A 56,561-nucleotide genomic window follows, 5' to 3' on the forward strand; every position below is an offset into this window, starting at 1 on the left:
GACTATCAAGCACACTGTTGAGTTCTCAAGGAACAGACGCGCATCCCCACCCGCCCTTCCAGGCCAGCTCGGAGGCAACCGTTCAAACTTACCCGATCCATCCCGCCGTGTCCAATCCGCGTTCCGGATGAACCGGAGACTCGGATGTGATCGGCCGGAGGGCCGGACAGATACTGTACCTCATTCCCGTGCGGCGCACGAGAGCCTGGTTCAGGATCTTGGAGTCACCCTCGGGGACCGGCCGGCCGCTCCTTCACACGTGAGTGCGAGGCCTGCGGCTGTCCGTTCCTCCCCTGTCGGGGCGACTCGCAGAACACTACGGGGCCACGGCGATCACGGTCAAGTCGCGTAGCGGTGACCACCGTCACCGCCCGACCGCGCGGGTCTACGCCGCTCCCTGACCCGGCGCTTCGCCCAGCAAAGCGACCGTCACAGTGCGCTTGCCGCGGCGTACCAGCACGTACCGTCCGGCGAGCACGTCACCTTCCGAGAGCACCGCGTCCTCACCGGTGACCTTCACGTTGTTGACGTAGACGCCACCCTCGGCGATCGCGCGACGTGCCGCAGCCTTGCCCTTGACCACTCCGGTCGCTGCGAGCACGTCGGCGACCGGGTCGCCGATCGCGAAGCCCGTGCGCGGCAGGCCTTCCGTGGCCGCAGCCAGAGTGTCGGGATCAAGGTCGGCGAGCTCGCCGCGACCGAACAGCGCCTGGCTCGCCGCGATCGCCTGCTGCGTCGCCCGCTCGCCGTGCACCATCGTCGTGACATCGGCCGCGAGCGCCTTCTGCGCCTCGCGCGCCGCGGGGCGCTCGGCCACAGCAGCCTCGAGCTCCGCGATCTCCTCGCGCGTCCGGAACGTGAACGTGCGCAGCCATCCCACGACGTCGGCGTCGTCCGCGTTGACCCAGAACTGGTAGAAGGCGTACGGCGACATCATGTCCGGCGCCAACCACACCGCGCCGCCCTCGGACTTGCCGAACTTCGTGCCGTCAGCCTTCGTGATGAGCGGCGTCGTCAGCGCGTGGACAGCCTTCTGGTCCGACTTGCGCACCAGCTCGACACCCGAGAGCAGGTTGCCCCACTGGTCGTTGCCGCCCGTCTGCAGGGTGCAGCCGTAGCGACGGTTGAGCTCGAGGAAGTCCATGCCCTGGAGGATCTGGTAGCTGAACTCCGTGAACGAGATGCCCTCGTCCGAGGCGAGCCGGCGCGCGACCGTCTCCTTCGCGAGCATCGTGCCCAGGCGGTAGTGCTTGCCCACGTCGCGCAGGAAGTCCAGCGCCGACAAGCCCGCGTGCCAGTCCAGGTTGTTGACCATGCGAGCGGGGTTGTCACCCTCGAACGACAGGAACCGCGAGATCTGGTTCTGCAGGCGCTCCACCCAGCCCGCGACCGTCTCACGATCGTTCAGGACACGCTCCCCCGACATGCGCGGGTCGCCGATGAGCCCGGTCGCCCCGCCGACGAGCGCGATCGGGTGGTGCCCCGCGAGCTGGAGGTGACGCAGCAGGACGAGCTGGACCAGGTGCCCGTGGTGCAGGCTCGGCGCAGTCGGGTCGAAGCCGCAGTAGTACGTGATCGGACCGTCCTCGAGAGCTCTGCGCAGGGCCTCGACATCAGTCGTCTGGCTGACCAGCCCGCGCCACTGGAGTTCATCAAGAACGTTGCTCACCGCTGCTCCTTCGTGGATCCCGACCTCGGACGAGGCCAACAGCACTAGTCTGCCCTGTCCGCCGACGCGGCTGCGACGGACCTCGGAACGCCGAGACGGTCGGCTCCCCCGCGAGCCACAGACGCCACGGAAACCGGTTCGGGTCCGCACCCGCGGCCCCCACACCGACGCGCGGCCCCGTCATCACCACGCCTGGCGCGACCGGACGTGCAAGGACGCGAAGCTCCAGGCTGTCGCCAGCCACGAGGCTCGCTCCGTCGTCGGCCAGCGTCAGACCCAGCGCGTCCGCGAGGCGCGCCGGACCCCGCGCGACGTCGACGGAGGTGCGCACGACGCCGCGGGCCGTCCGTCGCGCCGTCGCCAGGCCCACGCCCTCGACGACCTCGCCAGCCCGCAGCAGCACGGCACGCGCACTCCCCGGCTCGCCGCACACGACGTTCACGCAGTGGTGCAGACCCATGTGCCGGTAGACGTAGAGACGACCTGGCGGTCCGAACATCGTCGCATTGCGCCGGTTCGGGCCCTTGAAGGCGTGCGACGCAGGATCCGTCTCCCCCGCATACGCCTCGACCTCCGTCACACGCAACGCGACCCTGCCCTCCGGCGTCGTACGCACCAGGTGCGCGTCGAGCAGCCCGCGCGCGACCTCGAGCACCGGGCGGAGGAACCACGCAGCGGCCGGCGCACGGCGCTCCACCGCAGGTTCGTTCGACCACGGGTCCGCTTCAGCACCAAGCACCCCGCCATCGTCCCCCGGCACCCCGTCCACCGCCGCCCGACGGCGGCCTGGTCACGACCAGGGAGTGACCAGGTTGCCGACGCCGTCGAGCCGGACATGGGCACGCTCGCGCGTACGGTGCTCCGCGTAGTGCTCGCGCTCCGTCTGCATGAACTCGCGCCAGGCGGGCTCGAGCGCTGCGCCGTCACGCTCGAGCCCCCGCTCGAGCCGCACGTCGTCCGGCGCCTCGACCCACACCACCAGAGGCGAGTACGGCTCCGTGCTGAGGCTCGCTGAGCCGCAGCCCTCGACCACGAGGAAGTCGGCCAACGGCACCGTGTGCCTCTCCGCGTACTTGCCGAGGCCCCAGTCGTAGCGCTGATAGCGGCCCGGACGCCCCTCCGCGAGCGGCTCGAGCACCCACTCGGCAAGCCTGGCGATGCCCGCCCGCATCCCGGTCCAGCCCTCGTACAGGTCGTCCATGTGCACGACCTGCGCCGGGAGCAGCGCACCGAGCTGAGCGGCGAGCGTCGTCTTCCCGGAACCTGCGGGACCGTCCACGCACACGAGGCGCGTCGCCCCCAGGCCCGCCGGTCGGTCCGCCGCCATCCCCGCGACCAGCGCCACCACGTGGTCGGGGGCGGTCACGACGTCACCTCCGTCGTCATGACCGCCCCCGTCGTCGTGCCGCTGGTCGTCAGCGCCTCACGCACCGACCTGGCCCCGGGCGAACGCCCGCAGCTGTGCCGCGCGCTCGCGCGCGGCGTCGAGCTGCTCGGCCACCCGCACAGGCGCAGTCCCCCCGACCGCGTCGCGCGAGGCCAGCGAACCCTCGACGGTCAGGACGCTACGCACGGCCGGCGTCAGGTGCACCGAGACCTCCGCGAGGTCTTGATCTGTGAGATCCCACAGCTCGATCCCGCGCTGCTCGCACACCTGGACGCACGCCCCCGCGACCTCGTGAGCCACACGGAACGGCACGCCCTCCCGCACCAGCCACTCGGCGATGTCCGTCGCGAGCGAGAAGCCCTGCGGCGCGAGCGACGCCATCCGCTCCGTGTCGAAGGTCATCGTGGCGACCATCCCCGAGAACGCCGGCAGGAGCACCTCGAGCGTGTCGACCTGGTCGAACACCGGCTCCTTGTCCTCCTGCAGGTCGCGGTTGTACGCGAGCGGCAGGCCCTTGAGCGTCGTCAGCAGCCCGGTCAGGTCCCCGATCAGCCGACCCGCCTTCCCGCGCGCCAGCTCGGCGACGTCCGGGTTCTTCTTCTGCGGCATGATGCTCGACCCCGTCGAGAACGCGTCGTCGAGCCGGACGAAACCGAACTCCTTCGTGTTCCACAGGATCACCTCCTCCGCGATGCGGGAGAGGTCGACGCCCAGCATCGCCGAGACGAACGCGAACTCCGCCATGACGTCGCGCGACGCCGTCCCGTCGATCGAGTTCTCGACAGGACCGTCGAAACCCAGGTCCGCCGCGACCGCAGCCGGGTCGAGCCCGAGCGAGGAGCCAGCGAGGGCTCCCGAGCCGTACGGCGACCGGGCCGCACGCGCGTCCCAGTCGACGAACCGCTCGACGTCGCGCATGAGCGGCCACGCGTGCGCCAGCAGGTGGTGCGCGAGCAGCACCGGCTGCGCGTGCTGCAGGTGCGTGCGCCCCGGCATCGCCGCGCCCGGGTGGGCGGCAGCCTGCTCGACGAGCGCATCGACGACGTCGAGCACGAGACCAGCGATCACACGCGCCTCGTCACGCAGGTACATCCGCGTCAGCGTGGCGATCTGGTCGTTGCGCGAACGGCCCGCCCGCAGCTTGCCGCCGAGCTCGGCACCCGCGCGCTCGATGAGCCCGCGCTCGAGCGCCGTGTGCACGTCCTCGTCGTCGTCGCCCGCGACGAACGCCCCGGACGCGACGTCCAGACGCAGCCGCTCGAGCGCGTCGAGCATGCCCGCGAGCTCAGCTCCAGTCAGCAGCCCGGCGGCGTGCAGCACGCGCGCGTGCGCCTTCGAACCAGCGATGTCCTGGCCCGCGAGCCGCCAGTCGAAGTGCGTCGACTTGCTCAGTGCCGCGAGCGCGTCGCTCGGCCCGCCCGCGAAGCGGCCGCCCCACAGGCTCACGCGCTGCGTGCCCTCCTCGTGCCCGTCCGCAGTCATCGTCAGAGCTTCCCGGACCCGAGGTCGACGCCGTTGCCGAACTTGACGTCGCGCGCGGCGGCAAGCTTGGCGGTGAGGCCGTAGATCTCGATGAAGCCCTTCGCCTGCGACTGGTCGAACGAGTCACCCTCGTCGTACGTCGCGAGGTTGAAGTCGTACAGGCTCGCCTCCGAGCGGCGGCCCGTGACCGTCGCGCGGCCGCCGTGCAGCGTCATGCGGATCTCACCCGAGACGTAGCGCTGCGTGTCGTCGATGAACGTGTCGAGCGACCGCTTGAGCGGGCTGAACCACATGCCGTCGTAGACGAGCTCGGTCCAGCGCTGCTCGACGCCACGCTTGAAGCGGGCCTGCTCGCGCTCGAGCGTGACGTTCTCGAGCTCCTGGTGCGCGGCGATGAGCGCCATCGCTCCCGGCGCCTCGTAGATCTCACGCGACTTGATGCCGACGAGACGGTCCTCGACGATGTCGATCCGGCCGACGCCCTGGGCGCCCGCACGGCGGTTCATCTCCTGGATCGCCTGGAGCGGCGTCACCGCGACGCCGTCGAGCGCGACCGGGACGCCCTGCTCGAACGTGATGACGACCTCGTCCGCGACAGGCGGGAACGTCGGGTCGTCCGTGTAGCTGTAGACGTCCTTCGTCGGGCCGTTCCAGATGTCCTCGAGGAAGCCCGTCTCGACGGCGCGGCCCCACACGTTCTGGTCGATCGAGAACGGGTTGTGCTTTGTCGTCGCGATCGGCAGGTCGTTCGCCTCTGCGTACGCGATCGCCTTCTCACGGGTCAGCGCGAGGTCGCGCACGGGCGCGATCGTCTTGAGGTCGGGCGCGAGCGACGTCGTAGCGACCTCGAAACGGACCTGGTCGTTGCCCTTGCCGGTGCACCCGTGCGCGACGGTCGTCGCACCGAACTGGCGGGCGGCGCGCACGAGGTGCTTGACGATCGTCGGGCGCGACAGCGCCGAGACGAGCGGGTAGCGGTCGAGGTACAGCGCGTTCGCCCGCAGGGCAGGCATGCAGTACTCGGCTGCGAACTCGTCGCGGGCGTCGGCCACGTAGGCCTCGACGGCACCGCAGTCGAGCGCACGCTGGCGGATGACCTCGAGGTCCTCACCGCCCTGCCCCAGGTCGACGGCGACAGCGACGACCTCGGAGCCGGTCGCCTCCGCGATCCAGCCGATGGCCACAGAGGTGTCCAGGCCGCCCGAGTAGGCAAGCACGACGCGATCAGTCATGACGTTTCTCTCTCTCACACAGTTGGGTTGTTCGTAGTCTTTCAGGGCCGCGCGGTCGCGGTCACGTGCGGTCGTGCGTCAGTCACCCTCGGCGAGGCGCAGCAGCCGTGCGGCGACGGCGGCGCCGCCCTCGTCACCGTCCCGTGCGATGACGAGGACCGTGTCGTCCCCCGCGATCGTGCCGATCACGTCGGGCAGGACCGAGTGGTCGAGCGCCGAGGCGAGGTAGTGCGCCGCACCTGGCGGGGTGCGCAGCACGACGAGGTTGCCCGACGCCTCGGCGGAGACGAGCAGCTCCTCGCACAGGCGCGCGAGGCGCGCCGCGAGAGACTCGGTGTCCGACGTCGTCTGCAGGCTCCGGTCCCCGCCCTCGCCCGGGACCGCGTACACCGACACCCCGCGCGACGTGCGGACCTTCTGCGCACGCAGCTCGATCAGGTCGCGGGACAGCGTCGCCTGGGTGACCTGCACGCCGTCGTCCGCGAGCGCAGACGCGAGCTCCGTCTGCGAGTGGATCTCGTGGGACGTGAGGATGGCCCGGATCCGCGCGTGGCGCGCAGCCTTCGTCGACGGCGTCCCGGTCGGAGCACTCACGCCTGCTCCAGGAGCCACGTGAGGAGCGCCTTCTGCGCGTGCAGCCGGTTCTCGGCCTCGTCGAACACGACCGACTGCGGGCCGTCGAGCACCTCGGCGGAGATCTCCTTGCCGCGGTAGGCAGGAAGGCAGTGCAGGACGATCGCGTCAGGCTTCGCGTGCGCCAGGAGCGCCGCGTCGACCGCGAACGGCAGGAACGGCAGCTCCCGAGCGCTGCTCTCTCCCTCCTGGCCCATCGAGACCCAGGTGTCGGTCGCGACGACGTCGGCCCCCGCCACAGCAGCGACCGGGTCCGACGTGACCGTCACCGAGCCGCCCGTCCGCGCGGCCACCGCCTGCGCGTCAGCGACGATCGCCGGGGCCGGCAGGTAGCCCTCCGGCGTGCCGACGCGCACATGCATGCCCGCGACAGCACCACCGAGCAGGTACGAGTGCGCCATGTTGTTCGCACCGTCACCGACATACGCGAGGACCTGCCCGGCGAGGGCGTCGACGCCGCCCCGGTGCTGGGCGACCGTCGCGAGGTCCGCGAGGATCTGGCACGGGTGGAACTCGTCCGTCAACGCGTTGACGACCGGCACCGACGAGCTCGCCGCCATCTCCTCGACGCGCTCCTGTCCGAACGTGCGCCACACGATCGCCGAGACCTGACGGTCCAGGACGCGCGCGGTGTCCGAGATCGGCTCGCCGCGACCGAGCTGCGAGCCCGCCGCGTCGATGACCAGCGGATAGCCGCCGAGCTCGGCGACACCCACCGAGAACGACACGCGGGTGCGGGTCGACGGCTTGTCGAACATGACCGCGACCGCCTTCGGACCCTTGAGCGGGGTCCGCAGGAACCGGTCGGCATGAAACTCGAGCGCCAGCTCGAGGACCTCGCGCTGCTCGGCAGGGCTGAGGTCGTCGTCTCGCAGGAAGTGGCGGGGCATGTCAGCTCTTCTCGGTCGTCGGGAAGGGGAGCGCGGCGAGGAACGCGACGAAGTCACGAGCCTGGTCCACGGTGAGGATCAGCGGCGGAGCGAGCCGGAGCGCGTCCGGCGCGACAGGGTTGACGATGAAGCCCGCCTCGAGCGCGGCCGCGGCGACCTGCGCGGCGACCGGCTCGGCCAGCTGGACGGCGAGCAGGAGGCCCGCCCCGCGGACGGACACGACGAGCGGGTTCCCGCACGCCACGGTCTCGTCGCGCAGGAAGGTCCCCACCGCGCGTACGTGCTCGAGCAGGTCGTCTCGCTCGATGACACCGATCGTCGCGAGCGCCGCCGCGGCGGCGACCGGGTTCCCGCCGAACGTCGTGCCGTGCTGCCCACGACCGACGAGGGTCGCCGCCCGGTCGCCGAAGGCGATGATCGCGCCGACCGGGAAGCCTCCCCCGAGGCCCTTCGCGAGCGTCACGATGTCCGGCACGACCCCGTCACCGATCGTCGGGTCCTGGAACGCGAACCAGCTGCCGGTGCGGCCCATGCCGGTCTGCACCTCGTCGAGCACCAGGAGCGCGCCGTGGGCCGCCGTGAGCTCGCGAGCGCGAGCGAGGTACCCCACCGGGTGCGACCTGACGCCCGCCTCGCCCTGCAGAGGCTCGACGACGAGCGCCGCGACGTCGTCTCCGTCCGTCGCGAACGCGGCCTCGAGCGCGGCGAGGTCGCCGAACGGGAGGAACTCGACGCCGCCCGGGAGCGGCTCGAACGGCTCGCGGTACTGCGCCTTCGACGTGAGCGACAACGCCCCCATGGTCCGACCGTGGAACGCGCCCTCGAGCGCGAGCACGCGACGGCGCGGCGAGCCGTCCGCACGCAGGTTGCGGCGCGTCATCTTGAGCGCGCCCTCGTTCGCCTCAGCACCCGAGTTCGAGAAGAACACGCGCGAGCCCTCGGGCGCGCCCGCGAGCTCGAGCAGGCGCTCCGCGAGCGCGATCTGCGTCGGGGTTCCGAAGAAGTTCGAGACGTGCCCGAGGGTGCCGAGCTGCGCGCTGATCGCGGCCGTGAGCGTCGGGTGCGCGTGGCCGAGCGCGTTGACCGCGATCCCGGCGAGCAGGTCGAGGTACCGCTTGCCGTCGGCGTCCCACACATACGCACCCTCGCCGCGCACGAGCACGCGCTGCGGCGGGCCGAACGTGTCCATGACGGCGCCGCGGTAGCGCTCGGTCCACGCCGCCGAGCTGTTCGGGGCGAGCGTCGCGTCGCCCGTGGGCTGGAGGCCGGTCACCGTGCCACCTCCTCGTCGCGCGGACCGCCCGGGTGGACGAGCGTGCCGTTGCCCTGGTTCGTGAACACCTCGAGCAGCACCGAGTGCGCGACCCGGCCGTCGATCACCGTCGCGCGCGAGACGCCGCCGCGCACCGCGCGCAGGCAGGCCTCCATCTTGGGGACCATCCCCGACTCGAGCGACGGCAGGAGCGCCTCGAGCTCGGACTCCGAGATGGTCGACACGAGCGAGGACCGGTCCGGCCACGACGTGTACAGCCCCTCGACGTCCGTGAGCACGATGAGCTTGCGCGCGCCGAGCGCGATCGCGAGCGCCGCCGCCGCCGTGTCGGCGTTGACGTTGAGGACCTGCGTCGCGTCGTCGAGGTCCGGCGCGACGGTCGACACGACCGGGATCCTCCCCGCGTCGAGGAGGTCCTGGACGGCGGACGGGTCCACCGAGACGACGTCGCCGACCATCCCGACGTCGACAGGCTCGCCGTCGACCGTCGCCGTCCGGCGACGTGCCTGGAAGAGGCCGCCGTCCTCGCCCGAGAGACCGACCGCGACCGGGCCGTGCGCGTTGATGAGGCCTACGAGCTCCCTCGAGACCTGGCCGGTGAGCACCATCCGCACGACGTCCATCGCCTCGGGCGTCGTCACGCGCAGCCCACCGCGGAACTCCGACTCGATGCCGAGACGCTCGAGCATCGAGGAGATCTGCGGACCGCCGCCGTGCACGACCACGGGACGCAGCCCGACCTGCCGCAGGAAGACCATGTCCTGGGCGAAGGCCGCCTTGAGCTCGTCGTCGACCATGGCGTTGCCGCCGTACTTGACGACGACGAGCGCGCCCTCGAGGTCGCGCAGCCACGGGAGCGCCTCGACGAGCACCTCAGCGCGCTGGTGCGGCGTGAGGTCGATCGGTGCGGTGGTCATGTCTTCCGTCTCTCGTGTCGTGTCCGGGCCGGCTCCTCAGGAGGAGTAGGCGCTGTTCTCGTGGACGTAGTCGTGCGTGAGGTCGTTCGTCCAGACCGTCGCCTCGGCGTCGCCCGCGTGGAGGTCGATCTCGACGTGCACCTCGCGCTGCGACGCGAGGTCGACGAGCTCGCGCCCCTCCCCCACGCCGCCGGCACGGCAGACCTGGACGCCGTTGATGCTCACGTCGAGGGCGAGCGCGTCGAACGGAGCGACCTCGGGCGGGACGGTGCCGACCGCCGACAGGACCCGGCCCCAGTTGGGGTCGTTGCCGAAGACCGCGGCCTTGAAGAGGTTGGAGCGCGTGACGGCGCGGGCGACCGCGACCGCGGCCGTCTCGTCGGAGGCGCCGACGACGTGCACCGCGATGTCGTGGCTCGCGCCCTCGGCGTCCGCGACGAGCTGCCGAGCGAGCGACGCGCACACCTCGGTGAGGACTGCGGCGAGCGCGTCCTTGTCCACGCGCACGCCCGAGGCGCCCGAGGAGAGCAGCACGACCGAGTCGTTGGTCGACATGCAGCCGTCCGAGTCCACGCGGTCGAACGTGCGGCCGGTCGCGGCACGCAGCGCCGCGTCGGCGTCCTCGGCGGTCACGACCGCGTCGGTCGTCAGGACGCACAGCATCGTCGCGAGGCCGGGAGCGAGCATGCCCGCGCCCTTCGCCATGCCGCCGACCACCCAGCCCTCGCCCTCCGCGACGGCGGTCTTCGGCACGGTGTCGGTCGTCATGATCGCGGTCGCTGCGGACTCGCCGCCTGCCGCGTCGAGCGCGGCCACGGCCGACTCGACGCCCGGCAGCAGCTTGTCCATCGGCAGGCGCACGCCGATGAGCCCGGTCGAGCACACGACGACGTCGCCCGCCGAGACGCCGAGGGCGTCGCCTGTGCGCTCGGCGGTGACGTGCGTGTCGAGGAAGCCCTCGGGCCCCGTGCACGCGTTGGCGCCGCCCGAGTTGAGGACGACGGCGTGCGCGACGCCGTCGGCCAGGGCTTGGCGCGACCAGACGACGGGAGCCGCGACGACACGGTTCGACGTGAAGACGCCGGCGGCGACGTGCTCGGGTCCGTCGTTGACGACGAGAGCGACGTCAGGCTTGCCGGTGGACTTCAGCCCCGCGGCGACGCCTGCTGCCCGGAACCCCTGTGCTGCGGTGACGCTCACGGCGCAACCCCTTCGACGGTCAGGCCCGTGGTCTCGGGGAGGCCGAGGGCGATGTTCATGGACTGCACGGCGGCACCCGCCGTGCCCTTGACGAGGTTGTCGATCGCGGTGACGGTGACGACGCGACCGGCACGGCGGTCGACCGCGACCTGGACGAGGGCGGTGTTGGCTCCGAGCGTCATCGCGGTCGTCGGCCAGACGCCCTCGGGGAGCAGGTGGACGAACGGCTCGTCCGCGTACGCGTCGTGCCACGCGGCGCGGATCGCGGCGTCCGACGTCGACGGGTCGACGAGACGTGCTGTCGCGGTCGCGAGGATGCCGCGGGACATCGGCACGAGCGTGGGCGTGAAGGAGAGGGTGACGTCCGGCGCGCCGGCCGCGCGCAGGTTCTGCGCGATCTCGGGGATGTGGCGGTGCGTCCCTCCGACGGCGTACGGCTGGGCGGAGCCGAGCGCCTCGGACGCGAGCAGGTGGCTCTTGAGGCTCTTGCCCGCGCCGGAGTAGCCGTTCGCGAGGACGGCGACGATGTCGGTCGGCGAGACGAGCCCTGCGGCGACGCCGGGCTGGAGACCGAGGGTCACCGCGGTGACGTTGCAGCCGGGGACGGCGACGCGGCGCGCGCCGGCAAGGTTGTCGCGCTGCCGGGCGCCGGGGCCGGTGATGAGCTCAGGCATGCCGTACGGCCACGTGCCTGCGTGCGCGGAGCCGTAGTACGCCTCCCAGTCCGTGCCGCTCGCGAGCCGGTGGTCAGCGCCGAGGTCGAGGACGAGGACGTCGTCGGGGAGCTGTGCGGCGATCTCACCGGAGGCGCCGTGCGGCAGGGCGAGGACGACCACGTCGTGCCCGGCGAGCGTCGCGGGCGTCGTGGGCTCGAGCACGCGGGCGGCGAGGGAGCGGAGGTGCGGCTGGTGCTGGCCGAGCGTCTGACCTGCGTTGGAGTGCGCGGTCACCGCTCCGATCTCGACGTCCGGGTGCGCGGCGAGGAGCCTGAGGATCTCGCCGCCGGCGTACCCGCTGGCTCCGGCGACCGCTGCTGAGAAGGTCATGCGCATAAACATACACCGTATTGCATAACTCTCCACTCCCCTCGCGGAGCGTGTCCCACCATCCTGCCCCAGCCCGCACCCTCACCCGAGCGACGCGAGCACGACGCGCCGAGCCGCATCACGACCGAGCGCCCCGACCTCCACACGGGCGACGACCCGGCCCGGCCGCGACGACAGCACCACCACGTGGTCCGCGAGCGCGACCGCCTCGTCGACGTCGTGCGTCACGAGCACGACCGCCGCACCGTCGCCCAGCACACCCTGTGCCCGGTGCGCCGCGAGCCACCCGTTCATGTCGCGCCGGGTCAACGGGTCGAGCGCCCCGAACGGCTCGTCCAGGAGCAGCACACGACGGCCGGCGAGCACCGTGCGCGCCAGCGCCGCACGCTGGCGCATCCCGCCCGACAGCTCGTGCGGCCACGACCGCTCGAACCCCGCGAGGCCGAAGCGGCCGAGAAGACCCCGCGCCGCCGCGGCCGCGTCCCGGCGGGACGCCCCACCGACCTGAGCGCCGAGCGCGACGTTCCCGAGGGTGCGCCGCCACGGGAGCAACGAGTCCCCCTGCGGCATCCATGCGACGTCGGGCCGCCCATCCTGCGCCAGCGGCACCTCGACCTCGCCGCCCACCACCTCCGTCCCCGCGACCGGCAGACCTCCCAGCACGCGCAGCAGGGTCGACTTGCCGCACCCGGACGGGCCCACGACCGCCGTGAGCCCGCCCGGCGCGACGCGGAGCGACACGTCGTCGAGGACCGTCCGGCCGCCGAGCGACACCGTCAGCCCCGCGACCACGACGCCGCTCCCCCGCGCGCCCGGCGGAGCCACGGCCTCGACGTCCGACCGGACGTCAGCCGACGAGGTCATCGGTCCACAGCTCCTCCGCCTTCAGCCCCGGCTCGACGAGCCCCTCCTCCTCGAGGAACGCCAAGAACCCTCGCCACACCTCCGGGTCCTGCCAGCCCCACGGCTTCCCCGGCGCCGCGATCTCCCCCGCCAGGTAGGCGGCGCTGCGGGACACGAGCTCGCGGTCGAGCTCCGGCACGGCCTCCAGGAGCGTGTCAGCGGCCGCCTGAGGGTCGGCGACCGCGTCGTCGTACCCCCGCCCGATCGCTGCGACGAGCCGGTCGACGACTCCCGGCCGCTCGGCCAGCACCTTCTCGGACGTCGCGAGCAACGGCGTGTACCAGTCCGGGATGCAGTCCGTGTGCTCGGCGAACGGGATCGTCGTGACGTCGAGCCCGTCGACGTCGCGCAGCCGGATCGTGTCCCAGCCCTCGAACACCCACGCGGCGTCGAACTGCTCCTGCGTCAGCCCGACGCGGAAGTCGTCGCTCACGAGCGGGGCCATCTCGACCGCGTCCGGGTCGCCGCCGTCGCACGCGACGAGCCGGCGCACGAGCGCCTCCTCGAGCGCGCTCCCGTAGCTGCCGTACGTCCGCCCCGCCAGGTCACGGGGACGCTCGATCCCCGCGCTCGGCAAGGAGATGAGGCTCGAGGTGTTGCGGCGCAGCACCGCGGCGACCGAGACGACGTCAGCCCCCTTAGCCCGCGCCGGGACGAGCGACTCGGCGACCGAGTACGCGACGTCGGCCTTCCCGGCCGCGACCAGGCTCAACCCCGACGCCTCCCCCGGCTCGACGATCGTCACGTCAAGGCCCGCCTGCGTGAAGTAGCCGCGCTCCTGCGCGACGTACAGGCCGAGGTGGTTCGTGTTGGGCGTCCAGTCGAGGACGACGGTCACGGGCGTCAGGTCAGCGTCGGCGGCACCGCTCTCGGGCGTCGTCGTGCAGCCTGCGGACAGGATCATCAGTGCCGCAGCGATCGCTGCGGTGGTACGAGCTCTCATGCTGGTCTCCTCAGGAGCAGGTGGTTTCCGGACTCGCGCCGCTGCCATGGCAGCGCGGCGCGCGACGCCACGTCGACGATCACGAACAGCAGCGCGGTGAGCAGCGCCACGAGGGCGACGGCCACGAAGATGCGATCGACGTCGTAGCCCTTGCGTGCCCGCTGGATGAGCACGCCGAGACCGCTCGTCCCCGCGAGGTACTCGGAGACGACGGCAGCGCCGACCGCATACGTGGCCGCGAGGCGCAGCCCCGAGAGCGCGCCAGGAAGAGCGGCGGGCGCGCGGACGTGGAGCAGCACCTGGCGGCGCGTCCCACCGAGGCCGCGCAGGACGTCACCGAGCTCCCCTTCGGCGTCGCGCATCGCCCCCGCCGCGGCCACGAGCACCGGGAAGAACACGGTGAGCGCGACGAGCACGACCTTGGGCGCGAGCCCCACGCCGCCCCACAGCACCATGAGCGGCGCGAGGACGACCGTCGGGACGGTCTGCGTGAGCGTCAGCAGCGGCACGAGCGCACGGTCCAGCCATGGCGACGCGGCCGTCGCGAGCGCGAGCGTCCCGCCCGCGAGCACCCCGAGCACGAGCCCGAGGATCGCCTCCGTCATCGTCGTCGCGACGTGCGCGCCGAGCACCGGCGCGAGCTCTGCCCCGGCCGTGACGACCTGGCTCGGGGCGGGCAGGACGAAAGCGGGGACGTTCGCGACGCGGACCGCCAGCTCCCACACGACGACGAGCCCGACCGCGAGCACCGCGGGCGGCCAGACGCGCGACACGACGTCCGCGCCCGCCGGACGGGCTGCGATGCTCACGCCCGGAACTTTGCGACGAGGTCCTCGATCGTCGGGCCTGCGTCGTCCGCGCCTTGCCCGACCTTGATGTGGCTCGTCACGCCGCGAGCGCCGGCCGCGAGCGTCGCCTCGTGGACGCGGCGCAAGAGCGCCCAGACGTCGTCCGGACTCCCCTGGACGGTCGTACCCATCGCACCGACCTCGTGGACGAGACCGGACTGCTGGATGACTGCGATGGCAGGGTCGATGTGGGCGTAGGGCTGGTCGGCCGTCCCGGCGGGACGCGGCGAGACCTGGATGTGTGCGAGCACTTCTTCGCTCCTCGAGCTCGAGGGTGCCGCCACGGCGGGCGCGCACGGCACGACCGCCGCGCGCCGACAGAGCGCGCCGCTGCGCACGTCGATCGTGACGCGCGCAGCGGGACGGTTCGAGCAATGAGGGTGCCGACGGCACCGACGCTTCCCTCCGCTGGCATTACCCAGTTCAGGTTCGCGGGTCGGCGGCTCGGTGGTTTCCCATCCGCCCTCTCAGCTTGGTGCACCAAGCTCCCCGGCGTTTCCCGGCCAACGTATCGGCCGTGCCCGCGCGCTGCACGCGTCGTCTCGCGATCCGGGACCGTCGCGTCGACCCGAGCGGCCGACGGGTGGTTGGCTGGGGTGATGAGAGCGATCGAAGCCGTGCACGCAGGTGGTCCCGAGGTCCTCACGCTCGTCGACCGCCCCGCCCCGACCGCAGGTCGTGGCCAGGTCGTCGTCGATGTCGCCTTCGCGGGCGTGAACTTCATCGACACGTACCGCCGCTCGGGCGTCTACCCCGTCCCGTTCCCGCACGTCCCGGGGAGCGAGGGTGCGGGCGTCGTCAGCGCCGTCGGGCCCGACGTCACGGACGTCGCGCCAGGCGACCGCGTCGCCTGGGTCGACGGGCCCGGCTCGTACGCGGAACAGGTCGTCGTCGCGGCGGACCGCACGGTCCCCGTGCCCGACGGCGTCGACCTCGCGACCGCGGCAGCGCTCATGCTGCAAGGGCTCACCGCGCACTACCTCGCCGACTCGAGCCACCCCGTCGGGCCGGGCGAGGACGTGCTCGTGCACGCGGGCGCAGGTGGCGTCGGCCTCCTCCTGACGCAGCTCGCGGTCGCGCGTGGCGCCCGCGTCGTCACGACCGTGTCGACGGAGCTGAAGGCCCAGCTCTCGCGCGAGGCAGGGGCGACCGCGGTCGTGCGCTACGACCAGCTCGACGACCTCACGACACAGCTCCCGGCCGCCGTCCGCGCCGTCGCACCGGACGGCGTGCACGCCGTCTACGACGGCGTGGGACGCACGACGTTCGACGCCTCGCTCGCTTCCCTGCGCCCTCGCGGCATCCTCGTGCTGTTCGGTGGCGCCTCCGGCCAGGTACCCCCGTTCGACCTGCAGCGGCTCAACTCCGGAGGCTCGCTCTTCGTGACGCGCCCGACGCTCGGTGACCACGTGGCGACCCGCCCGGAGCTGCTGCGACGCGCGGGCGAGCTGTTCCACGCGGTGAGCCTCGGCGCGCTCAGGGTACGTATCGGCGCGACGTACGACCTCGCGGACGCCGGCGAGGCGCACCGTGCGCTCGAGGCGCGCGAGACGACCGGCAAGGTGATCCTCGAGGTAGCGGGCGAGCACACCGGGGAGACGCTGTGACAGACCGGTCTGACGGGTTCGCCGAGCTTGTCACCGCCGTCCGCACGTTCTCCGAGGAGCGCGGCTGGACACCCGTGCAGACACCGAAGAACCTCGCGATGGCACTCACCGGCGAGGCGGGCGAGCTCGCAGCCGAGTTGCAGTGGCTCGGGTCCGACGAGAGCCTCGACGCCGTGCGGACGGACCCGGAGCTGCGCGAACGTCTCGCGATGGAGATGGCCGACGTGACGATCTACCTCGCGCGCCTCGCCGACGTCACCGGCATCGACGTGCTCGACGCCGCCCGACGCAAGCTCGCCGTCAACCACGGCCGGTTCCCCGTCGGCTCACCTCCGTCGCGCACGCACCGCGGGTAGGCCTGGGCGCGGCCCTCGCCGCGCCTGGGCGCTCTCACCGTGGGCAGCGGGCGACGAGGTGCGCATGCTCGAGGCATGACCACGATCACCCCGAACATCTGGTACGCCGGCGACGCCGACGAGGCGGCCGCCGCCTACACCGCGTCCTTCCCCGACAGCCACGTCGTGGCGACCACCCGGTACCCCACCACCGGGCTCCCCGACTTCCAGGCGGACATGGCTGGCAAGGTCCTCACGATCGACGTCGTCGTCGGTGGCCTCCCGCTGACCCTCGTCAACGCCGACGCGTCCTTCCGGCCGAACCCGTCGATCTCGTTCATGGTCAACCACGACCCCTCCCGCGACCCGGACGCGCGCGACCACCTCGACGCGCTCTGGGACCGGCTCGCCGACGGAGGTCGTGTCCTGATGGAGCTCGGCGAGTACTCGCACAGCGCCCGGTACGGCTGGGTCGAGGACCGGTTCGGCGTGTCGTGGCAGCTCATCCTCACGAACCCCGAGGGCGAGCCACGCCCGTTCATCCTCCCGTCGCTCCTGTTCGGCGGCGCCGCCCAGAACCGCGCCGCCGAGGCGAACGCCTACTACCAGGACGTCCTGCCTGGCTCGCGTCCGGGGACGACCGTGACGTACCGCGAGCCGCACGGCCCCGCCGTGGCGGGCTCCGTCATGTTCAGCGACCTCGTGCTGGCAGGGACGTGGGTCGTCATGATGGACGCCGCCGCGACACAGGACCACACGTTCAGCGAGGGCGTCTCGCTCGCGGTCACCGCTGCCGACCAGGACGAGATCGACCGGCTCTGGGCGGCCCTGTCGAGCGACCCCGCAGCCGAGCAGTGCGGATGGTGCAAGGACCGGTTCGGCGTCTCGTGGCAGGTCGTCCCCGAGAACATGGGAGAGCTCATGTCCCACCCGGGCGCGTACGAGCGGCTCATGGCGATGGGGAAGATCGTCGTCGCCGAGCTGTGAGGATCAGTTGCGGACCTCGAGCCCGCCCATGATCGCGATGACGTTCACGACGAGCCGTGGCGCGTCCGGTGCGACCGGGCGGACCGTCTTGTCCTCCCAGCCGCCGAGGAGAGGCAGGCCGCGCACGGTGACGCTCCACGTCGGCGGGACCTTGATCTCGACCCCGCCCCAGAGGGTGAACACGGAGACCTCGGCAGGCTCGACGACGCCCGCGCCGCGCAGGTCGACCTCGATCCCGCCCATGACGGCGGTGAACACGCCGGAGCGGAACGCGGGCGAGGCGGTACGCGGGTTCGAGGCACCCATGATGACCAGGGACGACAGCACGTCCGGGTCGCCCTGGGGCCCACGCACCCCGCGCGTGATGAGGGCCAGACCAGCGACCAGCAGGATCAGCGGGACGACGAGCTCCCACAACGACATGCGCGGGTAGCCGAGCCGGTTGGACTGCAGGATCACCCCGACGAGGACGAGCACCGCGGGTCCGTGCCACGCACGCGGCGCCGTCACGAGCCCGAAGACGCCGACCAGGACGATCACCGTCGGCCACCACGTCCGCACGAGGTGGCCGAGGCTCACGTCCACGACGCCGGCGCGCGCGAGCAGAGCGAAAGCGGCAGCCGCGACGAGCAGGACACCGAGGGCACGTTGAGCAGAAGGTCTCACGGCTCGACCCTACCGAAGCAGGGCCGAGCCGTGGTGGACGTCGCGGCTCAGCGGAGCTGGGCGCCCAGACGCTTGCCCGCGAGCTTGACGACCCGGCCGCGAACCTCAGCGGTCTGCTCCGCCGTCAGCGTGCGGTCCGCGCCACGCAGGCGCACGGCGACGGCGACGGACTTCTTGCCCTCGCCCACCTGCGGGCCCGTGAACACGTCGAACACCCGCACCTCCTCGGCAAGCTCACCAGCGGCCTGCGCGACGACGGCACGCACGGCACCGGCGGTCACGTCCTGGTCGACGACGAACGCGAAGTCCTCCTTCGCGAGCGGGAACGTCGAGACCGGCACAGCCTGGACCGGCTCGCTCGAGGCCGCCGCCACGATCGCGTCGAGGTCGACCTCGAACGCGGCAGAGCGACGCGGCAGGTCGAGCCGCTCGAGGACCTGCGGGTGCAGCTCACCAGCCCAGCCGACGACCTCGCCCGACGCCAGCTCGAACCGCGCGCAGCGGCCCGGGTGCCACGGCATGCGCGACGTGTCGTTCGTCGTCGTGAGCTCGACACCGACCGTCCGCGCGACGAGACGGACCGCCTCGACGGCGTCCTCCCAGCCTGCGGCGCGTCCAGGGCCCCACCAGCCCGCACGCTCGCGCGCTCCGGCGAGGACGCCCGCCGCGTGGCGCGGCTGGTCCGGGACGGCAGCGCCGAGCGCCTCGAGCTCCTCGTCCGACGGGCGGCGAGCGCCAGGCAGCTGGGGCGCGACCGGCGCGCCCGGACGGGGCTGCGTGACGAGACCGATCTCGTAGACCGCCAGGTCGGTCATGCCGCGCCCGACGTTGCGGCGCGCAGTACCGAGCAACGTCGTCAGGAGGTTCGTGCGCAGCTCAGGAGCCTCGTCCGAGAGCGGGTTCGCGAGCCGGACGGCGCGGCGGCGCGCGTCGTCTGCGGCGAGCCCGAGCTCGTCGTGCTGGACCGAGCCGACGAACGGGTAGGACAACGTCTCCACGAAGCCCGCCTCCGCGAGCGCACGGGCGACCGAGCGGCGCGAGCGCTGCGCGGCCGTGAGCCCGGTGCCGGCGGGAGCCGCAGGGACGACCGACGGGATCTTGTCGTACCCGTCGATGCGCGCGACCTCCTCGACGAGGTGCTCAGGCGCCTCGATGTCAGGTCGCCACGTCGGCGGCGTCACCGCAACGGTGTCCCCGTCGCCGTCAGCGAGCTCGCAGCCGATCATCGTGAGGATCTCGGCGATGCGCTCGCGACCGTGGTCGACCCCGGTCAGGCGCAACGGCTCGGACCACGGGAACGTGATCGCCGGCGTCGTCGGGACCGCGTCGAGGTCGGAGACGGCTGGGTCGGCCGTGCCGCCGCCGTGCTCGACCAGCAGGTCGACGACGCGCTGCGCTGCCACCCCGGGCAGTCGCGGGTCGACGCCGCGCTCGAACCTCTTCGCAGCCTCCGACGGGATCTTGTGGCGTCGTGACGACCGCGCGATCGTCACGGCGTCGAAGTGCGCAGCCTCGACCAGGACGTCCGTCGTCGACTCCGACACCTCGGACACCTGACCGCCCATGACGCCTGCGAGCCCCTGGATCCGGGAGCCACGCACGCCGTCGGGCGAGTCGGTGATGAGCAGGTCGCCCGGGTCGAGCGTCCGCTCGACGTCGTCGAGCGTCGTGAAGCGCTCCCCCGCGGCAGCACGGCGGACCACGATCGGGGCGGCTACCTTCGCGAGGTCGTACGCGTGCAGCGGCTGGCCGAGGTCGAGCATGACGTAGTTCGTGACGTCGACCGCAAGCGAGATCGGCCGCATGCCCGCCTGCGTGAGGCGCTTCTTCATCCACTCGGGCGTCGGGGCGGCCGGGTCGATCCCCCGGACGATGCGCGTCACGAAGCGGTCGCACCCGACGACTCCGTGGACGGGCGCGACGTCGTCGACCTCGACGGCGAACCCGTCAGCCGTCGCGGCGGGCGTCTCACGCACGCCAGGGTCGATGAACGTCGCGCCGGTCGAGTGCGAGTACTCGCGCGCGACGCCGCGCATCGAGAAGCAGTAGCCGCGATCGGGCGTCACGTTGATCTCGAGCACGGACTCGCCGAGCCCGAGGAGCTGGACCGCGTCCGTGCCGTTCGGCTGGCCAGTGAACCCGAGCCGGTCGAGCACGATGATGCCGTCGTGATCGTCCCCGAGGCCGAGCTCGCGCTGCGAGCAGATCATGCCGTCGGACACGTGGCCGTACGTCTTGCGCGAGGCGATCGGGAACGGGCCGGGCAGGACGGCGCCCGGGAGGGCGGCGACGATGCGGTCGCCCGCCTCGAAGTTGTGCGCGCCGCAGATGATCCCGCGCGGGACCGTCGGCTGGCCGTCGTCGTCGAGCACGTTGTGCTCGCCCACGTCGACCTGGCACCAGTTGATCGTCTTGCCGTTCTTCTGCTCCTCCTTGACGAGGGAGACGACCGTGCCGACGACGAGCGGGCCGGTGACGGCAGGACCGTGCACCGCCTCCTCCTCGAGCCCGACCCGGACGAGGTCGGCGGCGAGCTGCTCCGCGGTCAGGCCGGCCGGGACCTCGACGTGCTCCGCGAGCCAGTCCAGTGCGATGTTCGGCATCAGAACCCCATTCCGAACTGCGTCGAGAAGCGGACGTCGCCCTCGATGATGTCGTGCATGTCAGTGATCCCGTGGCGGAGCATCAGGGTGCGCTCGAGGCCCATGCCGAACGCGAAGCCCGTGTACTCGTCCGGGTCAATCCCTGCGGCGCGCAGGACGTTGGGGTTGACCATGCCGCAGCCACCCCACTCGATCCAGCCCGCGCCGCCCTTCTTCTGCGGGAACCACAGGTCCATCTCCGCGGACGGCTCGGTGAACGGGAAGAAGCTCGGGCGCAGGCGCGTGCGCGCCTCGGGACCGAACATCGCGCGGGCAAACTGGTCGAGCGTGCCCTTGAGGTGCGCCATCGTCAGGCCCTTGTCGACGGCGAGGCCCTCGACCTGGTGGAAGACGGGAGTGTGCGTCGCGTCGAGCTCGTCCGTGCGGAACACCTTGCCGGGGCACGCGATGTAGATCGGGACGTCACGCGAGAGCATCGTGCGCGACTGCACGGGCGACGTGTGCGTGCGCATGACGAGGCCCGAGCCCGCGCCGTCGGCCTCAGGTCCCTCGACGAAGAACGTGTCCTGCATCTGGCGCGCCGGGTGGTCAGGGCCGAAGTTGAGCGCGTCGAAGTTGAACCACTCCGCCTCGACCTCAGGTCCCTCGGCGATCTCCCAGCCCATGGCCACGAAGAAGTCCGCGACCTGCTCCGAGATCAGCTCGAGCGGGTGACGGGCACCGGCTGCGATGCGGTCCGTCGGGAGCGTCACGTCGACAGCCTCGGTGACGAGGACCTGCGCGGCGCGCTCGGCCTCGAGCTCCTCCTGGCGCGTGGCGAGCGCCTTGGCGAGGCGGCCACGCGCCGGGCCGAGGAGCTTGCCGGCGGTCGCCTTCTCGGCGGGCTCGAGCTGGCCGATCTCACGGTTGGCGAGCGCGAGGGGGCTGCGGTCCCCGGCGTGGGCGATCCGCACCTCCTTGAGCGCCTCGAGGTCAGCAGCCGACGCGACGGCGGCGAGAGCCTCCGTCAGCGCCGCGTCGATGCCAGCGGCGTCGAGCGGGGACAGGGGCGTTTCTGGCGTGGACATCCGTGCCTTCCGGAACCGGAGCGAGTGGGATCGTCGATCATTCTACGAGGCCCGGAACCCGGATCCGCGCCCCGTCCGCACCCGCGCGCGGCCCGGCGTCGTGCGACAGGCCGCGCGGGGCGTGCGTCAGAGCGCGACGATGCGCCAGCCGACCTCGTGGCTCTCGCCCGGCTCGAGCAGCACCAGGTCCGTACGCGAGTTGAAGGCGTCGGGCGGGCACGTCATGGGCTCGACGGCGAGGCCGCTGCGGAACGCGTCGCCAGGACCCTCGGGCGTGTGCACCTGGAGCCACGGGCTGCCCGCGTCCCACTCCATCGCGACACCCGTGCCCAACGGCGAACGCACCTCGACACGACCCGTACCGCCCTCGAGGACGAGGCCCGTGTACGCGTGGTCGATGAACGTGCTGCCGACGACGCGAGGCGTACGGAAGTCGAGCGTGCCGCCGTCGTACGTCGCGACGTCCGCGAGGCCGGTCGGGACGAGACGGTCAGGTGTGACCGTGAGGACCTGCTCGGCGGGGATGAGCGCCTCCCACTCGTCCACAGGCTCGGGACCAGCGACGAGGTACGGGTGCGGGCCCGTGCCGTACGGGGCGCGGCCCGTCCCGACGTTCGTCGCGCGGACGCTCCAGCTCAGGCCGTCGCCGGACAGCGCGTAGGTCACCTCGCACCGCACCCGGAAGGGGTAGCCGGCCTGCGGGGCGATCGTGTGGCCGAGCGTCACGGACGCCTCGTCGCTCGAGACGACGATCCACTCGGCCCACGCACCGAGGCCGTGCAGCGCGTGGCCGCGCTCGGGCTCCGTCAAGGAGAGCACGTAGGTGCGTCCGTCGACGTAGTAGTGCCCGTCGACGACGCGGTTGGGCCACGGTACGAGCACCGCGCCGCGGTAGCCGGGCCGGACGTCCTCCTCGCCGAACGGCGTCACGAGGGGACGGCCGTCGTGCTCGAGGACTCGCAGGCTCGCGCCCACCGAGGCGATCACCGCACGGTAGGGGCCACTGGTCAGGATGTGTTGCGTGCCCGAGACGGGCACGGTCGCGTCGTTGCTCACGTGAACATCTAAGCGCACCAGACGCATGTCGTGCGCGGGGCCGAGGGCCCAGCAGCCGTCACCGCTGGGCGCGTGCGGAGCCGTACAGGCAGACGGTGGCGGCCGTGGCGAGGTTGAGGGACTCGGCGCGGCCGCGGATCGGCACGCGGACGACGGCGTCAGCGCGGTCACGGTCTTCGGGCCGCAGGCCCCAGGCCTCGTTGCCGAACACCCAGGCGGTCGGTGCGGCGAGGTCTGGCTGTGCTCCACCCGGGGCGCCGGCGACATCGAGCAGGTCGTCCAGGTCGTGCGGCCCGACGCCGTCAGCGGCGAGGACCGTCATGCCGAGCCCGTGCACGGTACCGAGGACGTCGTCGTACGACGCGCCTGCGACGACGGGGAGGTGGAAGAGCGAGCCGGCCGTCGAACGCACGGCCTTCGGATTGAGCACGTCGACGCTCTCCCCGGCGAGGACGACGGCGTCAGCCCCTGCCGCGTCAGCAGCGCGGATGACCGTGCCGGCGTTGCCGGGGTCGCGGACGTTGAGGAGGACCGCGACGAGGCGCGGGTTCAGGGCGGCCACGTCCTCGAGGGATGCGTGGGGACGGTCGAGGACGGCGACGATCCCCTGGGCGTCGGGGCTCATCGCGTCGAGGACCTCGTCCGAGCCGGTCCGGGGCGTGACGCCCGACTCGCGGGCGGCGTCGACGATCTCCGTGTACCGGTCAGCGGCCGTCTCCGTCAGGAACAGGTCGCGCACCAGGTCCGGCGCGTAACGCACAGCTTCGCGGACGCTCTGCGGGCCCTCGACGACGAAGCGACCGGTGCGCGAACGCACAGAACGCCCGGACAGCGCCCGGACTGACCGCACCCGCTCGGAACGGGGGTTGATCAGCTCGGGCATGTCCGGGCGTCCTGAGGCTGCGAAGCGCGCGACGTCGTGGAGACGTACGGCTCAGGCAGCAGCCTTGGGGGCGTTGACGTCGGCCGGGAGGGCCTCCTTCGCGACCTTGACCAGCGTGTTGAACGCGTTGGCGTCCGTCACGGCGAGGTCAGCGAGGACGCGACGGTCAACCTCGACACCAGCGGCCTTGAGGCCCTGGATGAAGCGGTTGTAGGTCATGCCCTCGGCGCGGACCGCGGCGTTGATGCGCTGGATCCACAGCTTGCGGAAGTCTCCCTTGCGCGCCTTGCGGTCGCGGTAGGAGTAGACCATCGAGTGAGTGACCTGCTCCTTCGCCTTGCGGTACAGGCGAGAGCGCTGGCCGCGGTAACCGCTGGCCCGCTCGAGGGTTGAACGACGCTTCTTGTGGGCGTTGACTGCCCGCTTCACGCGTGCCACGTGATGCTCCTTGGTTCTCGGGGCTCACAAGCTCCTTCAGGGCGCAGGACGCGCCCCGAGGGTCACTTGCCGAGCAGCTTCTTGATCTTGGGGGTGTCGGCGGCCGAGACGACCTGGTCGGCGCTCAGGCGGCGCGTACGACGGCTCGACTTGTGCTCGAGCAGGTGGCGCTTGTTGGCCTGCTCGCGCATGACCTTCCCGGAACCGGTGATGCGGAACCGCTTCTTGGCACCGGAGTGCGTCTTGTTCTTCGGCATGGCTGCCGTGTCTCCTCAGGGTCGGTCGTGCGCCGGCTGGCGTACGACAGTGTCGGTCGGGACCTCACGTGCAGGTCCCGCTCGGTGTGCAGGTCTCGTCACTCGCTCTTCGGCGCAGGCTTCGGGGCGGGCTTCGGTGCGGGCCGGGCAGGCTTGGCAGCCGCCGGCTTCGGGACTGAAGGCTTGGGCGTCGCCGCCGGCTTGGGGCTCGCGGCAGCGGGCTTCGGCGCGGCAGCAGGCTTCGCGGTCGCGGGCTTGGCAGCAACCTTCGCCGGCGCGGCCTCGACGGGTGCAGCAGTCTCGACCGGAGCAGCAGCCGCGACGGGCGCGGGCGCCTCGACGGGGGCCTCGGGCGCAGCAGCCTCCACGGGGGCGGACGCCTCGGCTGCCGAGTCGACCTCGGCCTCGGGACGCGGCGCACGACGAGTCTCCTCGCGCTTGCGACGCTGCTCGCTCTTGGCCTCGGCCTTCTTCTTGACCGGGCCGAGCACCATGGTCATGTTACGGCCGTCCTGCTTGGGCATGCTCTCGACGAAGCCAAGCTCGGCGACGTCCTCCGCGAGACGCTGCAGCAGACGGACGCCCATCTCAGGGCGCGACTGCTCACGGCCGCGGAACATGATCATGACCTTGACCTTGTCGCCTGCCGACAGGAAGCGCTCGACGTGGCCCTTCTTCGTGCCGTAGTCGTGCGGGTCGATCTTCAGGCGGAAGCGGATCTCCTTGAGGACCGTGTTGGCCTGGTTGCGCCGGGCCTCACGCGCCTTCATGTCTGCCTCGTACTTGAACTTGCCGAAGTCCATGAGCTTGCAGACCGGAGGACGCGCGTCAGGCGCGACCTCGACGAGGTCGAGGTCCGCCTCCTGCGCAAGGCGCAGCGCGTCCTCCACGCGGACGATGCCGACCTGCTCCCCGTTGGGGCCGACAAGCCGGACCTCGGGGACGCGGATCCGATCGTTGATGCGGGGCTCGCTGATGGAAGTCTCCTCAGAACTCGGTGGTGTGCACAGAGACGAAGAAGGCCTCCGTCCCTGCGAGCAGGAGGAGGCCATCACATCCATCCCATGGGCACGATGCGCCCACGAGCGAGCGGACGCGTTGAAGCGCCTGCTCTGGACCGGGACCCGGTCCCTGTCGGCTGCAGGCAGCTCGGGCGGGACCTAGGTGGGATGTTCTCCACTTGCTCTCGGCGCATGCGTGAGCACACACCGATCAGTCAGGGGTCAACGCTACCACACGCACATCCCGGCTCCGGCACAGACAGAAGTGAAGAGTTCCGTTACTTGAACGATTCCAGATAGCATGCTTGACTGCAGGTCATGAGCACCCCGACCCATGCGAGCGACGACGTCGCAGCCCAGCTGCGTTCGGCCGGGCTGCGCGTGACCGCGCCCCGCATCGCGGTCCTCGAGTGCCTGCGCGCCACCCCGCACGCCGACGCCGACACCGTCCTGACACGAGTGCGCGCACGGCTCGGCACGGTCTCCGTGCAGGCCGTCTACGACGTCCTGCACGCGCTCACCGAGCGCGGCATCGTCCAGCGCATCGAACCGGCCGGCCATCCGGCACGCTTCGAGGTCCGGGTGGGCGACAACCACCATCACGTCGTCTGCCGCTCGTGCGGAGCCGTGGGCGACGTCGACTGCGCGACAGGACATGCACCGTGCCTCGTCCCGTCCTCGACCCACGGCTTCGCCATCGACACCGCCGAGGTCATCTACTGGGGCACCTGCCCCGACTGCCGCGCTGCCGGCACCACGACAGCCTGACCAGCCACAGCCTCCGGTGAGCACGCTCGCCGACGACGCCCCCACGGCACACCACACGAGCCCGCACGGGCAGAAGGAGACACCAGTGACCGACCCCAGCTTCACGACCAGCCAGACCGGCGCACCCATCCCCTCGGACCAGCACTCCCTCACGACCGGCCCCGACGGCATCACCGCGCTGCACGACCGCTTCCTGGTCGAGAAGCTCGCCTCCTTCAACCGCGAGCGTGTGCCGGAGCGCAACCCGCACGCCAAGGGCGGCGGGGCCTTCGGCCGGTTCGTCGTGACCGACGACGTCTCGCGGTTCACGAAGGCCGCCGTCTTCCAGCCCGGATCGGAGGTCGAGACGCTCCTGCGCTTCTCGTCCGTCGCCGGCGAGCAGGGCTCCCCCGACACGTGGCGCGACGTCCGCGGCTTCGCGCTGCGCTTCTACACGACCGAGGGCAACTACGACATCGTCGGCAACAACACCCCGGTGTTCTTCATCCGTGACGCGATCAAGTTCCCCGACTTCATCCACTCGCAGAAGCGCACCGGCGCCTCCGGCCTGCGAGACGCCGACATGCAGTGGGACTTCTGGACGCTCTCCCCCGAGTCCGCCCACCAGGTCACCTACCTCATGGGCTCCCGCGGCCTGCCGCGCTCGTGGCGCCACATGAACGGCTACGGCTCGCACACGTTCTCGTGGGTCAACGGCGAGGGCGAGCAGTTCTGGGTCAAGTACCACTTCAAGTCCCGCCAGGGCGTCGAGGCCATGTCCGCCGACGAGGCCCAGCACCTCGCCGGGTCCGACGCCGACTACTACCGCCGCGACCTCTTCGACGCCATCGCGCGCGAGGAGCACCCCGTGTGGGACCTCTTCGTCCAGGTCATGCCGTACGAGGAGGGCAAGACCTACCGCTTCAACCCGTTCGACATCACCAAGACCTGGTCGCACGCGGACTACCCGCTCCTCAAGGTCGGCGAGCTCACCCTCGACCGTAACCCGCAGAACTTCTTCGCGGAGATCGAGCAGGCGGCGTTCTCGCCGTCGAACCTCGTGCCGGGCATCGGCATCTCGCCCGACAAGATGCTCATGGGCCGCGTGTTCGCCTACCCGGACGCGCAGCGCTACCGGATCGGTGCGAACTACAACCAGCTCCCGGTGAACATGCCGCACGCCGCCGAGGTGCGCAACTACCAGCACGAGGGCCAGATGCGCTACCACTACGCGCCTGCCACGATGCCGGTCCACGCGACCAACTCGACGGGCGGCCCGGCTGCCGACGGCGCACGGGCCGGCGAGGTCTCGTGGGAGACGGACGGCGCGCTCGTCCGCGCGGCCCAGACGCTGCGCTCGGACGACTCCGACTTCGGTCAGGCCGGAACCCTCTACCGCGACGTGTTCGACGACGCCCAGAAGGCGGCCTTCCTCGAGACCCTCACGGGCCAGGGCGCCGGGATCACGGTGCCCGAGATCCGTGAGCGCTTCTTCTGGTACTGGGGCCAGGTCGACGCCGGCCTCGGCGAGCAGCTGCGGGCGGCGCTGAACGCCTGACGCCGTCACGCCGCGCCGGGGACCCGGTCGCGGAGACGCAGCCCCGCACGCTCGTCGCGTGCGGGGCTGCGTCGTCTCGCCGTGCGTCGTCCCCCTCCCGGTGGGCGACAATGAGCGCATGACGAACCCCTCTCCCCAGGCCAGCCCGAGCGACGACGCCGCGCAGGCCACCCGAGACATCGCCGACGTCGCGGCCGTCGAGGTCATCACGACCGCCGCCGTCCACCTCATGAGCGCGGCCGCCGTCAAGTGCGGCCTCGCCGAGGGCGAGGAGGACCTCACGGACCTCGACGAGGCACGCAAGCTCATCACCGCGCTCGCCGGGCTCGTCGTCACGTCGGCACCCGACATCGGCAACCAGCACGCCCGCTCCCTGCGCGACGGGCTGCGCTCGCTGCAGCTCGCGTTCCGCGAGGCGAGCGCGATCCCGGACGCACCGGGCGAGGGCCCGGGCGAGAAGCTCACCGGTCCCGTCTCCTGAGAACGGTCCCCCGAGCAGGACGAAGGCCGCGCCCCTCACAGGCGCGGCCTTCGTCGTACGTCAGGCGTCAGGCCCTGCCGATACGCAGCTCGAGCGAGTCGACCCGCTCGCTGATCACGCTGCTCGCAGCGAGGGCGCGGTTGACCCAGGCGAGCACCTGGTCGAGGCCCGCACGGTCGAGACCGCCATCGATGCCGAGCGCGACGGCGACCTCCGCCGTACGCCCGGGCACGGCGTCGGCCCGGACCACGTGCTGCGCCGGGAGCGCGGCGTCGCGCACCGCGGCACGCACCGCCTCGTCGACGACGCCGTCGCGCACCGCGGGCTCCCACGTACGCCCCTGCGCGAGCGCCCACACGGCAGGGCGCGGCACGAGCACCGTCGTCGGGCCTCCTGGGTCGAGCACGACGAGGGCCCAGCCTTCCTGCACTGCCGAGAGCGCCGCGCGCGTCGCGTACGACGGCACCGGACGGGCGTCGGCACGCCAACGCGTCATCGCCTCGACCGAGGAGAACACGGGCAGCGCCTTGCGCCCGTCGGGAGCCTCGAGCGCGACGACCCCTGCGCTCGCCTCCTTGTCGACTTCCTGGCCGTGCTCGCCACGACCCGCGACGTCGAGCTCAGCGATGATCGGCACGAGCACCCGCGCGGACGCGAGCGCCCCGACCACACGTTCGAGATCGGCGGTGCGTCCGCCGGACGCGTATGCCTCGAGGGCCGCGGCGAGAGCCGGCTCGCACGACCCGTCGTCGCCCGCGAAGGGGTTCGACCTCAGGTCACGACCGGACCACGGCGTCCCCGCCGAGTCCGCCGGGACACCGTGATCGTGCCCGTCGTGAGCGCCGTGCGTCACGGCCGACCAGCGACGTCGAGCGCCTCGGGCAACGTGAACGCGCCTGCGTAGAGAGCCTTGCCGACGATCGCGGAGTCGACGCCCTGCGGGACCAGCGCACGCAGGGCGCGCAGGTCGTCGAGGCTCGAGATGCCACCCGACGCGACGACGGGAGCCTTCGCACGCTGAGCGACCTCGGCGAGCAGCTCGACGTTCGGGCCGCGCAGAGTGCCGTCCTTCGTCACGTCGGTCACGACATAGCGCGAGCAGCCAGCGGCCTCGAGGCGGCCGAGGACCTCCCAGAGGTCACCGCCATCCTCGGTCCATCCGCGTGCCGCGAGAGTCGTCCCGCGCACGTCGAGCCCCACAGCGACGACGTCGCCGTGCTCCGCGATGACCTTCGCGGTCCACTCAGGGTTCTCGAGGGCAGCGGTCCCGAGGTTGACGCGCGCGCAGCCCGTCGCGAGCGCACGGGCGAGCGACTCGTCGTCGCGGATGCCGCCCGAGAGCTCGACCTTGACGTCGAGACGGCCGACGACCTCGGCGAGGAGCTCCGCGTTCGAGCCACGCCCGAACGCCGCGTCCAGGTCGACTAGGTGGATCCACTCCGCGCCGCCCGCCTGCCAGTCGAGCGCCGCGCCGAGCGGGTCGCCGTACGAGGTCTCCGAACCTGCTTCGCCCTGGACGAGGCGCACAGCCTGCCCGTCGGCGACGTCGACGGCAGGGAGCAGCACGAGACGGTCGGTCATGGGGTTCATCTCCAGGGGGTTCGGGCTCGGCGACAGCCGAGACGGAGGGCTGTCCCGCGCGTCAGCGCAGGGACGAGAGCCAGTTGGTGAGGAGCTGGGCGCCGGCGTCGCCGGACTTCTCCGGGTGGAACTGCGTCGCGGCGAGGGGGCCGTTCTCGACGGCAGCCACGAAAGGACCGCCGTGGTCTGCCCAGGTGACGAGCGGTGGGCGGAACCGGCCGTCGGCCGGCTCGTCCTGACCGAGCGTGAACGTCTGCGCGGCGTACGAGTGCACGAAGTAGAAGCGCTCGTCCTCGATGCCCGCGAAGAGAGCCGTACCCTCAGGAGCCTCGACGGTCGCCCAGCCCATGTGCGGAACCACCGGGGCGTGCAGGCGGTCGACGACACCGGGCCACTCCCCCAGGCCTTCGGTGTGCACGCCGTGCTCGTCGCCCGCCTCGAACATGACCTGCATGCCGACGCAGATGCCGAGCACGGGACGGCCACCGGCGAGGCGCCGACCGACGATCTGGTCGCCGCGAACCGCGCGCAGCCCCTCCATCACCGCGGCGAACGCACCGACACCGGGCACGACGAGACCGTCGGCAGACTCGGCGGCCGCACGGTCGTTCGTGAGCTCGACCTCGGCGCCCACGCGCTCGAGCGCGCGCACGGCCGAGCGGACGTTCCCGAAGCCGTAGTCGAGGACGACGACGGACGGCGCGCTCATGACTTCTTCCTCGCCTTGCGTGCGAGAGACGTGAGCAGCCGCGCAGCCTTGAGGCGCGAGTACTGGCCCGCCTGCAGGACACCCTTGACGTCGGCGAGCGTGTGCGTGCCGAGGAGCAGCCCCTCGAGGTCGTCAGGGGCGCCGTCGAGCAACAGGCCCGCAGGGACGTCGTCCCCGCGCTCGCCGTCGAGCCAGCGCGTCGCGGTGATCTGGTTCTCCCGGCGCTCGACGAGGATCGCCGGGACACCGCTGATCAGCTGCGAGATGCCGGCAGCGACCTGAGCGGGGCCGTCACCGTCGAGGTCCCGGCAGACCGCGACCGCGCCGACACCCTGTGCGAAGAACACGTCGACCTCGAGCTTCGCGACGGCGCACACTGCCGCGAGCGGGTCCGCACCGGCGACCTGGGTCAGGACGAGCGCGACGGTCGGCTTCGACGTGGTCTCACCGAACATGCTCAAACCCGACAGGTCGTCCGGGATCTCGAACGACACGTCGTCGGGCAGCTCGTCTGCGGCGCCCGGGACCGCGCCGGACGTCACAGCGCGCCCTTGGTCGACGGCACGCCGTCGACACGCGGGTCGAGCGCGACCGCGGCGCGTAGAGCCCGCGCGAGCGCCTTGAACTGCGCCTCGACGATGTGGTGCGGGTCGCGGCCCGAGAGCACCGTCACGTGCAGGCAGATGTTCGCGTGGTGCGCGATCGACTCGAGCACGTGCCGCGTGAGCGAGCCCGTGAAGTGGCCGCCGATCAGGTGGTACTCCTGGCCCGCGGGCTCGCCGTCGTGCACGAGGTACGGGCGGCCGGAGACGTCGACGACGGCACGCGCGAGCGCCTCGTCGAGCGGGACGTGCGCGTCCCCGAAGCGCGCGATGCCCCGCTTGTCACCGAGGGCGACCTTGAGCGCCTCGCCGAGGCAGATCGCGACGTCCTCGACCGTGTGGTGCGCGTCGATGTGCGTGTCACCGGTCGCCTTGATGGTCAGGTCGATCAGCGAGTGCTTGCCCAGGGCCGTGAGCATGTGGTCGTAGAACGGCACCGTCGTCGAGATGTCCGTGCGACCGGTCCCGTCGAGGTCGATCTCGACGAGCACCGACGACTCGGACGTCGCTCGCTCGATGCGTGCCGTCCTGCTGCTGCGGGTCACAGTCCTGCTACCTCCACCAGGGCGTCCTTGAACGCCACCATCTCCTCGCGCGTGCCGATGGACACGCGCAGCCAGCCCTCGGGACCAGTCTCCCTGATGAGCACACCCCGATCCAGCAGACCCTGCCAGATGGCGTGGCGGTCGGCGAACCGGCCGAACAGCACGAAGTTCGAGTCCGAGTCAGCGACGTCGAGCGGGCGACCCTCGTGGGTCTGCGCGCGCAGCCACGCGACCGTGCGGTCGCGCTCGGCACGCAGCTCAGCAACCTGACCGAGCAGCTCGTCCGCGTGCGACAGCGCGGCGCGGGCAGTCGCCTGGGTGACCGCCGACAGGTGGTACGGCAGGCGCACGACGCGCAACGCGTCGACGATCTCCTGGCGGGCCGCGAGGTATCCGAGCCGCGCGCCCGCGAGCGCGAACGCCTTGGACATCGTGCGGCTCACGACGAGGTTCGGGAAGCGGTCGAGCAGCTCGAGCGCCGACGGGACGCCCTCGCGGCGGAACTCGCCGTACGCCTCGTCGACGACGACGATGCCGGGCGCGCCGTCGACGTCGACCTCGAGCGCCGCCTCGCACACCGCCACGATCGTGTCGACGGACAACGCGGTCCCGGTCGGGTTGTTCGGGCTCGTGAGGATCGTCACGGAGGGCTGGTGCTCAGCGACGACAGCGGTCGCGTGCGCCGGGTCGAGAGTGAAGTCCGCCTCACGACGGCCCACCACGTACGCGGAGTGCGTGTCGCGCGCGTACTCGGGGTACATCGAATACGTGGGCGCGAAGGACACGACCGTGCGCCCGGGCCCCGCGAACGCCTGCAAGAGGTGGAGCATGACCTCGTTCGAGCCGTTCGCAGCCCAGACCTGCTCGGCCGCGACGCGCACGCCGCTCTCGCGCGCGAGATAGTCGGCCAGGTCGCCGCGCAGGTCGAGGAAGTCACGGTCCGGATAGCGGTTGAGCCCGGCGGCGGCGTCCGCGACGGCGCTCGCGATCGACGCGACGACGCGCGGACTCGGCCCGTACGGGTTCTCGTTGACGTTGAGCAGGACGGGGACGTCGAGCTGCGGGGCGCCGTACGGCTCGATGCCCGCGAGCTCGGGGCGCACGGGCAGGCGCAGCGCGCGGGGGACGTCAGTGTTGCGAGGGTTGGCCACGACGCAACTCTAGGAGTTCACCCTGACAGCCGTCCGCGCATTTCACGAGATGGTCGGCGTGCGCCTCGTGGCGCCGACGGCGTCGCGCCGTACCCGGTAGTGCACGAAGACCACCCCGGAGCCGAACGTGCGCGTCTCGACGAGCTCGAGGTCGACCCGGCGTCCGTGCAGCGCGAAGAACGGGGTCCCCCCGCCGACGAGGACGGGGAACACGCGCACGAGATACTCATCGATCAGATCGAGGTCGGCAGCCTGGGCAGCGAGCTCTGCACCACCGATCGCGATGTCCCCCTCCCCTTCCTCTGCGCGCAGCCGGGCGATCTCGTCGGCGAGACTGCCGGTCGCGAGACGCGCGCTCGGGACGACGCCGGTGAGGGTGCGCGAGAACACGACCTTCGGCAAGGCGTTCCACAGGTCCGTCCACTCGCGCTCCTGCGGGTCGAGGGACGGGTCGTCGGCGACGTCCTCCCAGTAGAGCATCGTCTCGTAGAGACGGCGCCCGAGGAGGTGGACGCCGACGTCCTTGACCTCGTCGATGGACATCTGGAAGAGCGCGGGCTCCGGGACCGTCCACTGGAAGTCACCGTCGGGCCCGACGATGAACCCGTCGAGGGACATGCCCATCGAGTACGTGACCTTGCGCACGTGCGACCTCCTCGCTCCGCGCGCCGGTACGGACGACGCGCCCTCGTTCCCCAGCGTCGCGGCACAGGCGTGTCCTGACCAGGGCACCATCGCCCCGACGGTCGCTCCACACCATCTGAGCACCTGCCGGCGATGTCCGTCCCGGTCCGTAGTCTGGAGACCATGACGATCGAGGACCAGCCCGAGCCGCGCGACGAGGCTCCCGACGCCGCGCTGCACCACGGCGACGCCGCTCCCGCTGGCGAGCCGCGCGAGCGGCGCGGCACCCCGGGCCGCTGGGGCGCGGAGCCAGACTGGTCGAAGCTCGAGGGCGTGCCGCGCCGCCACGTCGAGGTCACCGGTCCGCAGTGGGGTGCGTCGTCGCTCGACGCGCGCACCCTCGTCGACCGGCCGGGCGCCGAGCCGGCTCTCGACCTCGGCCCGCTCGGAGCGCCCCCGACGCGCCCTGTCACGCCCCCCGCACCCTCGCCTGCCGCGCAGGTGCCAGCACGGGCGTCGACCCCCCAGGCTTCCCCTTCGCCCTCGGTGGAGAGCGGGCCCGCCCCGGTCGCTGCTCCGGCTCCCGCAACGGACCCCGAGCCTGCCTGGTCGACGGCCTGGGACGAGGACGTGCCGCTCGCCGAGCCGCCCGCCGACTGGGACGAGCCGGTCTGGCTCCCCGAGGACGGCGACGCGACCGCCACAGCCACGGGCTCGCCCTACGGCCGAGCACCTCGGCGACCACGACCCACGAGAGCTGATCGTCCTGAGATCGTCCCCGTGACGACCGAAGGACTCGACGGGCGCGAGGCGGCCGAGGCGGTCCTGCGTCGCCTCGTCGGTCGCGAGGACGCACGGCTGCGGGACGACCAGTGGCGCGCGATCGACGCGATCGTGTCCCACCAGCGCCGCGTGCTCGTCGTCCAGCGCACGGGCTGGGGAAAGTCCGCCGTGTACTTCGTCGCGACCTCGCTCCTGCGGGAGCGAGGCGAGGGACCGACCGTCATCGTCTCGCCGCTCCTCGCACTCATGCGCGACCAGATCGCGGCCGCCAGCCGCGCCGGGGTGCGCGCCGTGACGATCAACTCGTCGAACGTCACCGAGTGGGACGACATCCAGGACCGCATCGCCTCGGGCGACGTCGACGTCCTGCTGTGCTCCCCCGAGCGGCTCAACAACCCCGACTTCCGCGACTCGGTGCTGCCGCGCCTCGCCGCGACCGCGGGCCTCGTCGTGGTCGACGAGGCGCACTGCATCTCCGACTGGGGGCACGACTTCCGCCCCGACTACCGCCGGATCCGCGACCTCGTCGCCGACCTGCCGGCGGGCATCCCCGTGCTCGCGACGACCGCGACCGCGAACGAGCGCGTGACGCTCGACGTCGCGGAGCAGCTCGCGGTGCACCGTGACGCCGACGGGCACGTCGCGACCGCCGACGGCGTCCGCCCGGGCGACGAGGTGCTCGTCCTGCGTGGTGGCCTCGACCGCGAGTCGCTCCACCTCGCGGTCCTGCCCGTGACCGACCAGCCCACGCGCATCGCGTGGCTCGTCGAGGCGCTGCCGCGACTGACCGGCTCCGGCATCGTCTACTGCCTCACGGTCGCCGCCGCCGAGCAGGTCGCCGAGCAGCTGCGCACCGCGGGCATCGAGGTCCGCGCCTACACGGGGCGCACCGACACCGCTGAGCGCGAGGCGCTCGAGGCCGACCTCAAGGAGAACCGCGTCAAGGCCCTCGTCGCGACATCGGCGCTCGGTATGGGCTTCGACAAGCCGGACCTCGGCTTCGTCGTCCACCTCGGGGCCCCGAGCTCGCCGATCGCGTACTACCAGCAGGTCGGCCGCGCCGGCCGCGGCGTCGACCGCGCGACCGTCGTCCTCGTCCCCGGCGAGGAGGACCAGCGCATCTGGGACTACTTCGGGTCGCTCGCCTTCCCCGCCGAGGGGCAGGTGCGGGCCGTGCTGCGCGCGCTCTCCGAGAACGGCACGATGTCGCTCCCCGCCCTCGAGACGCGCGTCGACCTCAAGCGGTCGCGGCTCGAGATGATGCTCAAGGTCCTCGACGTCGACGGCGTCGTCCGACGCGTCCGCGGCGGCTGGGAGGTCACCGGCGAGCCGTGGACGTACGAGGGTGAACGGTACGAGCGGGTCGAGCGCGCACGTCGCACCGAGCAGGAGGCGATGCTCGCCTACCAGTCGACCGGCGGCTGCCGCATGGCGTTCCTGCGGCACCAGCTCGACGACCCCGAGCTCGTCGAAGGGTGGCGGTGCGGGCGCTGCGACCGCTGCTCGACGCTCGACCTGCCGGCCGCGCCCGACCCGTCGCTCGTGCGCCAGGCGCGCGCCGCGATGGACCGGCCCGGCATCGAGATCAGCACCCGCCGGCAGTGGCCGTCGGGGATGGCAGCGCTCGGCGTCGACCTCTCGGGGAGGCTCTCCCCCGAGGAGGTCGCCGAACCCGGCCGTGCGGTCGCACGGCTCGACGGGCTGGGCTGGTCCGCGCCGCTGCGCGAGCTCTTCGCGCGTGCCACGCCCGACGGCGAGGTGCCGACCCCGCTGCGCACCGCCGCCGCGCGGGTGCTCGACGACTGGGCGGACGCTCAGCGGGTCGACGGGATCGTGTGGATCGCGTCCGCGACCCGGCCGGTCCTCGTAAGCCACCTCGCGCACGGGCTCGGCCGCTACCTCGACAAGCCGGTCGTCGGCTCGGTCGAGCCAGCCCCTGGGGTCCCGGCAGGCAGACGGGACGTCAACTCTGCGATCCGCCTCGCGGGCGTCGCGCAACGCCTGCGGCCCGCGCTCTCGGAGGCCGCTGCCGCGGGGCTTCCCGGGCGGAGCGTGCTGCTCGTCGACGACCTGACCGACTCGGGGTGGACCCTCACGGTAGCCGCCCGGATGCTGCGCCAGGCGGGCGCCGCTCGCGTGCTGCCGTTCGTCCTCGCCCAGGCCTGACCATGTCCCGTCCCACTCCCCAGGAGACCTCATGAGCACTGCGCCCGCTGTCGCCCCCGGTGACCTCAGAGTCGTAGCCCTCTTGCGGGGCGTGAACGTGGGCGGCCGGACCATCCCGATGGCGCAGCTGCGGACCGTCGTCGCAGCGAGCGGCGCGCGTGCCGTCCGCACGGTCCTCGCGAGCGGCAACGTCCTGGTCGACGTCACCGAGGACGCCCCGCTCGCGGACGTGCGCGCCGACCTCGAGAGCAGGATCAGCGAGGCGTTCGGATACGACGCGCACCTCGCCCTCCTCCCGCTCGGGCTCGCGACCGAGCTCGCCGACGCCGTCCCGTGGCCCGACGACGACACCGCGCACGGGTACGTCGTCATCTCGACCTCTCCCGGCCTCCTCGCAGAGGCCGCGGCCGAGGCGGCTACGGTGACAGCCGCGCGGACCGGGGCTCCCGAGGCATCCCTCGAGGCCTGGCAGGCGCCGCCTGCTGACCTGGCGCGTCGTCTTGCGGACGTGGGCCTCGACGCGCTCCTGTGGCGCTGCCCGCGCGGATCGTCCCTCACGACACCGCTCGCCAAGGTCCTCGCGCGCTCGCGCTTCCGCGTCGCGACCACCCGCAACGTCAAGACCCTGCGCCGCTTCGCCTGATCAGCGTCCCGGACCAGGCGCGAGCCCGCTCAGGCGTCGGCGTCCTCGGGCGGCCAGACGACCCGGAACCGCTCCGCGACGACGACCGAGTCGTTCGTCAGAGCGAAGCCCAGGCTCGCGCCGACACGCTCCCAGTAGCGCCGATGGCCACGACGCCACGACTCGATCGAGCGGTCCCCCTCACCCTCGTCGTACGCGAACGCTGCATCCACCTCGCGGAAACGCACGCGCCGCAGCTCGGTCGTCCGCAGGATGATGCGGGGCACGCCCGCACCGTCGCACACGACCCAGTGGTCACCCACCTCGGGAACCGTGTCCCCGAGAACCTCGTACTCGTCGAGGAGGGACGCGGTCGCGCGCTTGACCCCGGACAGGACGAGGCCGAGCAGCTCGTCTGCGAGCGCCGGACCGTCACCAAAGCTGTCGACGACGGGCACGGGTGCCGACGGAGCCGGGCCCCGGCCCGAGGCAAGGTAGGCAGACCACATCGCGGCGGCCGCGCGGCTGTCGGGCGGGGTCATCCAGGTACCTCGTCTCGTCGTGCACGGCACCGCCGCGCGACAGGTCAGAACCGCGCGCTGATCGCCTCACCGTGCGCGGGAAGGTCCTCCGCCTGGGCGAACGTGACGATCTGGTCGGCGATCGTCGCCAGGCCCTCGCGCGAGTACTCGACGACCTGCACGGCCCGCACGAAGCTGTGCACGCCCAGCCCCGACGAGAAGTGCGCGCACCCTCCCGTCGGGAGGACGTGGTTCGAGCCCGCCATGTAGTCACCGAGCGGCACCGGGGAGTACGGACCGACGAAGATCGCGCCAGCGCTCGTCACGCGGTCCGCGAGCGCGGCCGCGTCGTCGGTCTGGATCTCGAGGTGCTCGGCGCCGTACGCGTTGACGACCGCGAGGCCCTGCTCGACGTCGTCCACCAGGACGATCGCGGACTGCGGTCCACCGAGCGCGGTCGCGACACGCTCCGCGTGCCGCGTCGCGGCGGCACGCCGCGCGAGCGCCCCATCGACCGCGTCGGCGAGCTCGACCGAGTCCGTGACGAGCACGGACGCCGCCATCGGGTCGTGCTCCGCCTGGCTCAGCAGGTCGGCCGCGACGTGCTCGGGGTCAGCGGTCGCGTCGGCGAGCACGGCGATCTCGGTGGGCCCCGCCTCCGCGTCGATACCGACGACGCCGCGCACGAGGCGCTTCGCCGCAGCGACGAAGACGTTGCCGGGCCCCGTGATGACATCGACGGGCTCCGCGAGGACGTCGCCGTCCTGAGGCAGCTCCCCTGCCGCGCCATAGGCGAGCATCGCGACCGCCTGGGCACCGCCGACCGCGTACACCTCGTCGACGCCCAGCAGCGCGCACGCCGCGAGGATCGTCGGGTTGGGCAGGCCGCCGTCCTGCGCCTGCGGCGGAGACGTCACCACGAGCGAGCGGACACCTGCCTCCTGCGCCGCGACGACGTTCATGATGACCGACGACGGGTACACGGCGAGGCCGCCGGGCACGTAGAGCCCGACGCGCTGCACCGGGATCCACCGCTGACGCACCCTCGCCCCGGGGGCCAGGTCGACGACGAGCTCGGTCGGTCGCTGCGCGGCGTGCACCTGACGCACGCGGTTGATCGACTCCTCGAGGCTCGCCCGAAGGGTCGCGTCGAGTCCCTCGAGCGCCGCGGTGATCGCCTCCGCCGGTACCCGCACGTGCTCGGGCCGAACACCGTCGAACTTCTCGGCGTAATCACGCAGCGCGGCAGCGCCGCGCGAGCGGACGTCGTCGATGATCGGTGCGACGAGCTTCGTCGCGTCCTCGACGCCGACCTCGGGGCGAGGCAGGGTCGCGGCGAGCTCACGGGCGGACAGGGAGCGACCACGCAGGTCGAGACGGTTGATCACGACGCCAACTCTAGTCCGAGCCCCGCACCCCGGTCGCGAGCTTTCCCGGCGACTGCCGCCGACCTGCGAGACTGGGCTCATGAACGACGTGACGATCCGTGACGAGTCCATCCGGCTCGGTCAGTTCCTCAAGCTCGCCGACCTCGCGGAGTCCGGTGCCGAGGCGCGCGAGCTCGTGGCTGACGGCGCCGTGAGCGTCAACGGTGAGACCGACGAACGGCGTGGTCGTCAGCTCGTCCCCGGCGACGTCGTCTCCGTGTCGGGCCCGGGCGGGACCCGCACGGCGCGCGTCGCGCGCGCCTGACGCGCTCCCCGACGGGCTCTTCGCCGGGCCGGTCGATCGGCCTCGCTCGAGGCCTCTGACGTCCCGCCTCAGCGGGCCATGTACGCCGAGCTCATCACCTTGTCGACCGCCATGCGCAGGACGACTCGCTGCGGGTTCGGCTCGAGCACACGGTAGCGCAGGCCGTAACGGCGCACCGCCTCCGCGATCTCGTCCGGGTCTTCCACGACCGTCGTCGGTCCCTCGAGGGTGATCCACCGCCCGCCGTCGACCTGACAGACAGCCGCGCGCGCGGGCCCCCCGTCAGCGTTCCCGGCGGCGAGGTTGCGCGCCTTGACGCTCGTGACGTTCGTCGTGATGCGCAGCACCCCGGCGCCGTCGTCCCACGTGAAGCCGACGGGGACGACGTGCGGGGAACCGTCCGCGCGGAGGGTCGACAACGTCGCGAGGTGCCGCTCCGTGACGAAGACGTGCTGCTCGGGGGTCAGGTGGATCACGTGTCGCTCCGGTCTCGGGAAGGGAAGCAGGCGCAGGTCAGCTGGCGAGGCAGGTCGGGCCCAGGAGTGCCTTGAGGTCGCCGAACAGCGCGGGCGAGCGCTCGACGCGCAGCCTGTCCTCGACCTTCATGAGCGTCGCGCGGCCGGGCTCGGTGAGCTTGAGGTGCACCTCGGTCGCACCGGGGTGCGTGCGCAGGATGTCGCGCAGCCGCTCGACGACGGGCTGCGTGCACCGCGACACCGGCACCGTCACGAGCACGGGCGAGTCCGGGCCTGCGCTCGTGTCCGGGAGAGAGAGCTCCATCGCCTGCAGCGACATCGTCTCGTCGCGCCGCCGGACACGTCCCTTGAGCGTGACGATCTGGTCCTCCGCGAGGATCGTCGAGTACGCGAGGTACGTCTCGCCGAAGAACATGACCTCGATCGAGCCTTCGAGGTCCTCGATCGTCACGGCGGCCCACGGGTTGCCGTTCTTCGACATCTTGCGCTGGAGCGAGGTGATCAGGCCGGCGATCGTCACGACCGAACCGTCAGAGCGCCCCTCGTCGGTGATGAGCGCGGCGATCGACGTCTCCGCGGCCCGGGACAGCACGTGCTCGAGGCCCGAGAGGGGGTGGTCGGAGACGTAGAGGCCGAGCATCTCGCGCTCGAACGTCAGCAGCTGCTTCTTGTCCCAGTCCGGCAGGTCCGGGACGTCGACGCTGAACCCGATCGACTCGTCCTCGTCGGTCGCGCCGAAGTCCGCGAAGAGGTCGAACTGCCCCTCGGCCTCCTTGCGCTTGACCCCGATCACCGAGTCCACGGCCTGCTCGTGGACCATGACGAGCGAGCGCCGCGTGTGCCCGAGCGAGTCGAACGCGCCGCCCTTGATGAGCGACTCGATCGTGCGCTTGTTGCAGACGACGGCAGGCACCTTGTCGAGGAAGTCGGTGAACGACGTGAAGTCACCCTTCTCCTCGCGCACCGCGACGATCGACTCGACGACGTTCGCGCCGACGTTGCGGATGGCGGTCAGGCCGAAGCGGATGTCGGCGCCGACGGCGGTGAAGTTCGCCGAGGACGAGTTGACGTCCGGCGGGAGCACGGTGATGCCCATGTGGCGGCACTCGTTGAGGTAGAGCGCCGACTTGTCCTTGTCGTCCTTGACGCTCGTCAGGAGCGCGGCCATGTACTCGACCGGGTAGTTCGCCTTGAGGTAAGCCGTCCAGTACGAGACGACGCCGTACGCGGCGGAGTGCGCCTTGTTGAACGCGTAGTCGGAGAACGGCAGCAGGATGTTCCAGAGCGTCTGGACCGCGTCCATCGAGAAGCCGCGCGCCATCATGCCCGCGGAGAAGCCCTCGAACTGCTTGTCCAGCTCGGACTTCTTCTTCTTGCCCATCGCGCGGCGCAGGATGTCTGCCTGGCCGAGCGTGTACCCGGCCAGCTTCTGCGCGATCGCCATGACCTGCTCCTGGTACACGATCAGGCCGTACGTGTTGCCCAGGACGTCCTCGAGCGCCTCTGCGAGCTCCGGGTGGATCGGGGTGACCTCCTGGAGCCCGTTCTTGCGCAGCGCGTAGTTCGTGTGCGAGTTCGCGCCCATCGGGCCCGGTCGGTAGAGCGCGCCGACGGCGGAGATGTCCTCGAAGTTGTCCGGGCGCATGAGCTTGAGCAGCGAGCGCATGCCCCCGCCATCGAGCTGGAACACGCCGAGCGTGTCGCCGCGCGCGAGCAGCTCGTACGCCTTCGGGTCGTCGAGCGTGAGGTCCTCGAGGACGACCGGCTCCTTGCCGTTCGCGACGATGTTGTCGAGCGCGTCGTCGAGGATCGTGAGATTGCGCAGCCCCAGGAAGTCCATCTTGATGAGGCCGAGCTCTTCGCACTTCGGGTAGTCGAACTGCGTGATGACCGCGCCGTCCTGGGGGCGGCGCATGATCGGGATGATGTCGATCAGCGGGTCGCTCGACATGATGACGCCGGCGGCGTGGACGCCCCACTGCCGCTTCAGTCCCTCGATGCCCTTCGCGAGCTCGACGACGCGCTGCGCGTCCGGGTCGGCGGCGTGGACCTGCCGGAACTCCTCCGCCTCGGCGTACCGCTTGTCGTTCGGGTCGAAGATGCCGGACAGCGAGATGTCCTTGCCCATGATCGCGGGCGGCATCGCCTTGGTGAGCTTCTCACCCATCGCGAACGGGAAGTCGAGGAGGCGTGACGAGTCCTTGAGCGCCTGCTTCGCCTTGATCGTGCCGTACGTGACGATCTGCGCGACGCGGTCCTCGCCGTACTTCTCCGTGACGTACCTGATGACCTCGCCACGCCGGCGCTCGTCGAAGTCGACGTCGAAGTCGGGCATCGAGACGCGGTCCGGGTTGAGGAAGCGCTCGAAGATCAGGCCGTGCTGGAGCGGGTCGAGGTCGGTGATGCGCATCGCGTACGCGGCCATGGAGCCCGCACCCGAACCACGGCCGGGCCCGACCCGGATCCCGTTGTCCTTCGACCAGTTGATGAAGTCCGCGACGACGAGGAAGTAGCCGGGGAAGCCCATCTGCGTGATGACCTGGCACTCGTAGTCCGCCTGCTTGCGGACCTCGGGGGTGATCCCGTCGGGGTACCGCACGGCGAGCCCTCGCTCGACCTCCTTGATGAACCAGGACGTCTCGTCCTCGCCGGGAGGGCACGGGTAGTTCGGCATGTAGTTGGCGCTCGTGTTGAACGAGACCTCGCACTGCTCCGCGAGCAGCACGGTGTTGTCGCACGCCTCGGGCAGCTCGGCCCACGTCCGTCGCATCTCCTCGGCCGATTTGACGTAGTAGCCGTCACCGTCGAACTTGAAGCGGCCCGGGTCCGCCAGCTTGGAGCCTGAGTTGATGCACAGCAGGGCGTCGTGGGAGTGCGAGTCCTCACGCTTGACGTAGTGCAGGTCGTTCGTCGCGAGGAGCGGTGCGCCGATCGTCTTCGCGAGGCGCAGGAGGTCCTTCTGGACGCGGGTCTCGATGTCGATCCCGTGGTCCATGAGCTCCACGTAGAAGAACTCCTTGCCGTAGATCTCCTGGAGCTCACCGGCGACGCGCACCGCGTCGTCCCACTGCCCGAGGCGCAGCCTGGTCTGGATCTCGCCGGAGGGGCACCCGGTCGACGCGATCATCCCGCCCGAGTACCGCTCGATGAGGTCGCGGTCCATGCGCGGCCACTTGCCCATCTGTCCCTCGAGGGACGCGTACGAGCTCGCGCGGAAGAGGTTGTGCAGGCCCTCGTTGTTGCGGGCCCACATCGTCATGTGCGTGTAGGCGCCGCGCGCCGAGACGTCGTCCGCCTCCTGGCCGGCCTCGCCGAAACGCACGCGCGTCTGGTCGAAGCGGCTCGTGCCCGGCGTGACGTACGCCTCGACACCGATGATCGGTTTCACACCGGCCGCTGTGGCCTGCTTCCAGAAGTCGTACGCGCCGAACAGGTACCCGTGGTCGGTCGTCGCGATCGCCGTCTGCCCGAGCCTGTTGACCTCGGTGAACAGGTCCCCGAGGCGCGCTGCGCCGTCGAGCATCGAGTACTCCGTGTGGGCATGGAGGTGGACGAAGTCCGATCCGGCTGAGGGCATGCCCCGATCCTATGACGGACGTCGGACGCTCCGACGCCCCGGCGGGAGTGGCCCTCGTCGCGCCCGGCGACGGTGCGCGTCAGGCGCGCCGGAGCTCGATCCAGGCGTCCTTGTGCTCGATCCCTGCGTCGAGGTAGAAGTCGCCCACGACGGTGTATCCGAGGCGCTCGTAGAAGCCGAAGGCCTGCCGCTGGGCGCTCAGCTCGCAACGGACGACGCCGTCGACCGCGCACGTCTCGAGCGCCAGCCCGTGGAGCGCCTCCATGAGCGCGACGCCGACGTGCGTGCCACGCGCGACCGCACGCACGGCTACGCGCCCGACGTGCACGACACCCGGGTGCTCCGCAGCGGTCAGCAACCGAGCCGTGCCGACGGCCCGGCCCGTCGCGTCTCGGGCGAGCACGTGCGTCGTGGTCTCAGCGACGTCGAGCGCGTCCAGCTCCTCGTCCGCCGGGACCTTCTGCTCCTCCACGAACACCTCGAAGCGGACCGCGTAGCACTCCTCGAGCTGGGCCTGCGTCGTGACGACCTCGATCATCACGCCGTCGTGCGCACCCTCAGCGAAAGCCATCCGACACCACTTCGAGGGCGTGCGCGAGGTCGGCCGGGTACTCGGACGTGCACAGCACCGGCTGCCCCGTCACCGGGTGGTCGAACCCGAGGCGCATCGCGTGGAGCCACTGCCGCGTCAGTCCGGTGCGCTCGGCGAGGCGCGGGTCCGCGCCGTACATGAGGTCGCCGACGCACGGGTGCCGCAGCGCCGAGAAGTGGACCCGGATCTGGTGCGTCCGCCCGGTCTCGAGGTGCACCTCGACGAGGCTCGCCGCAGGGAACATCTCAAGGACCTCGTAGTGCGTCACCGAGTGCTTGCCGTCGGCCACGACCGCGAACTTCCAGTCGGACGACGGGTGCCGCCCGATCGGGGCGTCGATCGTGCCCGTCGTCGGCTCGGGGTGGCCCTGGACCAGCGCGTGGTAGACCTTCTCGACCGTGCGCTCCTTGAAGGCGCGCTTGAGAGCCGTGTAGGCGAGCTCGCTCTTCGCGACGACCATGAGCCCGCTCGTGCCCGCATCGAGGCGGTGCACGATCCCCTGGCGCTCAGCCGCTCCTGACGTCGAGATCCGGTAGCCGGCCGCAGCGAGGGCGCCGACGACGGTCGGCCCCGTCCAGCCCGGCGACGGGTGCGCTGCGACTCCTACCGGCTTGTCCACGACGACGACGTCGTCATCCTCGTAGCGCACGATCATCCCCGGGACGGGCTCCGGCTCCGGTTCGACCGCCGCTGCCGGGTCGGGCAGCTCTACCTCGAGCCAGGACCCCGCGACGAGGCGGTCCGACTTGCCGACAGTCCGGCCGTCGACGCTCACGGCGCCGTCGCCCGCGAGCTCTGCGGCACGGGTGCGGGACAAGCCGAGCAGACGCGCGAGTGCGGCGTCCACGCGCTCGCCCTCGAGGCCGTCGGGGACGGGGAGGGAGCGCGAGGTCATCGCTGCTCCGGCTCGCCGCTCGTGGGGTCGGCCTCCTGCGTCACAGGGGCGACCGTCGCGCCGGCCCCCTCCTGCGCCTCGGCCGCGCTCTTGCCGGAGTCATCCGGGCCACCGGTCATCGGGGTGCCCCGGAACGACAGCACGATGAGCAGGCCGGCAGCGACGACGATGGCGATGTCGGCGACGTTCCCGACGAAGAAGCCCGCGTAGTTGATGAAGTCCACGACGTGCCCCTCGGGGAACCCGGGGGCGCGGAAGAGCCGGTCGATCAGGTTGCCGACGGCTCCGCCGAGGACGAGCGCGAGCGCGACGGCCCATGCCCGCGACGTGATGCGCCGGGCGCGCGTCGCGATCACGACGACGACCGCGACCGTGAGCAGCGTGAGGACCCAGGTGATGCCGGTCCCCATCGAGAGCGCCGCCCCCGGGTTGAGGAGGAGCTTCCACCCGAGAAGCTCGCCGAGGAACCACGTCGTTGACGCACCGAGCTCGAGGCTGCTCAGCGCGAGCTGCTTGGTGAGCTGATCGACGATCGCGACCCCTGCCGCGAGGCCGAACATGAGCACCGCGAGCCGCGTGCTGCGCGGGGCGGCGGGCGCGGCGACCTCTGCAGCGGCAGGAGCGGGCGCGTCACCGTCGTGGACGTCGTCCTGGCGGGCGCCGTGCGACGTGACGTCGCCCGCTTCCTCGGTCAGCGTCGTTCCTCGCGCTGCTTGCAGGTCACGCACAGCGTGGCGCGCGGGAACGCCTGCAGACGGGCCTTGCCCACGGGGCCGCCGCACGACTCGCACGTGCCGTACGTCCCCGCGGCGATCCGCTGGATCGCGTGCGTGTTCTGCGCGAGCAGGTCACGCGTGTTGTTGACGAACGTGAGCTCCTGCTCGCGCTCGAGCGCGCTCGACCCCGAGTCGGCCTGGTCGTCGCCAGCGCCGTCCCCCGAGTTGCGCAACAGCTCAGAGAGCTCCGCGTCGGCGTTCGCCAGCTCGACCTCGAGGCGCTCGACCTCGGCGACGAGCTCGGTTGCGACCGCCTTGGCCTCCTTGAGCGTCCACGGCTCTTCGCCGTCGCGGACCTGGAAGGTCTTGACGTCCTTGGCGAGGCGCGGGAACCGCTCCGTGAGACTAGGGGTTCGTTCTTCGTCCTGGATCGACATCAGGTCGCCTCTCTGTTCAGAACTGCCGAGGATAGACGGCAACGACCGGCCCAGACAACACGCGCGGTGGCGGTGCCTGTGGCCGGCCGTGGCCGGTGGTTCGGTCGGGACGGCGTCCCGTCGGCTCAGAGGCCGGGGTTGACCTTGTTCGACGGCGGGATCGAGGAACCCCGCGTGTTGAGGTCGCCGAGCAGCGTCTCGAGGTAGCTCTGGAGGCGGGTGCGGTAGTCGCGCTCGAACTGGCGCAGCTCGTCGATCTTGCGCTCCAGGAGCGAGCGCTCCTGCTCGAGCTGCCCGAGCGTACGCGCCGAGGTCTCCTGCGCCTCGCGGACGATGCGCTCGCCCTCGGTGCGTGCCTCGTTGACGAGGCGCTCGCCCTCCTCCTGGCCGGAGCGGACATAGTCGTCGTGCAGCTTCTGCGCGAGCTGCAGCATCCCTGTGGCCGACTCGGGCTCGCTCGCCCGCGACACCTGGGGCGCCGGGGCAGGCGCAGGGACCGGGGCCGGCGTGGGCTCCGGGACGGGCACGACCTCGCGGACGGGCTCGGGAGCAGAGGCGGGCGACGGCGCGGACGCTGCCTGCACCGCTGCCGCGTTCTCGCGGGTCAGCTCGGCGACGCGACGCTCGGCCGCAGCAAGCTTGGACTTGAGGTCGTCGTTCTCGCCCTGGAGAGCTCGCAACGTGTTGAGCACCTCGTCGAGGAAGTCGTCGACCTCGACGACGTCGTAGCCCTCTCGGAACTTCGTCGCCGTGAACTTCTTGTTGAGGATGTCCTCTGCGGTCAGCAGTGCCATCGTGTCACCTCGTTGAGTTACTCGGGTTATGGAGCCGGGACGTCGATGACGACCACGGACTCACGCTAGCGGATATTGGGCGCGCTGCGCGCCCAGGTTCGTAATCGGGCCAGGCGGTCAGCTCGCGAGGCTCCCGAAGATGTTCACCAGGACGGAGGTGGTGAGCATCAGCACCAGGAAGGCCAGGTCGAGCTGGACGCGCCCGAGGCGCAACGGCGGGATCAGACGCCGCAGGAGGCGCAGCGGCGGGTCGGTCACGAGGTAGACACCTTCGATCACGACGAGGCCGACCCCGTGCGGACGCCAGTCACGCGCGACCACGCGCACGAGGTCGACGACGACGCGCCCCAGGAGCACGATGAAGTACACGAAGCACAGCGTGGCCAGGACGCCGAACAGCTGCTGCACGCGCGTCTGCTCAGCTCTGGTTGAAGAAGCCCGCGTGGGAACGGGTGTCGCCCGCTGCCACCTGCTCCTCGCCCGTGATCTCGACGTTCTCCGGCGAGAGCAGGAACACTTTGTTCGTGACCCGCTCGATCGCGCCGCGGAGGCCGAAGATCAGTCCGGCCGAGAAGTCGACGAGACGCTTCGCGTCGGCGTCGTCCATGTCGGTGAGGTTGATGATGACAGGGGTGCCCGAGCGGAACGCCTCACCGATCACGCGCGCATCGTTGTACGAGCGCGGGTGGACGGTCGTGATGCGGCGCAGGTCGGCGGCAGCGGGCGCCTGGGGGCGCTGCGCGGCGGCGCGGTTGATCGGCGTCACCTGGGCAGGGAAGTCGTGGGACATCGCGGGAGCCTCCTCGTGCTCGACGTACTCCTCGGCGTACTCGTCCTCGTATGCGTCGGCATACTCCTGGTCCCCACGGTCGTCCGCGAGGCCCAGATACAGCATCGTCTTGCGAAGCGCTCCGGCCATGACCTATCTCCGTCCATCGTCACACTGGTGGAATCACGCTAACCGTCGGTGTTCGCCCCGCTCGGCACCGACACGCCCGGCGCGCGAGGTTCCGCTCACGGGCGTGCCGGGTCGATCCGGACGACGCCGGCGAAGCGTCCCGTGGTCGGGTCGCCCGTCCGTCCGGCGCGACGGTAGGAGAAGAGGTCGGCGTCCTCGATCGTGCAGCGGTCCGCACGGGCGACGGAGGCGACCCCCGCGTCGCGCAGCTGCTGCTCGACACCGGCGGCGAGGTCGAGCGCAGGCGTCCCCCACGACGTCGTCGACCAGGTGGCGGGGACACGTGCGGCGACGGCCGCGCGCATGTCCTCGGGAACCTCGTAGCAGGCCCCGCACGCGCACGGCCCGACGGCGGTGCGCACCCGCGCACGGTCGGCGCCTCGCGCGACCATCGTGTCGAGCGCGCGGAGCACGACCTCACGCTCGACGCCGCGACGTCCGGCGTGGGCGACGGCCACGACGCCGGCGTCCGGGTCGGCGAGGAGGACGGGCACGCAGTCGGCGACGAGGACGCCGAGCGCGACGTCGGCCGCTCTGGTGACGAGGCCGTCGGCCTCCCCGACGGTTCCCGACAGTCCGCCGAGCCCGTCGGCACCCGAGACCTCGAGGACGTCCGCCCCGTGCACCTGCGTGGCGAAGGCGACGGGCACACCCACCGCCGCGCCCACGCGTCGCCGGTTCTCGGCGACGGCCGCCTGCGCGTCACCGCACGCCGTCCCCAGGTTGAGGCTCGCCCACGGCGGCGCTGAGACGCCGCCGTGGACGGTCGTGAAGACGGCACGGACCCCGGGACCGAGGTCGACCTCGATCGTCCGGAGCCCGTGCTGCGGGTCGGTCACCGAGCTACTTGAGGAAGTCCGGGATGTCGAGGTCGTCCGCGCGACGGCGCGGGGGCTCCTCGTCGAAGATCCTCGGAACCTCGAGCTGGCCCGTCGCGGGAGTCGGCTGCACCGGCTGGTAGACGTTCGGCTCGGCCGTCTCCTGCGCGGACGACGCGTACGGGTCGCTCGCCGGGACGACGGGCTGGTAGCGCTCGCTCTCCTCGACGGGGACCATCGGGCGCGCCTGGGAGTGCATGCCGGTCGTGGTAGCCGGCTCCTGGCGACGGGTCGCCGGGCGCTCGATCGCGGGAGCGGCGCTCTCGACCTGGCCGAGCCCGCGGCCGTCCTTGCGGACCTGCGGCGCACCGCCGTCGAAACCGGCGGCGATGACGGTCACGCGGACCTCGTCGCCGAGCGCGTCGTCGATGACCGCACCGAAGATGATGTTCGCCTCGGGGTGCGCGGCCTCGTGGACGAGACGTGCAGCCTCGTTGATCTCGAAGAGGCCGAGGTCCGAGCCGCCCTGGATCGAGAGCAGCACGCCGTGGGCGCCGTCGATGCTCGCCTCGAGCAGCGGGGAGGAGATCGCGAGCTCGGCGGCCTGGACCGCACGGTCGTCGCCGCGGGCCGAACCGATGCCCATGAGCGCCGAGCCGGCGCCCTGCATGACCGACTTCACGTCGGCGAAGTCGAGGTTGATCAGGCCGGGCGTGGTGATGAGGTCGGTGATGCCCTGGACACCCGAGAGGAGCACCTGGTCGGCCTGGTGGAACGCATCGAGCGCCGAGACGTTGCGGTCGGACATCGACAGCAGGCGGTCGTTCGGGATGACGATGAGGGTGTCGACCTCGTTGCGCAGCGCGTCGATGCCAGCGTCGGCCTGGTTGGAGCGGCGGCGGCCCTCGAAGGTGAACGGTCGCGTGACGACGCCGACCGTGAGTGCGCCGAGAGAGCGCGCGATGCGTGCGACGACGGGCGCGCCACCGGTTCCGGTGCCACCACCCTCGCCCGCGGTGACGAAGACCATGTCGGCGCCCCGCAGGACGTCCTCGATCTCCTCGGTGTGGTCCTCGGCGGCCTTCTTGCCGACCTCCGGGTCGGCGCCGGCGCCGAGCCCGCGCGTGAGCTCACGACCGACGTCGAGCTTGACGTCGGCGTCAGACATCAGGAGCGCCTGGGCATCGGTGTTGATCGCGATGAACTCGACTCCCTTGAGCCCCACCTCGATCATGCGGTTGACGGCGTTCACGCCACCACCGCCGATGCCCACCACCTTGATGACGGCCAGGTAGTTCTGCGGTGTTGCCACGGGGGTACCTCTCGATCGGTGCTGGCAACCTTCACCCTCAGGTAGAGGGTTAGAGTTATGTCACGTTCTGCTAGTGGGACGCTATGCGCCGCGACGACCCGGAGCAACGACCGAGGGCGCGTGTCGCCCCACGATGTCCCGCCGCACCGACGAGCCTTGCCGATCAGCGCGTGATGGGTGCGTTCGGAGCTGAGACGTCGAACACCTTCGAGCCCTTCGAGGCCTTCGCGCTGCGCAGCACCTCGAGCACGCGCACCTTGAGCGCGGCCTCGGCAGAGCTCCCCCACACGACCGTCGCACCACCGCGCAGCTCCATATGGACGTCGTCCGGGCTCGTCGCCGAGATCGTCCGCACGTCCTGCGCGATCTTCGCCGGCAGGGCGTTGAGCAGGATAAGCGCGCTCGCGAGGGTCCGACGACTGTCCTGGTCGAGCGGGAACGTGATCTCCGGAAGACCGTCCGGAACCTTGGTGGACCGGCCGACCTGCACGCCCTCGTCGTCGAGCAGCACGAAGCCCCCGCCCTCGGGCACCGCCGCGACCGGCTCGCGCGACACGAGATCGACCGTCAACCCTCGAGGCCAGTCCCGCACGATCGTCGCGTCCCGCACGCCCGGAACCTCGAGGATCCGGGCACGCAGCCGCACGGTGTCCAGGCGCGTCAACGGCGTGCCCGCCTGCACGGCGACCACCTTCTCGACAGCACCCGGCGCGATCACCGTCCCGAGACCGTCCACGACCACCTGGTCCTCGTCGAGCGCGAACGCGGGCGAGAAGAACACGCCCCACACGCCCGCACCCACGACGAGCAGGCCCGCGACGACCCACAGCGCGCGTCGCAGCAGCACGTGCCGGCGCGCAGCCGCCTTCTCGGCGAGCCGCGCCGCGAACCCCGTCGACACGGTCGGGACGCGCGTCGACGGGCCAGGGAGCGGCACGACCGGGACAGACCCGGTCGACACGCTCCTCGTCGCCGGACGGCGCGCCCCCTCCGCCACCCGAGCAGGGGCCGACGGCGCGGCCGGCGCAGGAGCAGGCGCGGCGGGCGCAGGGCCAGGCGCAGGCGGAGAAGCAGGCGCAGGGGTGGGTGCTCCGGCCGACGGCTCCTTGCGAGGACGCGGCGTCGGCGGTGCAGCCCGGCGCTGCGCCGGACGCTCGCCAGGCCGAGGCGCGCCCGGCCGCGGACGTGCCGGGGGCTTCACTCCGACGCCCTCAGCTCGTCGAGGACGACCGGCGCCAGCTCGGTCACGTCGCCCGCTCCGATCGTCAGCACGAGGTCCCCCGGCCGAGCGAGCCGAGCGACCACCCGCGCAGCCTCGACCTTGTCCGGGACGTACCGGGCGCCACGCGTGCTGCGCGACGTGATGAGCTCACCCGTCACAGCCGGGTCGTCGTCCTCCCTCGCGGCATACACACCCGTCACGACCGCCACGTCCGCGAGGTCGAGCGCGGCCGCGAACTCGGCGGCGAACGCCTTGGTCCGGGAGAACAGGTGCGGCTGGAACAGTGCGAGGACGCGCCCCTCCCCTGCCGCCGGCCGCGCACCCGTCACGAGCGCGGCGACCTCGGTCGGGTGGTGGGCGTAGTCGTCGACGACGCGCACCCCGCCCGCCGTGCCACGGTCCTCGAACCGGCGCCCCGTACCGACGAACGCGCCGACGGCAGCCACGGCAGTGTCGAGCGGGACGCCCAGCAGCAGCGCAGCCGCGACCGCACCAGCGGCGTCGAGCATGTTGTGCTCACCCGGGACGCGCAGCGCGACAGGAGCGCTGCCCGCCGATCCCCCGACGCCAGCGACGACGAGCGTCGCCGTCGAACCGTCACCCGACGGCGCATAGTGCTCGACACGGACGTCCGCGTCCGCGGCCGTCCCGTACGTCACGACCTGCCCGCCCGCCGCGCGGTGGACGTCGACGAGACGCCGCGCGCCGTCGTCGTCGAGGCACGCCACGAGATACCCGCCAGGGCGCACCCGAGCCGCGAACTCGACAAACGCCCGCTCGAACGCCTCCGTCGTGCCGTAGTTGTCGAGGTGGTCCGGCTCGACGTTCGTGACCACAGCGATCGTCGGACGGTAGTTGAGGAACGAGCCGTCAGACTCGTCCGCCTCCGCGACGAGCACGTCACCCGAACCGAGGTGACCGCCCGCCAGCGCGCCGTCAGCCGTGCGCACCGACCCTCCGATCGCGAAGGACGGCGCGAGGCCCGCACCCTCGAGGAGCACAGCGATCATCGCGGACGTCGTCGTCTTGCCGTGCGCGCCCGCGACCGCGACCGCGCGACTGCCCTCCATGAGGGCCGCGAGCGCCTGCGAGCGGTGCAGCACGCGCAGCCCCGCTGCCCGTGCCGCCGCGAGCTCCGGGTTCGACTCGCGCACCGCGCTCGACACGACGAGCGTGCTCGCGCCCGCGACGTGCGCGGCGTCGTGACCGACCCACACACGCACGCCGTCGGCCTCGAGCGCGTCCAGGACCGCTCCGCCCCGCGCGTCCGAGCCCTGCACGTCGACCCCGCGCGAGCGCAGCAGGCGCGCGACGACCGACATGCCGGCGCCCCCGACACCCAAGAGGTGCACGGTCCCGAGATCCGCGACGGCCGGGACCTCGTCCACGAACCGCGACATCGGAGACTCACTCATCGCGCTCCCCCGCCGCCCGCTCGACCATGTCCGAGACGTCCGACGCCGCACCCACGCGGCCCACCCGCGCCGCGGCCTCCGCCATCTGCGTGACCCGGTCCTCGTCCGCGAGCAGCGTGAGCAGCTGCGTGCGCACCCACTCGGGCGTCACCTCGGTGTCGTCCACGAGCAGACCGCCGCCCGCGTGCACCGCCGGCAGCGCGTTGAGCCGCTGCTCCCCGTTGCCGATCGGCAGCGGCACGTACACCGCCGGGATCCCGAGCGCCGTGAGCTCGGCGACCGTGCCCGCACCCGAACGGCACAGGACGACGTCGCACGCCGCGAGGGCGAGGTGCATGTCCTCGAGGTACTCGCGCACGTGGTAGCGGTTCGCGAGCTCGGGACGCTGGGCGAGCGCGCTCTCGAGCGCTCCGGACTTGCCGTTCCCCGTCAGGTGGAGCACCTGGGCGTCGGACGCGGCGACGTCGTCGAGCGCCCCCGTCATGGCGTCGTTGAGGCTCTGCGCACCGAGCGAGCCGCCCGTCACGAGGAGCGTCCTGCGACCCGGGTCGAGACCGAGCGTGGCCGCAGCCTCACGGCGCACCCGTGCAGCGTCCACCTCGCGGTCACGGACGAGGTCCGCGATCTCGTGCCGCAGGGGCAGTCCCGTGATGATGCCGCCGCGCAGCGGCGTGCCCGGGAACGTCACCGCGACAGACCGGGCCCACCGGGCACCGAGCTTGTTCGCGAGCCCCGGACGGGCGTTCTGCTCGTGGATGACCACGGGGACGCCCAACCGGCGGGCCGCGAGGTACGCGGGCGTCGACACGTATCCACCGAACCCGACGACGACCTGCGCCTCGTTCTCCGTGATAGCGCGCGAGGCCGCGTCGACCGCCGCCCGCAGGCGCCGCGGCACCGAGAAGAGGTCCGCGCCGGGACGGCGCGGCAGCGGGACCCGCGGCACGACCGCCATCGGGTAGCCGCGGGCGGGCACGAGCTGCGACTCCAGGCCCTCCTGCGTCCCGAGGACCGTCAGCCGAGCTGCCGGGTGCCGCGCCCGCAGCTCGTCCGCGACCGCGAGCATCGGGTTGACGTGCCCCGCGGTCCCTCCTCCGGCAAGCAGCACCGACTCAACCACGTCTCACGCGTCCTTCCGACGACGACGAACCGACCCGCCGACGACCGCGAGCGACCGTCGTACGGTCCCGGACCGAGCAGCGAGCGCCTCGCGCGCCCCCGGCTCGTCCCGGGCAAAGCTGATCACGACCCCGAGTGCCGCCATCGTCATGATGAGCGCGGAGCCGCCCGCCGACACGAGCGGGAGGGGAACGCCGATGACCGGCAGCGCACCGATCACGACGCCGATGTTGACGAGCGCCTGCCCGACGATCCAGCAGCAGATCGCGCCCGTCGTCACCTTGACGGCCGGGTCCGGGTGCCGCACCACGACACGCGACATCGCATAGCCGAGCGCACCGAACAGCACGAGCATGAGCACCGTGCCCTGCAGACCCAGCTCCTCGCCGATCACGGCGAAGATGAAGTCGTTGTGCGCCTCAGGCAGGTACAGCCACTTCTCGCTGCCCGCCCCGAGGCCCACACCGGACAGGCCGCCCGATGCGAGCGCCCACTTGCCGTGGATGAACTGGTAGCACGTCGCCACGTCCGGGTTGCACGACGCGTTGAGCCACGAGTCGATGCGCCCGAGCCGGTTGCTGTTGCCCTGGAACGCCACGAGCGCCCAGACGGCGACCGCCATGACCGCGCCGCCCGCGAGGAACATGCGCCCCGGGACCCCCGCGATCCAGAGGGCGCCGGCCACGACCATGAGCAGGATGATCGCCGTACCGAGGTCGTGCCCGGCGAGGACCAGCCCGACGACGATGCCGACGACCGGCACCGCCGGCATGAGCACATGACCCCACTGGTGGAGCAGCCGCGCCTTGCGCGCGAGCACGGTACCGAGCCAGATCGCGAGCGCCAGCTTCGCGATCTCGGCGGGCTGCACGGTGAAACCGCCGAGGTAGATCCAGCCCGTGTTCCCGCCCTTCGACCGGGCGAGCGGGGTGAAGATCAGCAGCTGCATCCCGATCGCGGCGAACAGGAAGGGCCACGAGACCCGCTTGTAGAAGGCAGGCCGCATGAGGCTCGCCGCGACGAGGGCGATCGTCCCGAACACCGCGTACTGCGCCTGCCCCAGGAAGATCTCGTACGCCGAGTCGCCACGCTGGAGGGACTTGACGGACGACGCCGAGAGGACCATCCCGAGGCCGATCAGCACGAGCAGGGACGTGAGACCGACGAGGAGGTAGTAGCTCGCGACGGGGCTGTCCAAGAACCCGAGAAGGCGCCGGCGGGGCGCACGCGCCTGCCCGGCCGGGTTGCCGTCGTCGGTCGAGGAGCCAGCGCGGTCGGTCGCCATCCGCGTCGTCACCTCCTCACTCACCGTCATGGCTGTGCTCGCGCGCGGCCGCAGCGAACTTCTCGCCGCGCTCCGCGTACGAGCGGAACTGATCCATGGAGGCGCTCGCCGGCGCCAGCAGGACCGTGTCGCCCGGCTTCGCCAGGCCGGCGGCCGCGGCGACGGCGCGCGCCATCACGGTCCCAGTCTCGCCAGGATCGACACGCACGACCGGGAGATCGGGCGCGTGTCGGTCGATGGCTTCCGCGAGCGGGCCCGCGTCGACTCCGATGAGGACCACGGCGCGGAGCCGGTCACGACGCTCGATCACGAGGTCGTCGAACGTGGCGCCCTTCGCGAGGCCTCCCGCGACCCAGACGACCGACCCCGGGGCGAAGGCCGCGAGCGACGCGGACGCCGCGTGCGCGTTCGTCGCCTTCGAGTCGTCGACGAAGCTCACGCTCCCACCGGGGACGGACACTGTCGCGACCGTCTCGATGCGGTGCTGCCCGGGCCGGAACGCGCGGGCGCCGCGCCGCACGTCGTCCGCGGACAGGCCGTGGGCGCGGGCGAGCGCAGCAGCCGCGAGGACGTTCGCGACGACGTGCGGCGCCACCCGGCCGTCAGGACCTGCGAGGTGCCCGAGGTCCGCGAGGGTGAAGAGCTCCTCGGCGCTGCTGTGCCGCCCCGGGTCGCTCGCGTGCGTGTGGAACGCACGATCGACGGCGATGTCCTCGATCAGGCCGATCTCGGCACGTCCCGGCGAGCCGAGCGTGAAGCCGACCGCGCGGGCGCCGTCGGCGACGTCGGCGTCCTCGACGAGACGGCGCGTCGTCTCGTCCGCGACGTTGTAGACGCACGCGACCTGGGCCCGCTCGAAGATGCGGCCCTTGTCCGCGGCGTACGCCTCGGCGGAGCCGTGCCAGTCGACGTGGTCCGTCGCGACGTTGAGGACCGCCCCCGCCTCGACCGCCATGGTGTGCGTGAAGTGCAGCTGGAAGCTCGAGAGCTCGACGGCGAGCACGTCGACCGACGGGTCCACGGCAGCCTCGACGACCGGACGGCCGACGTTCCCGACCTCCGCGACCTCGAGGCCCGCAGCGGCGAGCATCGACGTGAGCATGCCGACCGTCGTCGTCTTGCCGTTGGTCCCGGTGACAGCGAGCCACGGTGCGGGCCCGCCGCCCGCGGCGCGGTCCACCCGCAGCCGCCAGGCGAGCTCGACCTCGCTCCACACCGGGATCCCCGCCTCGGCGGACGCGACGAGGAGGGGGTGCGTCGGCGCCCAGCCGGGCGACGCGACGACGAGGTCGACCGACGTGAGGTCGACGTCCGCGCTGTCCTGGAGGTCGGCACCGGGCGCGTTCGCGTCGAGCGTCGTGACCGCTGCCGCGCGGTTCACGAGCGCCGCGACGACGGCACGCCCCGTCACACCCAGACCTGCGACGAGCACGCGCGCCGCAGCGAGGTCCGGTCCGAGCGGTGCGCCAGGGTGACCCGACGTCACCATCCGGCGACCCACTCGGTGTAGAACAGGCCGATCCCGAGCGCGGCGAAGAGGCCGGCGATGATCCAGAAGCGGATGACGATCGTCACCTCGCCCCAGCCCGACAGCTCGAAGTGGTGGTGCAGCGGCGCCATCTTGAAGACGCGCTTGCCCGTGAGCTTGAAGCCACCGATCTGGATGACGTCGGACATGACGATCACGACGAACAGGCCGCCGATGATCGCCGCGAGGATCTCGGTCCGGGTGAGGATCGACAGGCCGGCGAGCGCACCACCGAGGGCCAGGGAGCCGGTGTCGCCCATGAAGATCTTCGCAGGCGACGCGTTCCACCACAGGAATCCGAACAGCGCGCCT

General features: G+C 71.8%; 58 protein-coding genes and 1 riboswitch (1 of these 59 running past the window's edge). Of the genes, 9 read left to right on the top strand and 49 right to left on the bottom strand.

The genetic code is table 11. The annotated features are described in order from the left end of the window. Positions 1–385: 385 nt before the first annotated feature. The 15 genes from tyrS to HF995_RS13990 all read right to left on the bottom strand — a co-directional run bounded on the left by tyrS (position 386) and on the right by HF995_RS13990 (position 14,674). Positions 386–1,669 (bottom strand): tyrosine--tRNA ligase, encoded by a 1,284-nt coding sequence (gene tyrS / locus HF995_RS00005; protein ID WP_168445805.1) that lies wholly within the window; start codon positions 1,667–1,669, stop codon positions 386–388. Further along, positions 1,653–2,366 (bottom strand): DNA-3-methyladenine glycosylase, encoded by a 714-nt coding sequence (locus HF995_RS00010; protein WP_168445806.1) that lies wholly within the window; start codon positions 2,364–2,366, stop codon positions 1,653–1,655. Before HF995_RS00010 ends, tyrS begins: the two co-directional genes overlap by 17 nt. Positions 2,367–2,459: 93 nt before the next feature. Then, positions 2,460–3,035 carry a uridine kinase family protein gene (locus HF995_RS00015; RefSeq protein WP_168445807.1) on the bottom strand — a complete coding sequence of 192 codons (576 nt, stop codon included), beginning with the start codon at positions 3,033–3,035 and terminating at the stop codon, positions 2,460–2,462. 57 nt (positions 3,036–3,092) lie between these two features. Beyond that, positions 3,093–4,538 (bottom strand): argininosuccinate lyase, encoded by a 1,446-nt coding sequence (gene argH, locus HF995_RS00020; protein ID WP_168445808.1) that lies wholly within the window; start codon positions 4,536–4,538, stop codon positions 3,093–3,095. A gap of 2 nt (positions 4,539–4,540) precedes the next feature. Continuing rightward, positions 4,541–5,770: an argininosuccinate synthase gene (locus tag HF995_RS00025; RefSeq protein ID WP_168445809.1), complete on the bottom strand. Its 1,230-nt coding sequence runs from the start codon at positions 5,768–5,770 to the stop codon at positions 4,541–4,543. Positions 5,771–5,848: 78 nt separating this feature from the next. Then, positions 5,849–6,364, bottom strand: coding sequence for an arginine repressor (locus HF995_RS00030; protein ID WP_168445810.1), 516 nt, complete (start codon positions 6,362–6,364; stop codon positions 5,849–5,851). Then, entirely contained in the window at positions 6,361–7,293 is a 933-nt protein-coding gene (argF, locus tag HF995_RS13670; RefSeq protein WP_168445811.1) for an ornithine carbamoyltransferase, read from the bottom strand. Before argF ends, HF995_RS00030 begins: the two co-directional genes overlap by 4 nt. Before the next feature lies 1 nt (position 7,294). Then, the gene (locus tag HF995_RS00040; RefSeq protein ID WP_350308665.1) at positions 7,295–8,566 is read right to left on the bottom strand and encodes an acetylornithine transaminase; all 1,272 of its coding nucleotides are present in this window, start codon (positions 8,564–8,566) and stop codon (positions 7,295–7,297) included. After that, positions 8,563–9,483, bottom strand: a complete 921-nt coding sequence (argB, locus tag HF995_RS00045; protein WP_286189116.1) for an acetylglutamate kinase — start codon at positions 9,481–9,483, stop codon at positions 8,563–8,565. The genes HF995_RS00040 and argB overlap by 4 nt, the downstream gene beginning before the upstream one ends. Before the next feature lie 36 nt (positions 9,484–9,519). Next, complete coding sequence (argJ, locus tag HF995_RS00050; protein WP_168445812.1) at positions 9,520–10,683, bottom strand: bifunctional glutamate N-acetyltransferase/amino-acid acetyltransferase ArgJ; 1,164 nt, start codon at positions 10,681–10,683, stop codon at positions 9,520–9,522. After that, complete coding sequence (gene argC, locus HF995_RS00055; RefSeq protein WP_434060826.1) at positions 10,680–11,729, bottom strand: N-acetyl-gamma-glutamyl-phosphate reductase; 1,050 nt, start codon at positions 11,727–11,729, stop codon at positions 10,680–10,682. The genes argJ and argC overlap by 4 nt, the downstream gene beginning before the upstream one ends. Before the next feature lie 81 nt (positions 11,730–11,810). Continuing rightward, on the bottom strand, positions 11,811–12,593 hold the full coding sequence (locus tag HF995_RS00060) for an ABC transporter ATP-binding protein (protein WP_168445814.1): 783 nt from the start codon (positions 12,591–12,593) through the stop codon (positions 11,811–11,813). Next, entirely contained in the window at positions 12,577–13,575 is a 999-nt protein-coding gene (locus HF995_RS00065) for an ABC transporter substrate-binding protein (protein ID WP_168445815.1), read from the bottom strand. Before HF995_RS00065 ends, HF995_RS00060 begins: the two co-directional genes overlap by 17 nt. Beyond that, complete coding sequence (locus HF995_RS00070; protein WP_350308666.1) at positions 13,572–14,384, bottom strand: ABC transporter permease; 813 nt, start codon at positions 14,382–14,384, stop codon at positions 13,572–13,574. Before HF995_RS00070 ends, HF995_RS00065 begins: the two co-directional genes overlap by 4 nt. Then, the gene (locus HF995_RS13990) at positions 14,381–14,674 is read right to left on the bottom strand and encodes a thiamine-binding protein (protein WP_168445816.1); all 294 of its coding nucleotides are present in this window, start codon (positions 14,672–14,674) and stop codon (positions 14,381–14,383) included. Before HF995_RS13990 ends, HF995_RS00070 begins: the two co-directional genes overlap by 4 nt. Positions 14,675–14,806: 132 nt before the next feature. Beyond that, positions 14,807–14,924: riboswitch (TPP riboswitch) on the bottom strand. Between the two features lie 98 nt (positions 14,925–15,022). Here HF995_RS13990 and HF995_RS00080 point away from each other — a divergent pair. The 3 genes from HF995_RS00080 (at position 15,023) to HF995_RS00090 (ending at position 17,352) form a co-directional block, all read left to right on the top strand. Further along, on the top strand, positions 15,023–16,030 hold the full coding sequence (locus tag HF995_RS00080) for a quinone oxidoreductase family protein (RefSeq protein WP_168445817.1): 1,008 nt from the start codon (positions 15,023–15,025) through the stop codon (positions 16,028–16,030). Then, positions 16,027–16,386 carry a nucleotide pyrophosphohydrolase gene (locus tag HF995_RS00085; RefSeq protein ID WP_168445818.1) on the top strand — a complete coding sequence of 120 codons (360 nt, stop codon included), beginning with the start codon at positions 16,027–16,029 and terminating at the stop codon, positions 16,384–16,386. The genes HF995_RS00080 and HF995_RS00085 overlap by 4 nt, the downstream gene beginning before the upstream one ends. A gap of 75 nt (positions 16,387–16,461) precedes the next feature. Then, on the top strand, positions 16,462–17,352 hold the full coding sequence (locus HF995_RS00090; RefSeq protein ID WP_168445819.1) for a VOC family protein: 891 nt from the start codon (positions 16,462–16,464) through the stop codon (positions 17,350–17,352). 3 nt (positions 17,353–17,355) lie between these two features. Here HF995_RS00090 and HF995_RS00095 read toward each other — a convergent pair whose 3' ends face one another. The 8 genes from HF995_RS00095 to infC all read right to left on the bottom strand — a co-directional run bounded on the left by HF995_RS00095 (position 17,356) and on the right by infC (position 25,374). After that, the gene (locus tag HF995_RS00095) at positions 17,356–18,018 is read right to left on the bottom strand and encodes a LiaF transmembrane domain-containing protein (RefSeq protein WP_168445820.1); all 663 of its coding nucleotides are present in this window, start codon (positions 18,016–18,018) and stop codon (positions 17,356–17,358) included. A gap of 47 nt (positions 18,019–18,065) precedes the next feature. Continuing rightward, on the bottom strand, positions 18,066–20,621 hold the full coding sequence (pheT, locus tag HF995_RS00100; protein ID WP_168445821.1) for a phenylalanine--tRNA ligase subunit beta: 2,556 nt from the start codon (positions 20,619–20,621) through the stop codon (positions 18,066–18,068). Next, positions 20,621–21,688 (bottom strand): phenylalanine--tRNA ligase subunit alpha, encoded by a 1,068-nt coding sequence (gene pheS / locus HF995_RS00105; protein WP_168445822.1) that lies wholly within the window; start codon positions 21,686–21,688, stop codon positions 20,621–20,623. The genes pheT and pheS overlap by 1 nt, the downstream gene beginning before the upstream one ends. A gap of 126 nt (positions 21,689–21,814) precedes the next feature. Continuing rightward, positions 21,815–22,744 (bottom strand): aldose 1-epimerase family protein, encoded by a 930-nt coding sequence (locus tag HF995_RS00110; RefSeq protein WP_350308667.1) that lies wholly within the window; start codon positions 22,742–22,744, stop codon positions 21,815–21,817. Positions 22,745–22,802: 58 nt separating this feature from the next. After that, a complete protein-coding gene (locus tag HF995_RS00115) occupies positions 22,803–23,627 on the bottom strand; it encodes a TrmH family RNA methyltransferase (RefSeq protein WP_168445824.1) in 825 nt (274 codons plus the stop codon). A 51-nt stretch (positions 23,628–23,678) separates the two neighbouring features. Beyond that, complete coding sequence (rplT, locus tag HF995_RS00120) at positions 23,679–24,065, bottom strand: 50S ribosomal protein L20 (RefSeq protein ID WP_168445825.1); 387 nt, start codon at positions 24,063–24,065, stop codon at positions 23,679–23,681. A gap of 62 nt (positions 24,066–24,127) precedes the next feature. After that, positions 24,128–24,322 (bottom strand): 50S ribosomal protein L35, encoded by a 195-nt coding sequence (rpmI, locus tag HF995_RS00125; RefSeq protein ID WP_093375536.1) that lies wholly within the window; start codon positions 24,320–24,322, stop codon positions 24,128–24,130. 98 nt (positions 24,323–24,420) lie between these two features. Beyond that, the gene (gene infC / locus HF995_RS00130; RefSeq protein ID WP_168445826.1) at positions 24,421–25,374 is read right to left on the bottom strand and encodes a translation initiation factor IF-3; all 954 of its coding nucleotides are present in this window, start codon (positions 25,372–25,374) and stop codon (positions 24,421–24,423) included. A gap of 267 nt (positions 25,375–25,641) precedes the next feature. Between infC and HF995_RS00135 the strand changes: the two genes are divergently transcribed. The 3 genes from HF995_RS00135 to HF995_RS00145 all read left to right on the top strand — a co-directional run bounded on the left by HF995_RS00135 (position 25,642) and on the right by HF995_RS00145 (position 28,109). Then, the gene (locus tag HF995_RS00135) at positions 25,642–26,091 is read left to right on the top strand and encodes a Fur family transcriptional regulator (RefSeq protein ID WP_168445827.1); all 450 of its coding nucleotides are present in this window, start codon (positions 25,642–25,644) and stop codon (positions 26,089–26,091) included. Positions 26,092–26,176: 85 nt separating this feature from the next. Next, complete coding sequence (locus HF995_RS00140) at positions 26,177–27,628, top strand: catalase (protein ID WP_168445828.1); 1,452 nt, start codon at positions 26,177–26,179, stop codon at positions 27,626–27,628. Positions 27,629–27,746: 118 nt separating this feature from the next. Then, positions 27,747–28,109: a DUF1844 domain-containing protein gene (locus HF995_RS00145; protein ID WP_168445829.1), complete on the top strand. Its 363-nt coding sequence runs from the start codon at positions 27,747–27,749 to the stop codon at positions 28,107–28,109. Positions 28,110–28,176: 67 nt separating this feature from the next. Here the strand turns inward: HF995_RS00145 and HF995_RS00150 are convergent, their stop codons facing one another. The 7 genes from HF995_RS00150 to HF995_RS00180 all read right to left on the bottom strand — a co-directional run bounded on the left by HF995_RS00150 (position 28,177) and on the right by HF995_RS00180 (position 33,342). After that, on the bottom strand, positions 28,177–28,962 hold the full coding sequence (locus HF995_RS00150; RefSeq protein ID WP_168445830.1) for an SseB family protein: 786 nt from the start codon (positions 28,960–28,962) through the stop codon (positions 28,177–28,179). Continuing rightward, complete coding sequence (priA, locus tag HF995_RS00155) at positions 28,959–29,690, bottom strand: bifunctional 1-(5-phosphoribosyl)-5-((5-phosphoribosylamino)methylideneamino)imidazole-4-carboxamide isomerase/phosphoribosylanthranilate isomerase PriA (protein WP_168445831.1); 732 nt, start codon at positions 29,688–29,690, stop codon at positions 28,959–28,961. Before priA ends, HF995_RS00150 begins: the two co-directional genes overlap by 4 nt. Before the next feature lie 61 nt (positions 29,691–29,751). Then, positions 29,752–30,399 carry an imidazole glycerol phosphate synthase subunit HisH gene (hisH, locus tag HF995_RS00160; protein WP_168445832.1) on the bottom strand — a complete coding sequence of 216 codons (648 nt, stop codon included), beginning with the start codon at positions 30,397–30,399 and terminating at the stop codon, positions 29,752–29,754. After that, positions 30,396–30,941, bottom strand: a complete 546-nt coding sequence (locus tag HF995_RS00165; protein ID WP_168445833.1) for a hypothetical protein — start codon at positions 30,939–30,941, stop codon at positions 30,396–30,398. Before HF995_RS00165 ends, hisH begins: the two co-directional genes overlap by 4 nt. After that, positions 30,938–31,546, bottom strand: a complete 609-nt coding sequence (gene hisB, locus HF995_RS00170; protein ID WP_168445834.1) for an imidazoleglycerol-phosphate dehydratase HisB — start codon at positions 31,544–31,546, stop codon at positions 30,938–30,940. Before hisB ends, HF995_RS00165 begins: the two co-directional genes overlap by 4 nt. Then, positions 31,543–32,697, bottom strand: a complete 1,155-nt coding sequence (locus tag HF995_RS00175; RefSeq protein ID WP_168445835.1) for a histidinol-phosphate transaminase — start codon at positions 32,695–32,697, stop codon at positions 31,543–31,545. The genes hisB and HF995_RS00175 overlap by 4 nt, the downstream gene beginning before the upstream one ends. Positions 32,698–32,739: 42 nt before the next feature. Beyond that, positions 32,740–33,342 carry a dihydrofolate reductase family protein gene (locus HF995_RS00180; RefSeq protein ID WP_168445836.1) on the bottom strand — a complete coding sequence of 201 codons (603 nt, stop codon included), beginning with the start codon at positions 33,340–33,342 and terminating at the stop codon, positions 32,740–32,742. A gap of 162 nt (positions 33,343–33,504) precedes the next feature. On the opposite strand from HF995_RS00180, the gene HF995_RS00185 reads away from it, so the two are divergent. Next, positions 33,505–36,270: a DEAD/DEAH box helicase gene (locus HF995_RS00185; RefSeq protein WP_168445837.1), complete on the top strand. Its 2,766-nt coding sequence runs from the start codon at positions 33,505–33,507 to the stop codon at positions 36,268–36,270. Positions 36,271–36,301: 31 nt separating this feature from the next. Then, positions 36,302–36,913, top strand: coding sequence for a DUF1697 domain-containing protein (locus tag HF995_RS00190; protein ID WP_168445838.1), 612 nt, complete (start codon positions 36,302–36,304; stop codon positions 36,911–36,913). Between the two features lie 29 nt (positions 36,914–36,942). Here the strand turns inward: HF995_RS00190 and HF995_RS00195 are convergent, their stop codons facing one another. Both HF995_RS00195 and hisD read right to left on the bottom strand, forming a co-directional pair. Next, positions 36,943–37,434 carry an ASCH domain-containing protein gene (locus HF995_RS00195; protein WP_168445839.1) on the bottom strand — a complete coding sequence of 164 codons (492 nt, stop codon included), beginning with the start codon at positions 37,432–37,434 and terminating at the stop codon, positions 36,943–36,945. A gap of 44 nt (positions 37,435–37,478) precedes the next feature. Continuing rightward, the gene (hisD, locus tag HF995_RS00200; RefSeq protein ID WP_168445840.1) at positions 37,479–38,801 is read right to left on the bottom strand and encodes a histidinol dehydrogenase; all 1,323 of its coding nucleotides are present in this window, start codon (positions 38,799–38,801) and stop codon (positions 37,479–37,481) included. Positions 38,802–38,880: 79 nt separating this feature from the next. Between hisD and HF995_RS00205 the strand changes: the two genes are divergently transcribed. Beyond that, on the top strand, positions 38,881–39,105 hold the full coding sequence (locus tag HF995_RS00205; RefSeq protein ID WP_168445841.1) for an RNA-binding S4 domain-containing protein: 225 nt from the start codon (positions 38,881–38,883) through the stop codon (positions 39,103–39,105). Between the two features lie 68 nt (positions 39,106–39,173). Here the strand turns inward: HF995_RS00205 and HF995_RS00210 are convergent, their stop codons facing one another. The 17 genes from HF995_RS00210 to mraY form a co-directional block, all read right to left on the bottom strand. Further along, a complete protein-coding gene (locus HF995_RS00210) occupies positions 39,174–39,581 on the bottom strand; it encodes a PPOX class F420-dependent oxidoreductase (RefSeq protein ID WP_168445842.1) in 408 nt (135 codons plus the stop codon). Positions 39,582–39,618: 37 nt separating this feature from the next. Further along, complete coding sequence (dnaE, locus tag HF995_RS00215; RefSeq protein ID WP_168445843.1) at positions 39,619–43,158, bottom strand: DNA polymerase III subunit alpha; 3,540 nt, start codon at positions 43,156–43,158, stop codon at positions 39,619–39,621. 79 nt (positions 43,159–43,237) lie between these two features. Next, the gene (locus tag HF995_RS00220; RefSeq protein WP_210727033.1) at positions 43,238–43,729 is read right to left on the bottom strand and encodes a GNAT family N-acetyltransferase; all 492 of its coding nucleotides are present in this window, start codon (positions 43,727–43,729) and stop codon (positions 43,238–43,240) included. Then, entirely contained in the window at positions 43,716–44,645 is a 930-nt protein-coding gene (locus tag HF995_RS00225) for an RluA family pseudouridine synthase (RefSeq protein ID WP_168445844.1), read from the bottom strand. Before HF995_RS00225 ends, HF995_RS00220 begins: the two co-directional genes overlap by 14 nt. Beyond that, positions 44,642–45,373, bottom strand: coding sequence for a signal peptidase II (gene lspA / locus HF995_RS00230; RefSeq protein ID WP_350308668.1), 732 nt, complete (start codon positions 45,371–45,373; stop codon positions 44,642–44,644). The genes HF995_RS00225 and lspA overlap by 4 nt, the downstream gene beginning before the upstream one ends. After that, positions 45,337–45,798 carry a TraR/DksA family transcriptional regulator gene (locus HF995_RS00235; RefSeq protein ID WP_168445845.1) on the bottom strand — a complete coding sequence of 154 codons (462 nt, stop codon included), beginning with the start codon at positions 45,796–45,798 and terminating at the stop codon, positions 45,337–45,339. Before HF995_RS00235 ends, lspA begins: the two co-directional genes overlap by 37 nt. A gap of 125 nt (positions 45,799–45,923) precedes the next feature. Then, complete coding sequence (locus HF995_RS00240) at positions 45,924–46,592, bottom strand: DivIVA domain-containing protein (RefSeq protein ID WP_168445846.1); 669 nt, start codon at positions 46,590–46,592, stop codon at positions 45,924–45,926. 117 nt (positions 46,593–46,709) lie between these two features. Further along, positions 46,710–47,000 carry a YggT family protein gene (locus HF995_RS00245; RefSeq protein WP_168445847.1) on the bottom strand — a complete coding sequence of 97 codons (291 nt, stop codon included), beginning with the start codon at positions 46,998–47,000 and terminating at the stop codon, positions 46,710–46,712. 10 nt (positions 47,001–47,010) lie between these two features. Continuing rightward, positions 47,011–47,511: a cell division protein SepF gene (locus HF995_RS00250; RefSeq protein WP_168445848.1), complete on the bottom strand. Its 501-nt coding sequence runs from the start codon at positions 47,509–47,511 to the stop codon at positions 47,011–47,013. 95 nt (positions 47,512–47,606) lie between these two features. Further along, positions 47,607–48,389: a peptidoglycan editing factor PgeF gene (gene pgeF, locus HF995_RS00255; protein WP_168445849.1), complete on the bottom strand. Its 783-nt coding sequence runs from the start codon at positions 48,387–48,389 to the stop codon at positions 47,607–47,609. 4 nt (positions 48,390–48,393) lie between these two features. Next, positions 48,394–49,680, bottom strand: a complete 1,287-nt coding sequence (ftsZ, locus tag HF995_RS00260) for a cell division protein FtsZ (protein WP_168445850.1) — start codon at positions 49,678–49,680, stop codon at positions 48,394–48,396. A gap of 163 nt (positions 49,681–49,843) precedes the next feature. Continuing rightward, on the bottom strand, positions 49,844–50,641 hold the full coding sequence (locus HF995_RS00265) for a cell division protein FtsQ/DivIB (protein ID WP_168445851.1): 798 nt from the start codon (positions 50,639–50,641) through the stop codon (positions 49,844–49,846). Positions 50,642–50,877: 236 nt separating this feature from the next. Next, positions 50,878–52,317 carry a UDP-N-acetylmuramate--L-alanine ligase gene (murC, locus tag HF995_RS00270; protein ID WP_168445852.1) on the bottom strand — a complete coding sequence of 480 codons (1,440 nt, stop codon included), beginning with the start codon at positions 52,315–52,317 and terminating at the stop codon, positions 50,878–50,880. Next, positions 52,310–53,437 (bottom strand): undecaprenyldiphospho-muramoylpentapeptide beta-N-acetylglucosaminyltransferase, encoded by a 1,128-nt coding sequence (gene murG, locus HF995_RS00275; RefSeq protein WP_434060827.1) that lies wholly within the window; start codon positions 53,435–53,437, stop codon positions 52,310–52,312. Before murG ends, murC begins: the two co-directional genes overlap by 8 nt. A 3-nt stretch (positions 53,438–53,440) precedes the next feature. Beyond that, entirely contained in the window at positions 53,441–54,721 is a 1,281-nt protein-coding gene (locus HF995_RS00280) for an FtsW/RodA/SpoVE family cell cycle protein (protein WP_168445853.1), read from the bottom strand. 16 nt (positions 54,722–54,737) lie between these two features. Beyond that, positions 54,738–56,210 (bottom strand): UDP-N-acetylmuramoyl-L-alanine--D-glutamate ligase, encoded by a 1,473-nt coding sequence (gene murD, locus HF995_RS00285; RefSeq protein ID WP_168445854.1) that lies wholly within the window; start codon positions 56,208–56,210, stop codon positions 54,738–54,740. Next, positions 56,204–56,561, bottom strand: partial view of a phospho-N-acetylmuramoyl-pentapeptide-transferase gene (gene mraY / locus HF995_RS00290; protein ID WP_168445855.1) — the 3' portion only. It continues 728 nt past the right edge of the window; only the last 358 of its 1,086 coding nucleotides appear in the window; its start codon lies off the right edge, out of view; its stop codon occupies positions 56,204–56,206. The genes murD and mraY overlap by 7 nt, the downstream gene beginning before the upstream one ends.

Source organism: Sanguibacter hominis ATCC BAA-789 (assembly GCF_012396185.1).
Taxonomy (GTDB): Bacteria; Actinomycetota; Actinomycetes; order Actinomycetales; family Cellulomonadaceae; genus Flavimobilis; species Flavimobilis hominis.

What these genes read in the sequence shown, in the direction of transcription:
- dnaE (WP_168445843.1), bottom strand. Translation starts at nt 43,158, where the DNA reads ATGCCCTCAGCCGGATCGGACTTCGTCCACCTCCATGCCCACACGGAG.
- argB (WP_286189116.1), bottom strand. Translation starts at nt 9,483, where the DNA reads ATGACCACCGCACCGATCGACCTCACGCCGCACCAGCGCGCTGAGGTG.
- HF995_RS00235 (WP_168445845.1), bottom strand. Translation starts at nt 45,798, where the DNA reads ATGTCGATCCAGGACGAAGAACGAACCCCTAGTCTCACGGAGCGGTTC.
- HF995_RS00225 (WP_168445844.1), bottom strand. Translation starts at nt 44,645, where the DNA reads ATGACCTCGCGCTCCCTCCCCGTCCCCGACGGCCTCGAGGGCGAGCGC.
- infC (WP_168445826.1), bottom strand. Translation starts at nt 25,374, where the DNA reads ATGGCCTCCTCCTGCTCGCAGGGACGGAGGCCTTCTTCGTCTCTGTGC.
- pheS (WP_168445822.1), bottom strand. Translation starts at nt 21,688, where the DNA reads ATGTCCACGCCAGAAACGCCCCTGTCCCCGCTCGACGCCGCTGGCATC.
- HF995_RS00090 (WP_168445819.1), top strand. Translation starts at nt 16,462, where the DNA reads ATGACCACGATCACCCCGAACATCTGGTACGCCGGCGACGCCGACGAG.
- hisH (WP_168445832.1), bottom strand. Translation starts at nt 30,399, where the DNA reads ATGAGCGCGCCGTCCGTCGTCGTCCTCGACTACGGCTTCGGGAACGTC.
- HF995_RS00080 (WP_168445817.1), top strand. Translation starts at nt 15,023, where the DNA reads ATGAGAGCGATCGAAGCCGTGCACGCAGGTGGTCCCGAGGTCCTCACG.
- HF995_RS00115 (WP_168445824.1), bottom strand. Translation starts at nt 23,627, where the DNA reads ATGCCCGAGCTGATCAACCCCCGTTCCGAGCGGGTGCGGTCAGTCCGG.
- HF995_RS00060 (WP_168445814.1), bottom strand. Translation starts at nt 12,593, where the DNA reads ATGACCTCGTCGGCTGACGTCCGGTCGGACGTCGAGGCCGTGGCTCCG.
- HF995_RS00135 (WP_168445827.1), top strand. Translation starts at nt 25,642, where the DNA reads ATGAGCACCCCGACCCATGCGAGCGACGACGTCGCAGCCCAGCTGCGT.
- HF995_RS00195 (WP_168445839.1), bottom strand. Translation starts at nt 37,434, where the DNA reads ATGACCCCGCCCGACAGCCGCGCGGCCGCCGCGATGTGGTCTGCCTAC.
- argH (WP_168445808.1), bottom strand. Translation starts at nt 4,538, where the DNA reads ATGACTGCGGACGGGCACGAGGAGGGCACGCAGCGCGTGAGCCTGTGG.
- HF995_RS00240 (WP_168445846.1), bottom strand. Translation starts at nt 46,592, where the DNA reads ATGGCACTGCTGACCGCAGAGGACATCCTCAACAAGAAGTTCACGGCG.
- HF995_RS00250 (WP_168445848.1), bottom strand. Translation starts at nt 47,511, where the DNA reads ATGGCCGGAGCGCTTCGCAAGACGATGCTGTATCTGGGCCTCGCGGAC.
- argC (WP_434060826.1), bottom strand. Translation starts at nt 11,729, where the DNA reads ATGACCTTCTCAGCAGCGGTCGCCGGAGCCAGCGGGTACGCCGGCGGC.
- HF995_RS00025 (WP_168445809.1), bottom strand. Translation starts at nt 5,770, where the DNA reads ATGACTGATCGCGTCGTGCTTGCCTACTCGGGCGGCCTGGACACCTCT.
- HF995_RS00065 (WP_168445815.1), bottom strand. Translation starts at nt 13,575, where the DNA reads ATGAGAGCTCGTACCACCGCAGCGATCGCTGCGGCACTGATGATCCTG.
- murD (WP_168445854.1), bottom strand. Translation starts at nt 56,210, where the DNA reads ATGGTGACGTCGGGTCACCCTGGCGCACCGCTCGGACCGGACCTCGCT.
- HF995_RS00205 (WP_168445841.1), top strand. Translation starts at nt 38,881, where the DNA reads ATGAACGACGTGACGATCCGTGACGAGTCCATCCGGCTCGGTCAGTTC.
- rpmI (WP_093375536.1), bottom strand. Translation starts at nt 24,322, where the DNA reads ATGCCGAAGAACAAGACGCACTCCGGTGCCAAGAAGCGGTTCCGCATC.
- HF995_RS00185 (WP_168445837.1), top strand. Translation starts at nt 33,505, where the DNA reads ATGACGATCGAGGACCAGCCCGAGCCGCGCGACGAGGCTCCCGACGCC.
- HF995_RS00280 (WP_168445853.1), bottom strand. Translation starts at nt 54,721, where the DNA reads ATGGCGACCGACCGCGCTGGCTCCTCGACCGACGACGGCAACCCGGCC.
- murC (WP_168445852.1), bottom strand. Translation starts at nt 52,317, where the DNA reads ATGAGTGAGTCTCCGATGTCGCGGTTCGTGGACGAGGTCCCGGCCGTC.
- HF995_RS00190 (WP_168445838.1), top strand. Translation starts at nt 36,302, where the DNA reads ATGAGCACTGCGCCCGCTGTCGCCCCCGGTGACCTCAGAGTCGTAGCC.
- HF995_RS00145 (WP_168445829.1), top strand. Translation starts at nt 27,747, where the DNA reads ATGACGAACCCCTCTCCCCAGGCCAGCCCGAGCGACGACGCCGCGCAG.
- argF (WP_168445811.1), bottom strand. Translation starts at nt 7,293, where the DNA reads ATGCCCCGCCACTTCCTGCGAGACGACGACCTCAGCCCTGCCGAGCAG.
- HF995_RS00220 (WP_210727033.1), bottom strand. Translation starts at nt 43,729, where the DNA reads ATGGCTTTCGCTGAGGGTGCGCACGACGGCGTGATGATCGAGGTCGTC.
- priA (WP_168445831.1), bottom strand. Translation starts at nt 29,690, where the DNA reads ATGACCGACCGTCTCGTGCTGCTCCCTGCCGTCGACGTCGCCGACGGG.
- pheT (WP_168445821.1), bottom strand. Translation starts at nt 20,621, where the DNA reads ATGCCGAACATCGCACTGGACTGGCTCGCGGAGCACGTCGAGGTCCCG.